General features: G+C 73.3%; 34 protein-coding genes and 1 pseudogene. 13 read left to right on the forward strand and 22 right to left on the reverse strand.

The genetic code is table 11. The features are described 5' to 3' along the window. Positions 1-7,814 (reverse strand): annotated as a pseudogene (locus tag B085_RS49720) (hypothetical protein); the annotation flags it as partial. A gap of 182 nt (positions 7,815-7,996) precedes the next feature. Between B085_RS49720 and B085_RS0132570 the strand changes: the two are divergent. Both B085_RS0132570 and B085_RS44510 read left to right on the forward strand, forming a co-directional pair. After that, positions 7,997-8,863: a hypothetical protein gene (locus B085_RS0132570; RefSeq protein ID WP_026251687.1), complete on the forward strand. Its 867-nt coding sequence runs from the start codon at positions 7,997-7,999 to the stop codon at positions 8,861-8,863. Positions 8,864-8,913: 50 nt separating this feature from the next. Continuing rightward, positions 8,914-9,213: a hypothetical protein gene (locus B085_RS44510; protein WP_158689870.1), complete on the forward strand. Its 300-nt coding sequence runs from the start codon at positions 8,914-8,916 to the stop codon at positions 9,211-9,213. Positions 9,214-9,319: 106 nt separating this feature from the next. On the opposite strand, the gene B085_RS0132580 is transcribed toward B085_RS44510, so the two are convergent. Genes B085_RS0132580 through B085_RS0132590 form a run of 3 tightly spaced genes read right to left on the reverse strand, consistent with a single transcriptional unit; the run spans position 9,320 to position 15,577 of the window. Then, a complete protein-coding gene (locus B085_RS0132580) occupies positions 9,320-13,816 on the reverse strand; it encodes an FtsK/SpoIIIE domain-containing protein (protein ID WP_018562800.1) in 4,497 nt (1,498 codons plus the stop codon). A gap of 19 nt (positions 13,817-13,835) precedes the next feature. Further along, positions 13,836-14,993 (reverse strand): hypothetical protein, encoded by a 1,158-nt coding sequence (locus tag B085_RS46000; RefSeq protein ID WP_018562801.1) that lies wholly within the window; start codon positions 14,991-14,993, stop codon positions 13,836-13,838. Further along, entirely contained in the window at positions 14,990-15,577 is a 588-nt protein-coding gene (locus B085_RS0132590) for a sigma-70 family RNA polymerase sigma factor (RefSeq protein WP_018562802.1), read from the reverse strand. Before B085_RS0132590 ends, B085_RS46000 begins: the two co-directional genes overlap by 4 nt. Positions 15,578-15,755: 178 nt before the next feature. Here B085_RS0132590 and B085_RS48935 point away from each other — a divergent pair, with 178 nt between their 5' ends. Beyond that, positions 15,756-16,745 (forward strand): RICIN domain-containing protein, encoded by a 990-nt coding sequence (locus tag B085_RS48935; RefSeq protein WP_018562803.1) that lies wholly within the window; start codon positions 15,756-15,758, stop codon positions 16,743-16,745. A gap of 90 nt (positions 16,746-16,835) precedes the next feature. On the opposite strand, the gene B085_RS0132600 is transcribed toward B085_RS48935, so the two are convergent. Both B085_RS0132600 and B085_RS0132605 read right to left on the reverse strand, forming a co-directional pair. Next, positions 16,836-17,783, reverse strand: a complete 948-nt coding sequence (locus tag B085_RS0132600; protein WP_018562804.1) for an SIS domain-containing protein — start codon at positions 17,781-17,783, stop codon at positions 16,836-16,838. A 164-nt stretch (positions 17,784-17,947) separates the two neighbouring features. Next, positions 17,948-18,736 (reverse strand): DeoR/GlpR family DNA-binding transcription regulator, encoded by a 789-nt coding sequence (locus tag B085_RS0132605; RefSeq protein WP_018562805.1) that lies wholly within the window; start codon positions 18,734-18,736, stop codon positions 17,948-17,950. A gap of 132 nt (positions 18,737-18,868) precedes the next feature. Between B085_RS0132605 and B085_RS0132610 the strand changes: the two genes are divergently transcribed. Further along, a complete protein-coding gene (locus tag B085_RS0132610; protein WP_018562806.1) occupies positions 18,869-19,702 on the forward strand; it encodes a class II fructose-bisphosphate aldolase in 834 nt (277 codons plus the stop codon). Positions 19,703-19,751: 49 nt separating this feature from the next. Here B085_RS0132610 and B085_RS0132615 read toward each other — a convergent pair whose 3' ends face one another. Then, positions 19,752-20,510: a hypothetical protein gene (locus B085_RS0132615; RefSeq protein WP_018562807.1), complete on the reverse strand. Its 759-nt coding sequence runs from the start codon at positions 20,508-20,510 to the stop codon at positions 19,752-19,754. Between the two features lie 190 nt (positions 20,511-20,700). Here B085_RS0132615 and B085_RS0132620 point away from each other — a divergent pair, with 190 nt between their 5' ends. Then, on the forward strand, positions 20,701-21,972 hold the full coding sequence (locus tag B085_RS0132620) for an MFS transporter (protein ID WP_018562808.1): 1,272 nt from the start codon (positions 20,701-20,703) through the stop codon (positions 21,970-21,972). A gap of 43 nt (positions 21,973-22,015) precedes the next feature. Here B085_RS0132620 and B085_RS0132625 read toward each other — a convergent pair whose 3' ends face one another. From B085_RS0132625 to B085_RS0132635, 3 genes are all read right to left on the reverse strand, one after another. After that, the gene (locus tag B085_RS0132625; protein WP_018562809.1) at positions 22,016-22,519 is read right to left on the reverse strand and encodes a hypothetical protein; all 504 of its coding nucleotides are present in this window, start codon (positions 22,517-22,519) and stop codon (positions 22,016-22,018) included. Positions 22,520-22,688: 169 nt separating this feature from the next. After that, entirely contained in the window at positions 22,689-23,402 is a 714-nt protein-coding gene (locus tag B085_RS0132630; protein ID WP_018562810.1) for an SDR family NAD(P)-dependent oxidoreductase, read from the reverse strand. 106 nt (positions 23,403-23,508) lie between these two features. Continuing rightward, complete coding sequence (locus B085_RS0132635; RefSeq protein ID WP_018562811.1) at positions 23,509-24,423, reverse strand: LysR family transcriptional regulator; 915 nt, start codon at positions 24,421-24,423, stop codon at positions 23,509-23,511. Positions 24,424-24,897: 474 nt separating this feature from the next. Here B085_RS0132635 and B085_RS0132640 point away from each other — a divergent pair, with 474 nt between their 5' ends. After that, entirely contained in the window at positions 24,898-25,518 is a 621-nt protein-coding gene (locus tag B085_RS0132640) for a TetR/AcrR family transcriptional regulator (RefSeq protein ID WP_018562812.1), read from the forward strand. Between the two features lie 58 nt (positions 25,519-25,576). Here B085_RS0132640 and B085_RS0132645 read toward each other — a convergent pair whose 3' ends face one another. From B085_RS0132645 to B085_RS0132665, 5 genes are all read right to left on the reverse strand, one after another. Next, positions 25,577-26,020 carry a VOC family protein gene (locus B085_RS0132645; protein WP_018562813.1) on the reverse strand — a complete coding sequence of 148 codons (444 nt, stop codon included), beginning with the start codon at positions 26,018-26,020 and terminating at the stop codon, positions 25,577-25,579. Positions 26,021-26,170: 150 nt separating this feature from the next. Further along, positions 26,171-26,956 (reverse strand): alpha/beta fold hydrolase, encoded by a 786-nt coding sequence (locus tag B085_RS0132650; RefSeq protein WP_018562814.1) that lies wholly within the window; start codon positions 26,954-26,956, stop codon positions 26,171-26,173. Positions 26,957-27,082: 126 nt separating this feature from the next. Next, on the reverse strand, positions 27,083-29,227 hold the full coding sequence (gene kdpB / locus B085_RS0132655) for a potassium-transporting ATPase subunit KdpB (RefSeq protein ID WP_018562815.1): 2,145 nt from the start codon (positions 29,225-29,227) through the stop codon (positions 27,083-27,085). A 202-nt stretch (positions 29,228-29,429) separates the two neighbouring features. After that, the gene (lysA, locus tag B085_RS0132660) at positions 29,430-30,767 is read right to left on the reverse strand and encodes a diaminopimelate decarboxylase (RefSeq protein ID WP_018562816.1); all 1,338 of its coding nucleotides are present in this window, start codon (positions 30,765-30,767) and stop codon (positions 29,430-29,432) included. A 13-nt stretch (positions 30,768-30,780) separates the two neighbouring features. After that, positions 30,781-31,191, reverse strand: a complete 411-nt coding sequence (locus B085_RS0132665; RefSeq protein ID WP_026251688.1) for an SAV_915 family protein — start codon at positions 31,189-31,191, stop codon at positions 30,781-30,783. Between the two features lie 236 nt (positions 31,192-31,427). Here B085_RS0132665 and B085_RS44525 point away from each other — a divergent pair, with 236 nt between their 5' ends. Continuing rightward, positions 31,428-31,994 (forward strand): universal stress protein, encoded by a 567-nt coding sequence (locus B085_RS44525; RefSeq protein WP_018562818.1) that lies wholly within the window; start codon positions 31,428-31,430, stop codon positions 31,992-31,994. A 232-nt stretch (positions 31,995-32,226) separates the two neighbouring features. On the opposite strand, the gene B085_RS0132675 is transcribed toward B085_RS44525, so the two are convergent. Then, positions 32,227-32,634, reverse strand: coding sequence for a cupin domain-containing protein (locus B085_RS0132675; protein WP_026251689.1), 408 nt, complete (start codon positions 32,632-32,634; stop codon positions 32,227-32,229). Between the two features lie 218 nt (positions 32,635-32,852). On the opposite strand from B085_RS0132675, the gene B085_RS0132680 reads away from it, so the two are divergent. Next, a complete protein-coding gene (locus B085_RS0132680; protein ID WP_026251690.1) occupies positions 32,853-33,518 on the forward strand; it encodes a DUF1707 SHOCT-like domain-containing protein in 666 nt (221 codons plus the stop codon). A gap of 83 nt (positions 33,519-33,601) precedes the next feature. Next, a complete protein-coding gene (locus tag B085_RS0132685; RefSeq protein WP_018562821.1) occupies positions 33,602-33,829 on the forward strand; it encodes a hypothetical protein in 228 nt (75 codons plus the stop codon). 95 nt (positions 33,830-33,924) lie between these two features. Here the strand turns inward: B085_RS0132685 and B085_RS0132690 are convergent, their stop codons facing one another. After that, complete coding sequence (locus tag B085_RS0132690; RefSeq protein ID WP_018562822.1) at positions 33,925-34,458, reverse strand: GNAT family N-acetyltransferase; 534 nt, start codon at positions 34,456-34,458, stop codon at positions 33,925-33,927. Positions 34,459-34,610: 152 nt separating this feature from the next. Between B085_RS0132690 and B085_RS0132695 the strand changes: the two genes are divergently transcribed. The 4 genes from B085_RS0132695 (at position 34,611) to B085_RS0132710 (ending at position 37,587) form a co-directional block, all read left to right on the forward strand. Next, complete coding sequence (locus tag B085_RS0132695; RefSeq protein ID WP_018562823.1) at positions 34,611-34,964, forward strand: hypothetical protein; 354 nt, start codon at positions 34,611-34,613, stop codon at positions 34,962-34,964. A 104-nt stretch (positions 34,965-35,068) separates the two neighbouring features. Next, complete coding sequence (locus B085_RS0132700) at positions 35,069-35,719, forward strand: DUF3105 domain-containing protein (protein ID WP_018562824.1); 651 nt, start codon at positions 35,069-35,071, stop codon at positions 35,717-35,719. Then, positions 35,716-36,354, forward strand: coding sequence for a DUF305 domain-containing protein (locus B085_RS0132705; protein WP_018562825.1), 639 nt, complete (start codon positions 35,716-35,718; stop codon positions 36,352-36,354). Before B085_RS0132700 ends, B085_RS0132705 begins: the two co-directional genes overlap by 4 nt. 216 nt (positions 36,355-36,570) lie before the next feature. Next, positions 36,571-37,587: a cation diffusion facilitator family transporter gene (locus B085_RS0132710; RefSeq protein WP_051102227.1), complete on the forward strand. Its 1,017-nt coding sequence runs from the start codon at positions 36,571-36,573 to the stop codon at positions 37,585-37,587. Positions 37,588-37,629: 42 nt separating this feature from the next. On the opposite strand, the gene B085_RS0132715 is transcribed toward B085_RS0132710, so the two are convergent. The 5 genes from B085_RS0132715 to B085_RS0132735 form a co-directional block, all read right to left on the reverse strand. Beyond that, entirely contained in the window at positions 37,630-38,502 is an 873-nt protein-coding gene (locus B085_RS0132715) for a hypothetical protein (protein ID WP_018562827.1), read from the reverse strand. A 276-nt stretch (positions 38,503-38,778) separates the two neighbouring features. Further along, on the reverse strand, positions 38,779-39,462 hold the full coding sequence (locus tag B085_RS0132720; protein WP_018562828.1) for a response regulator: 684 nt from the start codon (positions 39,460-39,462) through the stop codon (positions 38,779-38,781). Further along, positions 39,459-42,023, reverse strand: a complete 2,565-nt coding sequence (locus B085_RS0132725) for a sensor histidine kinase (protein ID WP_018562829.1) — start codon at positions 42,021-42,023, stop codon at positions 39,459-39,461. Before B085_RS0132725 ends, B085_RS0132720 begins: the two co-directional genes overlap by 4 nt. A 100-nt stretch (positions 42,024-42,123) precedes the next feature. Next, positions 42,124-42,747: a potassium-transporting ATPase subunit KdpC gene (kdpC, locus tag B085_RS0132730; protein WP_018562830.1), complete on the reverse strand. Its 624-nt coding sequence runs from the start codon at positions 42,745-42,747 to the stop codon at positions 42,124-42,126. 19 nt (positions 42,748-42,766) lie between these two features. Next, the coding region (locus B085_RS0132735; protein WP_018562831.1) for an HAD-IC family P-type ATPase at positions 42,767-43,529 on the reverse strand (763 nt) is incomplete at its 5' end.

Raw genomic sequence — 43,529 nt, forward strand, 5'->3', positions numbered from 1 at the left:
TGCGCCAGATCCTGCTCCGAGGCATCGACCCGCCACTGATGCTGGTTCATCGCCCCCTGCGCACGACCCACCCTCACATTCAGATGAGCGTTGGAGGCATCCCCCGCGACCCGCTCCAGCGTGACGTGCAGAACGCTCTCATCGCGTAGCACCGCACCAGGACGGTTGAAGACCCGCTCCACACCCGACACCGCACGATCCCACAACGCGTCCACCTCGGACGGCGCCAGGCCCTCGTCGGCAAGCCGCACCCTCACCGTCAGATCAGTGACCGAACGGTCCCCCAACTCGAACCGGCGCACGTCATAACCCGCACGCACCTCATACCGCGGCGCATGCGCACCACCACCCCGCGGCGTCGACACCGGATCCACCCACGAATGCTTCACCGTGTCCGGCACCGCCGCACCACGCGCCGCATCCCAACCGGGATCCAACGTCAGATCCACCCGCCCCGCACCCGGAACCGAACCATGCAAGACGTCGTCCACCACACCGCCAGGCACGGAAACGCCCCTGGGCGACACACCATTGGCGTCGCCTCGGACGGGGAACGACTTGTCGCCCTGGAAGTGGACCCGCACGTCCTCCGCGCCGGAGCCGTGGACGACGGCGCGCTCCACGTCGTCCTGGAACCGGTGGATCGTATCGACCAGTCCGCTCGGCGGGAACCGGTTGTCGAGTGCCTCGATGAGCTTCTGTTCCGAGACGCCGAGGGCCTGTGCGAGGTTCCTGGTGTTGCCCGGCCGGCTGTTCCAGCCGGACTTGGCGTTGCTCGGCCCCACGTGGATGGACTTCGACGCGGTGTCGCTGGACGGGCCGTGCAGGTCGATCAGGTTCTGGTCGGTGTGCGGTCGCGCGGTGAGGTGGTACTTGCTCCCGGTGATCGTGACTTCCGTCGTGTTCGCCAGCTTCCCGCCCGCCACCGTCACGTCGGCCTCGTTGCCCGAGCTCAGCATGACGTTCAGGTGGACGGCCACCTCCGCTTCCGTCCCGCCGTCCACGACCTTGACCACGATCGGCCGTGACACGAGGTTCTTGCCGTCGTTGCTGCGGGTGCCCGCGCCGAACTCGAAACCGCCGAGCGTACGGCGCTCGTCACCGTTGCGGCCGCCCGTGCCGACGACGACGTTCAGGATCTGGTCATCGGTCAGCTTCACGGAGCCGGCAGAGGCGGACGGTGCCGCCGGGGAGACGAACGAGGCGTCGGCGGACCGCTCGACGCGCAAGTCCGTTCCGGTGAAGAGGTCCGCCCTGGGCGCACCGCTCTCGTCGAGGAGCGAAGCCGTGAAGCGCAGGTCCTCGTAGTTGTCGTGCACTTCGTCGGCCGCGCCGAGGGACTTGCTCCCGCCGGGTGCGGGCGGCATGCCGGGACCGCCCGGGTGGCCGCTCACCGGCCCGGGCGCGTGGGCCGGCGAGGGCCCGGGACCACCGGTACCGCCCGGGTGGGCGCCACCGGATCCGGGGGGCGCCGGGGGCGCGGGGTGCACTCCGGGGGCGGAGGTCGCGGCGCCCGGTCGCGCGTTGTGGACCTCGACCGTGAACGAGAGCCCCTTGTCCTTGGCGAACTGCTCCAGCTGCAGCTTCTGCGCCTGCAGCCCAGCCGGGTTGAAGCCGTCGTTCACGAGCACGACGCGGTCGAGGTCGTCCCACTTCACGCCACCGTGGAGCTGGGCCTCGAAGTACCTGTTGAGCTTCCCCTCGAGCTTCCCCGCATCGCGCAGGCCGCGGAACGCACTGTCGTACTGGAAGTCGGTCGCCTCGGCGAAGGCGAGCCGGACCAGCACCTCGGGGCCGTGGTTGAGCAGCGGCAGCATATTGCCACGCCCGGTGACGCTCAGGGCGCCCTCCAAGCCCTGGCCGAAGCTGTCCGCAGGTGTGAACGTGGCCCGTTCCATCAGGTTGGGCTTGAGGTGGAAGACCGCCTGCCCGTACATCTTCACGCCGCTGGGCCGGTACTTGGAGGTGAGGGCGGCGTAGTTCGGGAGGTCCGCGAGGTCGGCCGCGGTCGGGGCGAACGCCTTGCCGCCCTGGCCCGGGTAGATCCCCGAGGCGTCCGTGGTCCGCTTCACGGACGCCGGCAGGCCGAGGGCCTCTTCCGTGTTGCCGCGCGTGACGTAGTACCCGGCGCCGGCGTTGTCGATCTCCCATGCGTTGCGGAGCAGTTGCTGGTCCGCGGTCATCGCGTCCAGCAGCGTGCCGCCGCCCGGCAGTTGGTTGCCGAGCTTGAGGTTCACCGTGAGCGACAGCTCGTCCTGCAGGTGCTTGTGGACCTTCGTGATGAGCTCACCGGCGTCCGCCCCGTCGAGCCGGTAGCCCTTGGCCCAGTCCCACTCACCGCTGCGCAGCTTCGTGGTCAGCAGGTCCGTGTCCGCCGCCAGCGTGCGCAGGGCGCGCCGTTCGGCCATGACGATGGCGGCGAGCTGCGGCATGCGCAGGTCGCGCAGTTCCGTACGGCCTTCGAGGGCCTGGAACAGCCGCGTGTTCTCGTCGAACGACTTCTGCTGCTGCAGCAGCACCGACTTCAGCGCGTCGTCGTGCTCCGCGCGCGCCAGCCCCTCGGTCAGGATTTCCTGGTGGGCGTGGAGATCGCCCTCGTAGGCCTCCCTGCCCTGGCCCTTGGGCCAGCCGTGGGCCGACTGGGGCTCGCTCAGCCAGTGGGCCACCGTCAGGTCCTGGCCGCTGGGCACCAGGGCGTGGCTGAACTTCCCGCCCTCCAGCGGGGTGACGACGTGGGTCGCGGACGGGACGTGGTCGACGGACTGCACGATGCCCTCGGGAGCCGGGGGCACCGCGTCGCCCCGGCCCTTGAGGTGCAGCAGCGAACGCAGACCGTCCGGAAGGCGCGGCGCGCCGCCGCCGAGGCCGTGGCCGGTGTAGGACTGCACCTCGGGGAGCGGTGCTCCGCCGGTCAGGTCGTTCCAGTGGGCCTCGGCCTGGGCCAGTGCGGCGTCGGCCTGCCTGACCTGCTGCCACGACTCGAGATAGCGGACGCCGTCGACCTCGGCGGAGGTGCCGACGCCGTCCACGTAGCGCGTCTGCAGGTCGTCGCGGATCGTCCGGGCGTTGATCAGCTCGCGGCGGGCGTCGGTGATGGCGGCCGACGCGTCGATCTCCGACAGGTCGTCCGCGAAGTTCCCGCGCACGCCGCCGTGGTCCGATCCGGTGCCGGTGGTGTCCAGGGTGCCGCCGGGCGGCTTGCCCTTGCCCCTGTCCCCCACCACGGGCGGCGCGTCCGTGACATCGGCCGTCACGTCGCGCACCGCTCTGCCGGCCGAGCCATCGGGCACCGCCGGCCGCGCGTCGAGCACCGCGTTCATGAACCCGTCGGTGAACCGGCCCGCGTCGGTGTGCCACAGCGGCAGGTTCCGGGCCGCGTACAGATAGGCGTTCTCCAGCTGTGCCGCCGTGATCCGGTGCTCCTCCAGGACGTGCGTCCCGCCCGCCGGGGCCCCGTCGGCGGTCCCGCGGACGGCACCGAGCTCGCCCGGCGCACCCGGGCCCAGGGGGACCGGCGCGTCCCGGCCCGGCAGCAAGACCGTCAGCGAACGGGCGCCCGTCGAACCGTCGGTCCCCAGGACCAGCCGGATGTCGGCCGCGGGGTCGGCGATCGCGTGCTCCAGGTGCTGCCGCACCGGCCGAGTGTCGTCCATGAACCGTGCGACGTCGTCCCCGCCGGTGCCGACGTGGACGTCGCCCCCTCCGGTCCCCGGGTGCACGGGTGAGGGGGGACCGGAGGGCAGGTCGTCGAGCGAAGTCCGGAAGAGACCCATGTCCTGCAGCATGTCGTCGATCTCGCCGAACATGTGCTGCACGTCGGACGGGTAGTGCACCGAGGACGGCGGCAGGTGGCCGGCGGAGTCCCCCGCGGCCGACCCGACGGGACTCGGCACCGGCTCCGGCACGCTGTCCACGGAGCCCCTCCCGATCCCGGAGAGCGAGCCGTCGGCGGCGGGCACCGTCACCGAGGGGCCCGGCAGATCGGACAGCCCCGGTCGGAGCGTGCCGTACGTCTCGCCCAGCTGACGCGACAGCTGGCGTCCCGCGTCGTCACCAGAGTTGAGGATGGTGTGGGTGATCATCTTCTCGAACTGGCCGAGGATCGCGAGACGTTCCTTCTGCGGAACCGTCGCGACGTTGCCGTCGATCAGGGGACGCTGGTGGTCGAAGAGCACGAAGGTCTTCGCCTGGTCGGTGGCGCCTTGGACCCCGTCGGGGTCGACACGCCGCCAGTCCTCCACCTCCCCGAAGGCGTCCTGGTACCGGATCGTGTCGTCGGCGGTCAGCTTGGCCACGGGCGACGTGCCGTCCGCCCAGTGCCAGGCGCCGTCGCGGCGCAGCATCGTGTCGACGAGACGGTACGGGGCCGCCACCCACAGGTCCGCGACGGACTTGCCGAGCGCGGCGGACACGAAGCCTTCCGCGAAGCGCACGCAGTTGTAGCGGAACAGGTCGTACACGGCACCGGAGTTGGCCATCGCGTACCGGTACCCGTCGAACAGCTGCGCCGCCGTGATCCGGTAGGTGCCCAGTACGCGGACGTGCCCGGAGACGAGGTATTCGGCGTCGTTGACGATGGCACCCGGGTTGCCGAAGAGGTGTCCTTCCTCCGGGTAGAAGCCGATCGTGAGCGGCTTGCGCTCGCCCGGCAGCATCACGGCAACCATGGCGTGGCCGACGTCGTCGGAGAACTCGCGCCAGGTACGGCCTCCGGGGCTGGCCACGAGGGCCACTTCGATGTTCGCCGCGGGGTTGTCGATGGCCCGTTCCACGTGCTGACGCAGCGGGCGGATCAGGTCGACGAACTCCGAGAAGCCGTCCAGGTCCTCCGTCCCGTGCTCGCTGACCGGGGTGCCCGGCACCGAGTCGTCGTCGAAGTCGAAGCGCGAACCCAGCGGTGCCCCGGTGGCGTCCAGGTCCACGTCGTCGAGCCCGTCGAGCAGGCCGCTCTCGGGCCGCGGCGGCCGCGGCGGGACGGGCGGTGCGTGGTGCCCGCCGGGCCCGGGGCTGGTGGGCGCGTCGTGCGTGAGGTCGGTGTCCCTGACGCCACCGGGGAGGTGCCCGCGTTCCGGGCCTGCGAGGTGCACGGCCAACTGGTCGGCCTGGGCCCGGATGTCGACCTTGGTGAAGGCCGCGCCGCGGAGGTCCTCCAGCACCTGGCGTGCGGCGGTGACGGTCTCCACCGTCACCGCGCCGGATCCCATCTTGCCCAGCTTCAGGTTGACCTCGTGGAACAGTTCCGCCTGGTGCGAGTGCACGTGCCCGCCGCCCGACCCGGTCGCCGGTGCCGGGGCGGGGTCCTGGCGCAGCGGCACGGCGACGTGTCCGTCGCCGGTGACGGGCGCCTTGCCGTGCGTGCCCGGGGTGGCGACCACGTCGTCGGTGCCGCGCGCGGGCGCGCCGGCGAAGGCGTGACCCGTGTCGGCGTCCACGGCCTTCCCCGTCCCGGGAGCGCCGGCGAAGGCGGGGCCGTCGACGGGGCGGACGCCGCGGCCGTCGTCGAGGAGGTCGAGCGCGGAGCGGGCCGCGTCCTTGGGCGGTGTGCCGTGCACGCCGCCCTTGGGCACGCCGGGAGCGGGCGTGCCGTGGGGGGTGGAACCGGGCACGGCGTCGGTGGCCACGGAGCCGGGACGGCCGCTGCCGGCGGGCCGCACGATCTCGTCGAGGGTCAGATGGGCCTGGTTGGCGCGCGCGGCCCCTGCGACGTTGTCGCCGAGGTCGGCCCCGATGTGCGTGGGCACCGGGTTGTTCGGCGTCCCCTTGGCGCCGCCCGACAGCAGGTCGAACGCCGAGCCTCCGGCGGCGCCGGTGCCGCTCTGGTGCCCGGGGACCCCGGTGAGGGGGCCGTGGGCGCCGCCCGTTCCGCCCGGAGCCGCGAGCAGGTCGTGCACCCCGGCTCCGCTCGGCGGCGCCGGGACGCCGGTCAGCGCGGTGTGCGCGACGCCCGTCCCCGCGCCCGGGGCGCCGGGGGCGGCGAGCAGGTCGTGGAGCCCTGTGGCGCCGGGGGCGGGAGCGGGCACTCCGGTGAGTGCGGTGTGCACCGCGCCGGTCCCGCCGGGCGGTGCCGTCAGGACGCCCGTCGGGCCCTGCGCGAGCAGGTTGCCCCCGTTGCCCTTGGCGACGAGGGCGGCGACGTCCACGCCTTCGTGCACGACCGGGGTCCCGGCGGAGCCGGGCACGTACAGGCCGGAGGAGTGCGTCACATGGCCGCCCGGGGCCGCCGCGCTCACCCCGAGTCCCCCGCTCATCTGGCCGGGCGCCACGTCCATGGCGTCGATCCTCATCCGGCTCATCTGTGTGCCGGCGATGTCGACCACGTCGTCCATGTGGCGCACTGCCCGGAAGCCCGCCGTCGAGTTGTCGAAGACGGCGTTCGCACCGTGCACCGCGACGGGGTTGACCGTGCCGACCCGCAGCCCCGTCAGGTCGACGGTGCTGACGGGCGCCACGGAGAAGGAGGACGGGCGGACGGAGGTGTGGGTGTCGGCGAAGTTGCCGAAGCGCACGTTCTCCAGGTCCATGCGGGCCATGTTGATGTTGGTGTGCCCGAGGTCCAGGTGCGGGGTCGCGCCGTGCGGGCCCATCGGCACGGCGCTCGCGGTGTGCGCGATCGTGCCGCCCACCGGCAGGTCCCACACGCCGCGGCCCATGACGCCGCGGTCCCAGAAGCCCATGCGCAGGGCGCCCTTCAGCCCGTACTCCGCGACGTCGGTGTGCGTCACGGGCAGGATCAGGCGCGTCCACTTGCCGCCGGCCATCTGGCTGCTCCAGGTCTCCTGCGCGAAGATCCGGAAGTTCTGCCACGCCCCGGGGGCGCCGGCCCTCACCGCCGACCCCCACCCGCGCACGACCACGGGGATGGCGCGGACGCCCTGCACGACGACGAGCCCGCCCTTGACGAACACCGAGCCGGCGAGGGCGGGCACGTTGTGGAAGTTCTGCATGACCCACAGTCCGCCCTGGCGCACCCAGCTCAGGCTGATCCGCGCGACGTCCCTCAGGCCGGTGAAGACGGTGGCGAACCGGAACCCGTTGACCAGGTCCTTCAGGGACAGGAAGCCGTTGCGTCCCCACTGGAGGACGGCCTTGAAGCCGGACTTGAGGAGGCCGCCGATGGCGAAGATCGGCAGTGCCTTCGTGGTGGGGGCGATGATGCCGAGGCCGGCGAGGAACAGGTCGAGGAAACCGATGTCTCCGCGGGCGAAGTCGATGGCCGCCTTCACGAACAGCGTCATGTTGACGCCGAGGGCGAGCAGGGCGACCGGGCCGCCGAAGATCAGCGCCGGGACGATGAGGATGATCGCCAGGATCTGGAACATCTCCCAGAAGACCTGGCAGTCCGAGATCGGCAGCCGGATGTCGGAGGCGTTTCTGATCGCGTTCGCGATGGTGTTGCCCACGTCGGCGAGATGCGTGTCCGCGTTCTGGGCGGTCTGCCGGTGGACCTCGATCTGCGGGTCGTCCTTCGCCAGGCCGCGTGCGGCCGACAGGGCGCCGTCGGCCTGGCGCTGGGCATCCTCGATGTGGTTCGCCCAGGCACTGAGGTTCTGGGAGACCTCCCAGAAGGAGTCGGCCACGTCGTGGATGTGGTTGCGCAGCCTCTCGTCGACCTTGCCCCGCAACGCGTCGGCGGTCTTCCCCGCGAAGACACTGCTGTCCGCCGTGTTCATCACCTGGTCGATGGCCTGCGCGATGGACCTCGCCTGCGTGCCGATCTTGACCAGGTCATCGACCAGCAGACGGATCTGGACCGGGTCTCCGGGGGTCGGATCCCCGTGGAGGCCGAGAACGTTCCAGTCGCTCGGGCGAGGCATGTGAGGGATCCCTCCCAGTTCGGTGCGGAGGAGCACGGCGGAGCTCTCCACGAGGACCACGCGCGGCACACTCCTGCGGTTCATGTGACGTGGGTCAAACCCGCGCGCGGCGGTGAACCGGCGGAGGCCGTGGTGCGTGGTCGTGGTGACCGGATTCTCCAAGGACCGACCGGAGGTCCCCCGTGCCCGAGATCAAAATCGACTACGACGTCCTCAACGCGGCCAAGCGCGACCTGGAAGCCCTGGCGGGCGAGATCGACCCGCTCATCAACAAGGGCGTCTTCGGCCGCCTCGGCTCGGGCAGCGGTGAGGCGGAGGCGATCCTCGGACACGAGGGCGTCGCCAGTGCGATGTCGCTCTTCCACACCAACGCGAGCGGCACCATGAAACGCGCCGACAAGGGCCTGAAGGAGCTGGCCGGCGCCTTCGGCGGCGTGGGCGAGGCGTTCCGCGAGTTCGACCGCGAGCTGGGCGCCGAGATGGGTGTGATGAGCGCCAATCTGCACGTTCAGAACTGGCGGCAGCAGAAGGACCTGTGGGACTACAAGCAGAGCCACCTCAAGGAGTGCGAGGGGCCCGGCAAACTGCCGGACTTCTGCTCCGCCACGAACCCCGGTGACACACCGCCCGACTTCCACGTCGACACGCCGAACGGTTCGATCGACTCCCACGTGGAGGTCGACAAGGACGGCCACGTCATCAAGGAAGTGACCACCGTCAAGTACGACGGCAGCGAGTACACCTCCACCACCAACTACAACGGTCCGAGCTACACGACGGACACCACGTATCCCGACGGCAGCACCTCGCACACGGTGGCCAACATCAACGGCGACGGCAGCGGCTCCATGACCGTCACCGGCAGCGACGGCAGCCACACCGAGTACACCCGCGGCCCCAAGGGCGCCGACGGGAAGGCGCCGGAGTGGACGTGGTCCGGCGGCGACAAGCCGGGCGGCGGCCCCGACGACCCGAAGAACCCCAACAACCCGGACACTCATCCGCAGAGTCCGGGTACCCACGGCGGCACCAACCCCAAGATCGCCTGATCGGGGACACCACCCCCCCAGGCCGGTCATCAGAACAGAAAGGCGACGCAATGCCTGCGATTCACATCGTTCCCGAGGACGTCCGGCAGCGGGCGGCGACTCACGCGGCCACCTGCCAGGAGTGGATGACCCGGCTCGGGAGCCTGAAGGGCCAGGTCGAGAGCATGCTCAACGACGAGCTGGTGCTGCCCCAGGCCAGCCCGGCCATCCGTGACGCCTACGAGCAGTTCACGGGAAGCCTCACCCAGGCCATCCACGGCCTGGAGAACTTCGGTGAGGCGTTCACCTCGATCGCCAAGGGCGCCGAGGACTTCGACACCCAGGTCGCGAACAACTTCAACAAGAAGTAGGGGACGCGCGCGAAGGGCCGGGCGGGAGTCGTCTCCCGCCCGGCCCTTCGTGGTGTGCGGGGCCCGTGCCGTGGCCCGCACCGCGGTGCGGGCCACGGCACGGGCGTCACTCGGTGCGGAGCGAGGTCAGCGGCACCTGGAGCGCCATCACCTCGTTGCCCGGTCCCGCGGTCCAGCCGCGGCCCGCGTGGGGTGCCACCCGGGTGACGGCGTGCGGCAGCCGCACGCCGATCAGGTCGCCCTCGGTGGTGCTCTTCGGGCCGAGCAGCAGGCCGCGGCGGGCCTTGCGGGCGCTGGACATCCAGCCGCTCATGCCGCCCTGGACGCCGTCGGCGGTCGCGGCGTAGACGAGGCCGAGGCCCTGGTCGCGGCCGGAGACCGTGATCTCCTTGAGGAGCTTGTCCGCGCCGGACATCGCCAGCAGGTCGGCGTCGTCGACCATCACCACCCGCGGGCCGGGCAGCGCGGCGAGCGCGGAGCGCACCGCCTCCTCGGTCGGTTCGGTGTCGGTGATGACGCGGACCGTGGTGTGCCGGCTGAGTCCGCGCAGCGGGGACTCACGCGGGGTGAGGACGACCAGTGAGGTTCCCCCGGCGAGCAGCGAGACCGCCAGCGAGGCCAGCGTGTTGCTGCGTCCGGACCCGGTGGGGCCGATGACGCCGAACACCGCGGACGCGCCCGCGAAGTCCACGCCGACCGGCTCTCCCCCGTCGCCGCCGATGCCCAGCAGGCCCCACAGGGGCCGCCGCTGCCCGGCGGGCACCTTGTCGTAGACGTCGGCGAACTCCGCCGACCGCGGCAGCGAGGCCACCGTGAAGGGGCGCCGCGCCTGCGGCACCCGCGCGTCGCGCTTGAGCGCCGCGGCCCCGATCTTGCGCAGCGCCTCGACCTGCTCGGTGCCGCCGCCAGGGGCGAGCAGCGCGATCTGGGTCTCGGTGCCGGTCAGGACGTGCCAGCCGCGGCCGGGCGGGATCTCCGCCGGCAGCTTGCCGGGCTTCATGCCGACGGCCTGGACGTCGGAGCGGTCGCCGGGCCGCAGGAGCAGCCGGTGGTCGTTGTGCGCAGCCATGCGGCCGCTGAGCAGGGAGCGTTCGGAGGTGCCGACGAAGTGGATGCCGGCGCCGGCGCCTTCGCGCACCAGGCGGACCATGTCCTGGTACATGTGGCTGTACTCGTGCTCGTCGAGCATGGCCGACAGGGCGTCCCAGCCGTCGACGAGCAGCAGGATGTGCGCGGGGCGTTCGGCCTTCGGGAGCACCTTGCGCAGTTCGTCGATGCCGGTGGCGCTGTGCTGCTGCGCCAGCTCCTGGCGGTGGACGAGTTCCTGGTTGAGGCGGCGCAGCAGCCGTTCCAGCCGCTCGGTGTCGTGGCGGGGGACGACCGCGCCGCAGTGCGGGAGGGTGGTGAGCGCGGCCAGGCCGCCGCCGGCCGCGTCGATGCCGTAGAAGTGCACGTCGGCGGTGCTCTGATGGCGGGCGGCGGAACCGGCCAGGGTGCGCAGCACCTGGGTGCGGCCGGAGCGGGGGGCGCCGATGACGTACAGGTGGCCGAAGCTGCCGAGGTCGGCCGCGGCCACGTGGCGCTGCTGCAGCTGCGGCACGTCCTCCAGGGCGTACGGGATGAGCAGGCGTCCCTCGCGGACGGGGTTCATCGCGTCGAGGTCGTCGAGCAGGACCCGGCGTTCCAGCGCGGGCAGCCAGGGACTCGGCTGCGGGGTGTAGTCCTCGAGCTGGTCCGCGGCCCCGCGGATCTCGTCCACCAGCACCTGCAGGTCGGTGGGGGCGGGCGCCTGGACGCTCTGGGTGAGGACGACCTCGGACGCCGCCGGGGCCGCGGCCCGGCCGAGCGCGTCCCAGGACAGCTCCGACGCCACGACGGGCTTGCGGGCGCCGCTTTCGGCCTCGGTCTCCTCGGCGGACTTCGGGCGCGGGCGCTCGGCGCCCACCCACGCGGTCTGGAAGGGGTCCGCGGACTTGGGGCCCCGCCGGACGAGGGCACGGCCGGGGGTGGTGGCGGAGATGTCGACGGCGTCGTTGACGTCGATGACGTCCTGGCTCTCGGACTGGTCGGTGACCCGCAGGGCGATCCGGAGGTTGGTGTTGGCGCGGATGTCGCCGGTCACCACACCGGCGGGACGCTGGGTGGCCAGGATCAGGTGGATGCCGAGCGACCGTCCGCGCTGGGCGATGCTGATGAGTCCGGGGACGAAGTCGGGCACCTCGCGCACCAGGGTGGCGAACTCGTCGATGACCAGCAGGAGCCGCGGAAGCGGCGCGAGCGTGGGGTCGGCGGCGCGCTTGGCCTGGTACTCGGGGAGGTCCTTGGCGTCGGCCGCGGCCAGGACGTGCTCACGCCGCATCAGCTCGGCGCCCAGCGACTCCAGGGCGCGCTCGACCAGGTGGGCGTCGAGGTCGGTGACCATGCCGAGGGTGTGCGGCAGGTTCGCGCACTCCTTGAAGGCGCTGCCGCCCTTGTAGTCGACGAGGACGAAGGTCAGCTCGTCGGGCCGGTTGGCGGTGGCGAGTGAGGCCACGAAGGTCTGCAGCAGCTCGGACTTTCCGGAGCCGGTGGTACCGGCGACCAGTCCGTGCGGGCCGTCCTGGACGAGGTCGAGGGAGAACGGGCCCTCGAAGCCGCTGCCGAGCACGAAGGAGGTGGCGGCGGGACGGGACCGCCAGCCCGCCAGGATCTTCTCGGCGCTGGGCGGTTCCTGGTTCAGCAGGTCCAGCAGCTTCACGCGCTGCGGGAGTCCCGCGTCGTGCTCGGGGCTGACGTCGCGGACCGGCGCCACGGCGCGGGCAAGCTGCTCGCACCACTCGGGCGTGACCTGGTCCGCGCGGACCCCCGGGACCTCGGGCGTGCCGGGACGCTTGACGGTGAGCCGGCCGGCCTCGGCGAGCACCACTCCGGTGCTCTCCTCGGGCAGCAGCCGCTCCTGCTCGTCGAGGCACAGGCTGAAGACACGCGCGGCCGGACCCTCGGTGAGGACCTGGACCATGCCGGGCACGTCGCGCAGCCGCCGGGCGCCGTCGGCGATCACCAGGACGTCGGGGCCGACGAGGACGCCGTTACGGTCGGAGCTCGTGGCCCGCTTGCGCACCTGGATCTGCGCGACCAGCTCCGACACTCGGGCCGCGGTCGACTCGGGGTCGTTGCCGATCAGGACGAGCGGACCGCCGGGCGCGGCGGGCCGCACGTGCGGGAGCCAGCGCACCCAGGCCCAGTCGTCGGCGCGGCTGGAATCGGTGAGCAGCACGATCCGCAGGTCGCGGGGGCTGTGCAGCACCGCCGCCTGCACGGCCATCCAGCGGGCGAGCGGCTGCACCTCGGCGGCGGGGCCGGCCACGCCCACCACGCCGTGGCCGGTGAGGTCCATGCCGATGGGGGCGTCGGGGATGTTCCAGCGGATGGTGCGGTGGTTCTCGTCGCGGGCGGGGTCCTCGAGTTCGCGCAGCGAGGGCTGGTCGGCGGTGCCCAGCCGCAGCACGAGGTGGTCGGGGTCGTGGCGGCGCCGCTCCCACAGCCGGCTGCCCGGCCCGGTGGCCATCAGGGCGACGGCGGCGGGGTCGGGGGCGGTGACCTGGCGTATCCGGCGCTCCCGGGCGACGGCCTCGCGGACACCGTCCTCGACGACGGTGCGGCGCCGGTTGTACTGCCGGTCCGCCTCCTCGTACTCCTTGCGGGCCGTGCGGCGGCCGGTGACCCAGTTGGAGACCATCATCATCGGGCCGAGCAGGATGAAGGCGAGGAAGTAGTACGACTTGAAGATGGCGACCATGAAGAAGCCCATGATCACCGGGGCGATCATCATGGCCGCGGGGAAGGGCCGCTTGGCGGGCGGCGAGGGCGGCGAGGGCAGCCGCACCCGCTCGCCGTCCAGGTGCGGGGCGATGCGCGGCGGGCGGTTGTAGTCGATGCCGAAGCCGTCCGCGGACTCGGTGACGGCGGCGTCCGCCTCGACCGGAGCGCTCATCCTCAGCAGGACGGAGCCGACGGTCAGGTCCTCGCCGGGCGGCCACGGCACCAGCTGTCCCCGGGCGGCGGTGCGCTCGGTGGTGACCTTGTGCGGGCGGGTGCGGCGCAGCGCGGTGACCGCGTCGTCGGGCGGGGGCGCGGCGACCCGGCCGCGCACCTCGTCGCCGGGCGCGGTGCCGGTGCGGTGCCAGTGCGCGGAGCCGTCCGCGCCAATCGTCACCCACAGACCGCCCTGGGGGACGCCGTCGCCCTCGAGGCGGATCGCGCAGAGCGGTCCGGAGCCGGCTTCGTGGCTGCCGAACCCGAGCCGCCAGGTGCGCCCGGCCTGCGGTCCGGAGACCACGTGGACCTCGGCGAGCACCGGTCCGGCGCCGGTCTCCGCGCCGACGCGGACCCGGTCGGGATCCGCGCCGGGGGCGCCCAGGCTCAGGACGCCGCCTTCGCGCAGTCCCGCAGCGGCGACGGACGCGTCGGGGTCGAGCCGGCGGCCGTCGAGGTAGAGGTCGCGGGTTCGCGCCCCGTCCACGGCCTCCGAGAGGTCCGCGACGGTGGTGCGTGCGGGCAGCCCTACGAGGTGGTCGCGGCGCGCGCCGTCCGCGCCGTCGACGGTGGTGATGGTGAGGTTCACGGTCTTCCCAGTTCGGGCGTCACGAGGACGAGGAGCGTGCGGTGGCGGCGGAGACGCCCGCCGGTCCGAATGCGGTCGGCTCGGCGAGGTCGCCGTCCTCTTCGCCGGGTTCAGCGGCGCCGGGGGCGGCGGGGGCCGGGGCGGGCTCGGGGCGGGGGGCGGTCGCGGAGACGGCCATGGCGGTGGACGGGAGCCCGGTCTCGACGAGGTCGTCGTCGGCGGACTGGGTGTGGAGCGTCTTCGGCGGGTTGGGGCCGGGGCCCCCGTCGTCCCCGGGGACGGGCGGCAGGGTGTGCACCAGCCGGGAGACGACGCGGGCCAGGGGCAGGGCGTCGACCGTGAGGGCGGGCGGGCCGCCGTGCAGGCGCAGATGGCCGTCCCGGTCCGCCTCCAGGATCAGGGTGCTGTGGTGGGCGACGCCCAGGGTGAGCAGGCGCATGCCGGCCGGCCGGTTGCGTTCGGGTGCCTCGGCGCTGACGGCGTAGCCGGCACCGGCCGGCTCGAACACGTCGACGGGGCCGTCGTGCCGGGGGTGCACCCCTGCGCCGACCACGACGCGGCCCGCGGGGAGCCGGGCGTCGAGCTGGGCGGCGAGGGCCTGGACGACCGCGCGGGCGGTGCGGCGTTCACCGGTGACGGAGACCGCCGGGGGAACGGCCGTCAGGTCGAGCAGCACCGCGTCGGTACCGGACCTGCCGAGGCAGACGAGTACCGGCGCCTCGCCGCCGTGCCCGGTCTCCGCCGCGGAGCCGAGGTCGGCGCGGCTGATCCACCACAGCCGCGGTTCGGCCGCGTCCCGGGCCCACGGCTCGGGCAGCGCGGACCCGCCGTGGCCGTGGGCGGCGTAGACGCCGACGACGTCGGTGCCCAGAAGCGCCGCGTACGGCCGCGCGTCGGGGCGGGCGGCGGCGGCCCGGCGCAGCGCGGTCGCGGCGTCCGTCCAGCCGGCGGCGTCACGGAGCAGCCGGCCGAGCACCCGCAGACCGCGCCGGTGCCTCATCTCCGTACGGACGGGCGTGGCGAAGGCGCGGGCGGCCGTCTTCAGTTCGCGCACGACGCGGCGGCGCAGTGCGCCCCAGCCGCCCTTGCGGCGGACGACCCAGTGCGCCAGGACGACGACGAGGATCAGCAGCCCGATGAGTCCGATGAGCCGGGTCCAGCCTGCGGGAACGTTCACGCGGCCACTCCGTCCACGCCTCGGCGGGCGAGTTCGGCCCGCAGGGCCCGCACACCGTGGTGGGTGCGGGACTTGACGGTGCCACGCGGCACGCCCAGTTCGGCGGCGGCGTCGGCTCCGGTCTGGTCCATCACGTGCACGCGGACGACCGCCTCCCGGTGCGCCGGGGCCAGGGCGCTCAGTGCGGCGAGCAGCACGGAGCGGTCCTCGACGAGGCCGGCGTGGTCGCCGGCGTGCTCGAGCGCGGTGCCCGCGAAGTCCGCGGCGGTGATGCCGACGGGTACGGCGCGGTCGCGGCGGCGGTGGTCGACCACGAGATTGCGGGCGACCCGGAAGAGCCACATGCGGACCGGCCGCTCATGCACGTCCAGCCGTTCTGCGCGCTGCAGGGCGCGCAGCATGGTCTCCTGCAGCACGTCCTCCGCGGCATGCACGTCGCGGCCCATCAGGCCGGTGACGAACCTTCGCAGGCTGTCCCGCTCGGCGATGATCAGGCTGGCGACAGCACTGTGTTCGTCGGCGTCGCCGGTGTCGTGCCCGGCGAGGATGTCCGCCCCGCCCTCACGACGGTCGGGCTCGTTCACACACATGGCGTACAGATTAAGCTGCTGAACGAGATGCTCTGACCACAGTGTTGGCGCATATTCGATCATTCGCTGTCATACTTGGTGAAATCTTAAACTAATGTTCACCTTGCCGAAATCGATGGGCGGACGCGCGCCCTACGCTTCCGCGCAGATTCCCGATCCGACAGGAGACCACGTGCCTCCCCATCCCGATCCACGGGACCCCGAGGTTCTCGACGGGGCGAAGCCCCGCTTCGCGGACACCTTCGCCCGACGCCCCTCCCTGCCGCACCGGCGGCTGCTGCCGGACCGGCGGGCGTGGAGTGTATTGGCGACCACCTCGGCCGTCATCGGCTGCGCGGTGCTGGTCGTGCCCTTGATGGCGCGAATCGATGTGCTGCCCGACGGGGGCGGCAAGGGCGACCCGGTGGCGGCCGTCGCGCCCAGCGCCTCGCAGAACGGCGTCGTACCGGCGTCGCCCGGCGCGAACGGTGCCAAGAGTGCCCCCGTCACGGGCAAGGACAACGCTCCCGTGACCGGCTCGCACGGGCAGTCCGGCAACGGCGGTTCCTCGGGCGGCACCGGCGGCGGTCTGCCGGCCGTGGGCGGCGACCCGGGCAGTACCGGGGGCGGAAGCGGCGGAGGCGGGACCACTGGCGGCGGCGGTTCCGCCTCCGGCGGCTCCGGCGGCGGTTCGGCCACCGGCGGCTCCACCACCTCCGGCGGCTCCTCGGGCTCCGGATCGGGTTCGTCGGCCGGCAACCCCACGCCGACCAAGACGCAGCAGACCGCCACCGTGCCCGGTGTGCGCATCCGCAGCGTGCAGAGCGGCCGCTGCATCGCGGTCAGCGGTGCGAAGTACAGCACCGGCCGCGACGGCGCCCGGCTGCAGATCCAGGACTGCGACGGCGGCGCCTGGCAGAAGTGGGACTTCCGCTCCGACGGGACCATCCGCGCCTTCAACATGTGCATGGACCTGGCCGGCGCCTCGTTCACCGACGGTGCGGTCATACAGCTGGCCCGCTGCAACGGCGGCTGGGCCCAGCAGTTCAGGCTCAACAGCTCGAACGACCTGACCAACAAGAACAAGTGCGTCGACGTGCTCGACAAGGGCACGTCCAGCGGCACCCCGCTGCAGCTGTGGACGTGCTACGGGACGCCGAACCAGAAGTGGTCCAAGGCCTGACGGTCACGGTCCCTGCCTGATGCCGTCCCCGCCCCTCCTGGGGGCGGGGACGGCATCCGCGTTCCGGCGTACGGGCGAAGCGCCCGGCCGTCAGCCCCGGCCGTCCGCCAGGACCACCGAGCGCGTGAGGTGCCGGGGCGCGTCCGGGTCGAGGCCGCGCGCCGCACCGAGCGCGGCGGCCAGCCGCTGGACGACGACCAGGTCGGCGAGGGGGTCGCGCCCCAGGGCGACCAGGCGGCCGCCGGTGCGCGCGATCTCCCCCTCCAGCCCCGCCGGGAGGTCCCCCCGGTCGCCGAACCACCACGCCACCCGGCCTGGCCCGGTGACGCTGATCGGGCCGTGCCGGTACTCCATGACCGGGTACGCCTCCGTCCAGGCGCCGGACGCCTCCCGCATCTTGAGCGCCGCCTCCTGCGCGACGCCGAAGGCCCAGCCGCGGCCGAGGAAGGTGAACTGCTCGGTCTCCAGCAGCCCCTCGGGCAGCGGCGCGGCGAGCGCGGCCTCCGCCTGGGCGGGCAGACCGGCGAGGTCCTCCCCCAGCAGCCTGCGCAGCAGGACGAGTTCGGTGGTGGCGAAGCGGGTCTGGACGACCGAGGTCTCGTCGGCGAAGTCCAGCACCACCGCCGCGTCGGCCAGTTCCATGACGGGGGTGGCGGGGTCGGCGGTGACGGCCACCGTGGAGGTGGTGCCGCGCAGCCGGGCCAGCACCTCCAGCACCTCGGTCGTCGTGCCGGACCGGGTGAGGGCGAGGACTCGGTCGTAGGACCGGCCGGCCGGCATCTCCGACGCGGCGAAGGCGTCCGTCTCGCCCTGGCCCGCGCTCTCGCGCAGCACCGCGTAGGCGTGCGCCATGAACCACGAGGTGCCGCAGCCCACGACCGCCACCCGCTCGCCGGGCCGGGGCATCGCGGCCCGCCAGGGCGCTTCCCGGTCGTCCGCGAGCGCGACGGCGCGGCGCCAGCAGTCCGGCTGGGTCGCTGTCTCGGTCTCGGTCCTGGTCCCGCTCCGGGTCTCGTTCCGGGTCTCACTCTGACTCATCGATGGACTCCGTCCCTGTCCGGCGGCCCTTGACACCGAGCACACCCCGTCGAGCATCATGTGTGAAGTTGCTCGACTCTAGCAATTTTCATGCAGAAAATTGCATGCTGCTTCATGGTCGGCGGGACGACGAAGGGAGGTGGCCGGTGCGACGGCAGGCCCGGTCAGGCCCTGAGGACCTCGACTCCGGCCGCCGTGAAGGGCTCGACGAGCGAGGCCGGGGCGTCCCCGTCCGTCACCAGGACGTCGACCTCCTCCACCGGGCAGATCCGCGCGAAGGCCCGCTTCCCCAGCTTGGACGCGTCGGCGACCACCACGACCCGCTCGGCGCGCCGGGCGAGCGCCCGGTTGATGCTCGCCTCTCCCTCGTGCCGGGCCGCCGCCCCCTGGGTGACGTCGACGGCGTCCACGCCAAGGAAGACCAGATCGAGGGTGAGCTGCGCGAGAAGTTCCGCGGCCAGCGGCCCGATCAGCTCGTACGAGGCCGGGCGGGCGACGCCGCCGGTCACCACCAGCTTCACGTGCCGCCGGACGGCCAGTTCACCCGCGATGTTCAGCGCGTTGGTGACCACCGTGAGCGCGGGCTCCGCCCCGTCGCCGGCGAGGTCGGGGCGTGCGGCGAGCGCCCGTGCCACCTCGGTGGTCGTCGTGCCGCCGTTGAGGCCCACCACGGTGCCCGGCTTCACCAGGGCCGCGGCCGCCCGGGCGATGCGCTCCTTCTCCGGGGCGTTGCGGGCGGCCTTGTAGCGCAGGGGCAGGTCGTAGGCGATCGCGTTGATCACCGCGCCGCCGTGGGTGCGGGTGACCATGTTCTGCCGGGCCAGTTCGTCCAGGTCGCGCCGGATCGTCGCGGCGGAGACCGCCAGTTCGGCGGCGGCCGGCTCGACCTCGACGCTCCCGTCCCGGGTCAGCATCTCCAGCAGCGCGCTCCATCGGGCCTGTGGTCCCGCCATCTCCTCGTCCCCTGTCGTCGGGTGTGCCGGCCCGGGTGCCGTGCCCTCGCGGGGCGGCGCACGTTTATGCCGTTTTTCCGGGTCGAACCATCACGTTCACGCAACATCATCCCATCGAGAGGTCGCCGCGTCATGCCGCTGGTCCCCACCGCCGAACTCGTCCGCGCGGCGCACGCCGACGGCCGCGGGATCGGCGCCTTCAACGTCATCACGCTGGAGCACGCGGAGGCGGTCGTCGCCGGTGCGGAGGCAGCGGGACTGCCCGCGGTCTGCCAGATCAGCGAGAACGCGGTCCGTTTCCACGGCGGTTCCCTCGCCCCGATCGCCCGTGCGACCGCCTCGGTCGCCGAGTCCGCCGCGGTCCCCGTGGGTCTCCACCTCGACCATGTCACCGACGAGGATCTGCTGCGCCGCGCGGCGGACTGCGGCTTCGGCTCCGTGATGTACGACGGGTCGGCCCTCCCCCACGCCCGGAACGTAGCCGCCACCCGTGCCGCCGCGGACTGGGCGCACGACCGCGGACTCTGGCTGGAGGCGGAACTCGGGGAGGTAGGCGGCAAGGACGGTGTGCACGCCCCGGGCGCCCGTACCGACCCTGCCGAGGCTGCCGCTTTCGCGGTGGCCACCGGGATCGACGCCCTCGCCGTGGCGGTCGGCAGCTCGCACGCCATGACGACGCGCACGGCGCGGCTCGACCACGAGCTGATCGGCCGTCTCCGCGGTGCGGTGACCGTCCCGCTGGTCCTGCACGGCTCCACCGGCGTGCCCGACGACGAACTGCGCCGGGCCGTCGCCGGGGGCATGGTCAAGATCAATATCGGCACGGCGCTGAACATCGCCTTCACCGGCGCGGTGCGCGACTTCCTGGCGGCCGACTCCGTCGTCGTCGACCCGCGCCGCTACCTGTCCTCCGCCCGCGCACGGATGGCCGCGGCCGTGGAGAGCGCCCTGCGCGTCCTCGGCTGACGGCGGACGGCGGGCAGCGGACGGCCGACGGCCGACGCCGGCTGAACGGTCAGCGCCTGGCCGCCGCCTGGAGCTGCCGCAGCGTCCAGCCGCGTCCCCCCGGCTCGAGCGGGCGGGTGGCGGCCGTGAACACCTCCGCAGCGCGCCGGTAGGAGAGCCGTCCCCGGCCGGTCCTGAACAGCGGCCCGTCCACCCGCCCGAGCACGAGCAACGGCAGCAGCCGGGCCGATCCGTCGCCCCAGCGCAGTGGCTCCCCCGCTCGCTCGCGGGTGCGGCGGCCGGGCAGGTCGAGGTCGTCGACGTCGAGCGCGAGGAGCCGTTCGATGGACCCCCCGGTCTCATGGAGCAGATGCCAGAAGGCCTGCTCCCGCAGCGGCGCCGCCAGCCGGAGGACCTCGCGCACCTGGTCGGCGGCGAGTGCGGCCTCGGCCCGGCGCGCCTTCGGCACGGGCAGCGCGCGCAGGCCGTCCGTGGGATCGCCGGACAGCCAGCCCGCCGCGCGCCACCACGTCACAGCGCTGCTGAGGACGGACAGTTCACGGTTGGCGGTACGGGCGCCGACGGCCGCGGACCGTGCGGCGAAGGCCTCACGGAGCCGTTCCGCGGTGCCCGGTGCGTCGAGCAGGGCCAGCGGGACCGCCGGGGGTTCGGCGTTGCGGCGCCCCCCGCCGACGGGCGGTGGACGGTCGACGAGCCCCCACGCCCAGGTGGCCAGCGCGATCCGGTAGACCCGCCGCGAACCCGCGCCGAGGCCGGAGCCGGCCAGGAAGCGGTCGACGGCGACGGCGTACTCCACCGGCTGGGTCATACGGAGCCCCCCTTCCCCGGCGACGGCGATGCGGCGATCCGGTCAACCCGCGATCCGGTCAACCTGCCGATCGACCGCAGTAAATCCATCTGTGTCGTGAACCTCGGCCATCATAAGTTGATTCGACCAGACTCAATAATGTGCCCCGCGGGCCTGGCGTGTCGCGGCGCGCCGCCCGCACGCTGCGCCCATGGCACTCGTACTGCGTCCCCCCGTCCTGCGCGAACGCGACTTCCGTCGCTTCTTCATCGGCTACGCCACCTCGCTGTTCGGATCGTCGATGGCGTCCGTCGCGCTGACCTTCGCCGTCCTGGAGACCGGCGGCGGCACCGAGCTCGGCCTGGTGCTGGCGGCCCGGATCCTGCCGCTGGTGCTGGTGCTGCTCGCCGGCGGCGTCCTCACCGACCGCTGGGGCAGCAGGCAGGTGATGCTCGCCGCGGACGTCACGCGGTGTCTCACCCAGGCCGGCCTCGCCCTCGCCCTGCTCGGCGGCGATCCGCACATGGCGACGCTGATCGCGCTGGTCGTCGTATGGGGCGCGGCCGAGGCCCTGTTCACCCCGGCCCTCGACGCCCTCGTCCCGCGCATCGTCCCGGCCGACGCGCTCTCCGACGGCAACGCGCTGCTCGGCGTGGCCCGTTCGGCGGCCTCGATCGCGGGTCCGGCGCTCGCCGGCGTCATCACGGCGGCCGCGGGCGCCTCGGCGGTCCTCGCGGTGGACGCCGTCAGCTACGGGGTGAGCGTCATCGCGCTGCTCCTGCTGCCGCGTACCGTCAGGGACGCCGGGCCCGCCTCGTCCTTCGTCGCCGAACTCCGCGAGGGCTGGACGGAGTTCCGCTCCCGCACCTGGCTGTGGGTCACCTCGGTGCACGTCTGCCTGTTCAACCTCCTCGTGTGGGCGCCGTTCCTCGTCCTCGGGCCGCTGGTGGCCCAGCGGGACCTCGGCGGTCCGACTTCCTGGGGCCTGGTGATGGCCCTGTACGGGGCGGGTGCGGTGGCGGGCGGCATGGCGATGCTGGGACGGCGGCCCCGCCGCCCGCTGTTCGCGGGCACCGCCGCCACCCTGGGCTGGGCGATGCCGTCGGCCGCCCTCGCCGCCGGGCTGCCGCTGCCGTGGATCTGCGCCGCCGCACTGACGGCCGGTGCCGGCTCGGCCGTGTGCGGCACCCTCTACGCGACCGTCACTCAGTCGCAGGTGCCGCCCGGGGCGCTCGCCCGGGTCAGCGCGTACGGCACCTTCGGCGCCTTCGCGCTCGGGCCGGTGGGGCTCGCCGCGGCCGGGCCGGTGTCCGTCATGGTCGGTGTGGGCGGGGTGCTGGGTTTCGGCGCGGTGTGGCAACTCGCCGCGGTGGCCGTGGTCCTGGCGCTTCCCACCGTACGGGCCGCCCTCCCGCGCCCCGGGACGTCGGCCACGGCCCCCGGCGGGAACCGGGACGCGAGCAGCCCGTCCCCCGCGTCCTGAGGCACACGACGCCGTCGGACCAGGCCGGGCTCGTGCGCCGCGCTCACCGTCCGGCCGACGCGCGGGACCGCTCCAAGGCCTGGGCGGGAGTGTCGTAGTAACCCGGCTCCGCGAGGAGGACCGAGCTGAAGTAGTGGCCCTGTTGCTCGTCCGGGTCGTCGTCCGCCGCGAAGGGGCGCCAGAAGCCCAGCAGCAGGTCGGGGGCGACGAACGAGGCGGGTTCGTCCGGGTCCTCGACGATCGCGGTGTGCTCGCGCATCCGCCGCACGACCTCGCGCGCCGGGAGGGCGAAGACGTCCAGGCCCCGGAACAGCACGCGATCCGCCGAGGTGACGGGTCGGCCCAGCTCGACGGCTTCGAGGACGCCTCGGGAACACTGGATGGAGACCATCAGCCCGCTCGGCCGGAACACGTGCTGCCCCGGCCGGTCGGACTCCGAGACGGCGGCCGGGTCGCGGAAGGAGGCCAGGGCGTCGCCGGCGGCTTCGCGGGCCATGCCGATCCGCAGGCGGCCGACGCCGACGGGGGGAAGAAGGTCGAGGTCCATCCGGGCATGATGCCAAATACCCTGGCGGGTCCGGCCCATGAGGCACCGGTCCGGTCCGGGCCGGGCGGTCCTGCCGGCCCGGCTCAGGGAAGGCGCAGCAGACAGCCCGCCGCGAACACCGCGACCAGCAGGAGCAGGCCGTCGCCGGCACGACGGAGGTCGCGGGATGTCAACGGCCCGCGCTCTGGCCGCCGTCCACGGGAAGGGTCACACCCGTCACGAACGGCGCCCGCTCCAGGTAGAGCACCGCCTCGACGATGTCGTCGATCTCCCCCATGTGGCCCACCGGGTGCAGCCCGGCCAGTGCCTCGTGGGTCTCCACCGGGTGCATCGGGGTCTTGATGGTGCCCAGCGCCACCGCGTTCGCCCGGATCCCCTGCTTCGCGTACTCGATGGCCAGCGCCCGCGTCGCCGCCTGCAGACCGCCCTTGGTCAACGACGCCAGCACCGACGTCACCTTCGCGTCCGCCTGGTCACCGAGGCTGCTGGAGATCTGGACGACGTGGCCGCCGCCCTGCTGCAGCATCCGCTCCACCGCCAGCTGCGTGATGCGGAAGAACCCGTCCAGGTTCACATTCAGGACCGCGCGGTAGTCCTCCTCGGTGTACTCCGTGAACGGCTTCGCCACGAAGATCCCCGCGTTGTTGACCAGCGTGTCCACCCGGCCGAAGCGCTCCACCGCCGTCGCGATCACCCGCTCCGCCGTGTCCCGTTCGGCGATGTCCCCCGGGACCGCCACCACTCCCGGGTCCGTCGACGGGCCGATGTTCCGCGAGGTGGCGACCACGGCGTACCCCAGCTTGCGGTACCCCTCGACCAGCCCCGCGCCGATGCCCTGCGAGGCACCCGTGACGACCGCGACCCTCTGACCCTGAACGCTCATGACCTGCTCCCGATGGCTGGGGGTGAACGGACTCCGCCGGCGAATTAGCCGACCGGTCAGCTACAACATGGACGACCTGACGACAATTCCGGCATATTGTCGCAATCTATCGCTTGTAGGGATCGCCGTCGGGTAGCCAGACGTCCGAACGGTGGAGCCCGAGGTCGCCCACGCCCTCGGTGAGTGCGTCCACGACGGCCAGCACCGTGCCGCGGACCTCGTCGGCCCGCCAGACCAGCGACCAGGTCCAGTAGACCTCGGGGCCGAGCACCGGCCGCTTGACCAGGTCGGGCGGAAGAGGGGCGGTCTGGCCCTTCGGGCAGTTGACGACCGGCCCCCGGCAGCGGCGGACGTGGTCGAAGAACCCGCTGCCGGTGACTCCGCCGTCCGAGATACGGACCGCTCGGGCTCCCGTGTCGGCGGCGAGCCGCTCCGCGTAGAGGTTCCACGACAGCCACGAGGTGCTGTCGTCGTCCAGGAGGACGGCGGTGTCCTCGGGCCGCACGGGTCCGGTGTCGTCGCCGGTCGAGACCGCGTAGAGCAGGTCCGCGCCCAGGAGCCGGGACCGCAGGCCCTGCCGCCGCAGGTCCTCGGTCCGCACCCAGCAGACCGCGAGGTCCAGGCTGCCGTCGGCCACCCGGGCCGCCTGGGTGTGGGACGGCGCGATCCACGCGTCGACGTGCAGCCGGGCCACCGCCGACGCGCGGGCCGCCAGGTCGGTGGGAAGCCAGTTGGCGTACCCGAGCCGCACCGCCTCCGAGCCCGCCAGTTGCTTCGCCCGGCGCCCCACGTCGTCGGCGCGCTCCAGCAGCGCCTGGACGTGCGGGAGCAGCGCCGAGCCCGCCGGGGTGAGGGACACCGAGCGGCGGTCGCGGTCGAAGAGCCGGACCCCCAGGTCGCGTTCGAGCGCCTTGATCTGCTGGGACAGGGAGGGCCCGGCGATCAGGAGCCGCTCGGCCGCCCGGCCGAAGTTCAGCTCCTCGGCGACCGCGACGAAGTACCGAAGTTGACGCAGCTCCACGCCGCCATGCTAGGCCTTGTCGTCGGATGAGCTCCCCCGGCTACCGCCGGGAGGGGCCCCCACCGCCCGAAGGGCGGGCTCGGCGGCTCCCCCATCTGACGCACGAAGGGAACCCCGGGTGCGGTGCGTCGCAAGGCGGAGGATCGTCCTCGTAGTGGGCTGCTCGGACGATTCGGCAACGCAGCGTGGGGGCCCGGCGGAGCTGGGGGAGCGCCGTGCCAGGCGTCGCTGGGTGGGGGCACCCCCGGCCGGAGGTCGGGCGGTAGGCATGTGACGACACGGCCTGAGGCCCGGTCCGGATCTCCGAGACGCAGGGCGGGTGGGAGTCCCCACCTCGCAGCAGGGAGGAAACAGGTCCTGGCGGGCGCGCCGCCCCCCGACCCACCATGGGAGCCGGCCGGGATTCCCGGCCTGATGGAGCAGCGGTCCCGGCCGGTCGACGAGAAAATAGTCGATCGGTCGTATACTGGTGCCATGGGACGTACGAGTGATGCCAGGGAGAAGATCATCACTGCCGCGCAGACGCTCATCGAGCAGCGCGGCTACTCCGCCCTGGGGGTGGCCGAGATCTGCAAGGCGGCCGGGGTGCCCAAGGGCAGTTTCTACTACTTCTTCGAGTCCAAGGAAGCCCTCGCCCTGACCGTCGTCGACGAGCACTGGGCGGCGCAGAGGCGTGAGTGGACCCGCATCCTGGGCGCCGACGCGGCGCCCCTGGAGCGGCTGCGCCGGCTGTTCGAGGCGACCGAGGAGATCCAGCACGCGGGCCAGCAGTCGTGCGGCACCGTGTCGGGATGCATGTTCGGCAACCTGACGCTGGAGATGAGCAACCAGACCGAGTCCATCCGCGGCCGGCTGCAGGAGATCTTCGACACGCAGGTCGGAATGATCGACGAGGTCGTCACCGAGGCCCGCGAGCGCGGCGAGGTCACGGTCGCCGACACCCACGCGGCCGCGGCGTCGATCGTCGCGCAGCTCGAGGGGCAGGTGCTCTTCGCGAAGCTCTACAACGACACCGGTCGCCTCAGCCCGCTCTGGACGAACTGCCTCGCCATCCTCGGTGTGACCGCGCTGCCGGAGGCCATGGCCGGAGCGTGAGGGTGCCGCACCGCGGGCGCACCGCCCGCGGTGCGCCCCGCGCCGCCGGGGGCGGCGGTCAGCGGCCCGGAAGCCGCTCGGTGATCTCCTGGAACACCCACTCGTTGCCGTCGGGGTCGCTGAACGACGCGAACGAGCAGTAGCTGCGCCGCTCGGCGTCGGGGCCGGCCACACGTCCTTCCGTCTCCGCGCGGTGGAACACCCCGCCGGCGTCGTGGAACACCTCGCTCACCTCGACCCCGCGGCCCACGAGCTCCTCCCGGGCGGCCACGACGTCCTCCACGGTCAGGTGGAGCCCCCTGGCCGAGCCCGGTTCGGTCGCACTGACCCCCGTGCCGAAGATGACCGAGCAGAGCGAGCCGGGCGGGGTCACCTGGATCACGCGGAAGTCCTCGCCGGTGGTGACGTCCGCGTCGAGCCGCCAGCCGAGGCCCGTGTAGAAGTCCTTGGCCCGGTCGACGTCGGCGACGGGCACCACCACGACCTCGAGTTTCATGTCCACAGGCGTTGCTCCTGTCCCTAGCCCCGTCCGGCGTGCGTGGTACGTCGGACGCCCACGGTCCGTGGGGAGGATCCATACCCCCGCGACCCGACGCGCGGTCGGTGCGGACCGGAGGTCCACCGCCTTGGCGGTGCGAGCGCCCGAAGGGCTCTACAGGGCGAGGAACGGAAGCAGCGCCGCGGTCACGTCGGCGGGGGCGTCCACGGCGACGAGGTGGGCCGCGGCCGGGAACTCGACCAGGCTGGCGCCGGGGATGGTGGCGGCGTAGCGCCGGGCGATGTCCTGGAAGTCCGGGACGTCGAGGAGGCCGACACCGACCAGGGCGGGTACGGACAGGGTGGCGACGTCGCCGTCCGCGCGGCCGCGGGAGTGCGCCTCGACCGCGCCCTGGTGGCTCAGCGCGGTCCGCATCGGCCCCCGCAGCCGGTCGGCCGACGCGGCGGGTACGTCGTCCCGTCCCCGGGCCGGGCCGTACAGCCACATGTCGAGGTTGACGCGGACCGCGGCGTCGAGGTCTCCCGCGGCGAGTGCCTCGGTCTCGGCGGCGTCGTAGGCGATCATCTGCGGCGACCAGTCGTACCCCGGCCACGGCGGGGCGAACACGGCCAGGGAGCGGACGCGCGCCGGGTGGGCGAGCGCGAAGTCGAGCGCCACACGGCCTCCGAAGGAGGCGCCGACCAGGTGGGCGCGCTCGTGGCCGAAGTGGTCCAGGACGCGCCGCAGGTCGTCGTGTTCGCTGAACGGGCCGGCCGGTGGCGGGGACTGCCCGAAGCCGCGCATGTCGTAGCGGATGACGGTGTGGTGTTCGGCGAGGCCGGGCACGATGTCGTCCCACATGCGGTGGTCGGCGACACCGGCGTGCACGAGGACGACGGGCGGCCCGTCCCCCGTCACCGTGCAGGCGAGACTTCCGAGTTCGTCGGCGAGTGTGAGCATCCGCAGATGCTCGCACGACGCCGCAGAGCGCGCTCGCGCATTTCGCACGGACGGCCCCCCTCCGCCGGGGGGCCGCCCTCGGCACCACGGGCCGGCGCGAGGGCGCCGTCGCGGTGCGGAGCGTGCTCAGATCCCGGGGACGAGCCAGGCGAGGGCGAGGTCGATGAGCTTGATCGCCAGGAACGGCGCGGCGACCCCGCCGAGGCCGTAGACCCATAGGTTGCGGGTGAGCCGCGAGGCGGCGTTGCCGGGCCGGTAACGGACGCCCCGCAGGGCGAGCGGGATCAGCGCGAGGATGACGACGGCGTTGAAGACGACGGCCGACAGGATCGCCGACGCCGGTGAGTGCAGCCGCAGGAGGTCGACGGCGTCCAGCGCCGGGTACGCCCCGCCGAACACCGCGGGGAGGACCGCGAGGTACTTGGCGATGTCGTTGGCGATCGAGAAGGTCGTCAGCGCGCCGCGGGTGACGAGGAGTTGCTTGCCGACCTTGACGATCTCCACGATCTTCGTGGGGTCGGAGTCGAGGTCGACCATGTTCCCGGCGTCCCTGGCGGCCGAGGTGCCGGTGTTCATGGCGACGCCCACGTCCGCCTGGGCCAGCGCCCGTGCGTCGTCGGTGCCGTCGCCCGTCATGGCGACGAGGTGGCCGCCGGCCTGTTCGTGCTTGATCAGGGCCAGTCTGTCCTCGGGGGTCGCCTCGGCGAGGAAGCCGTCCACGCCCGCCTCCTCGGCGATGGCGCGGGCGGTCACCGGGTGGTCGCCGGTGACCATGACGGTGCGGATGCCCATCCGGCGCATCTCCTCGAAGCGCTCGCGCAGTCCGGGCCTGACGGCGTCCTTCAGGTGGATGACGCCGAGTACGCGCGCGGGGCCGCCCGCGGCCGGGAGTTCGGCGACCGCGAGGGGTGTCCCGCCGGCGGACGACACCTGCTCGACGTAGACGTCCAGTCCGGCGGGGACGGTGCCCTCACGCTCGCGGACCCAGGCGGCGACGGCGGCGGGAGCGCCCTTGCGCAGCCGCCTGCCGCCGGGGAGGTCCACCCCGGACATGCGGATGGTGGCGCTGAAGGGCACCCACCGGGCGTCGGGCAGGTCGATCTCGTCGGCCTTGTGGTGGGAGAGCGCGTAGTGCTCACGGGCGTGGGCGACGATCGAATGCCCCTCGGGGGTGCCGTCGCCGAGGCTCGACAGCAGCGCGGACTGGGCGAACCACTCCGGATCGACGTCCCCGAGCGGCAGGAACGCACCGGCCCGGCGGCTGCCGTCGGTGATCGTGCCGGTCTTGTCGAGCAGGAGGGTGCTGACGTCCCCGGCGGTCTCGACGGCCCGGCCGGAGGCCGCCAGGACGTTGCGCTGCACCAGGCGGTCCATGCCGGCGATGCCGACGGCCGACAGCAGGGCGGCGATCGTCGTCGGGACGAGGCAGAGCAGCAGCGAGACCAGGGCGATCGCGCTGGCGCCGTCGGCGGTCAGGGCGGCGCTTCCCGGGTCCTCGGAGAGGATCGCCATGGGCCGCAGGGTCACGACGGCGACGAGGAAGACGACGGTGAGCAGCACGAGCACCAGGTTGAGCGCGATCTCGTGCGGTGTCTTCCTGCGGTCGGCGCCCTCCACCAGGGCGATCATGCGGTCGATGAAGCTCTCCCCCGACTGCCGTGTGACGCGCACGACGAGGCGGCCGGACAGCACCTTCGTGCCGCCCGTGACGGCCGAACGGTCGCCGCCGCCCTCGCGGATGACGGGTGCGGACTCGCCGGTGACGGCCGACTCGTCGACCGCGGCGACACCCTGCACGACGTCGCCGTCACCAGGGATCGTCTCCCCGGCCTCGACCGCGACGGTGTCGCCGCGGCGCAGGGCGATCGCGTGCACGTCCTTCTCGCCGTCCTTCGTCAGCCGGCGGGCCGTGGTGATCCGGCGCGTGCGGCGCAGGGCGTCGGCCTGGGCCCTGCCGCGGCTCTCGGCGACGGCCTCCGCGAGGTTCCCGGAGACGACGGCGAGCCAGAGCCAGACCGTGATGAGCCACCCGTACACGGAGGGGTGGACGACGGCGAGCCCGGTGGTCAGGGCGGCGCCGATCCCGGTGACGAACATGACCGGGTTGCGGACCAGCGTCACCGGGTTGAGCTTGCGCAGGGCCTCGGGGAGGGCGAGCCACAGCTGGACCGGAGCGAGCGGGCGGGTGCCCGCACCGCGCTGCCCGCCGGCCTCGGGGGGAAGGGCGGGGGTTTCACGGTCCGGCCTGACCGGTGCGGGTGCGGAGGTCATCTGATGCCCTCCGCGAGGCTCGGGCGGACGGTGTACTCCACACTCACCGGACTCTCTCTTCTCGTGGATCGGAACTCGTGGACCGGAACTCGCGCACCGGAACTCGCGCACCGGAATCGGGCATGTCGCACCTCCGGGCAGGGGGACGCGGGGACATCACCTGCCCGGAGGGCGCTCGGGGGGCGTCGGACGACGCGCGGGCTCAGAGCCCGATGTCGCGGTTGCGGAAGTCGGCCAGGGACTCGCGGCGGACCAGCAGCCGCGCCCGCCCCTCGTGGACGGCGACGACCGGCGGACGGCCGACGAGGTTGTACGTGGACGCCATGGACAGGTGGTACGCGCCCGCGACCGGCACCGCCAGGAGGTCCCCGGGCCGGACGTCGGCGGGCAGCGGCACCGCGGAGGCCAGGATGTCACCGGCCTCGCAGTGCCGGCCGACCACGGTCACCAGCACCGGCTCCTCGGTGGAGTGACGGCCGATCAGCCGCGGGGCGTAGCGCACCCCGTACAGCGCGGGCCGGGGGTTGTCGCTCATGCCGCCGTCCACCGCGACGAAGGTCTGGCCGCCGGTGCGCTTGACCGACAGCACGTGATACAGCGCGACACCTGCGGGGCCCACGATCGCGCGGCCCGGTTCCACCGTCAGCCGCGGCACCGGCAGCCCGGCGGCCGCGCAGCCCTCGGCGAGTTCGGCGCGTATCCGCGCGGACAGCGTCGTCAGGTCCATCGCCGCCTCTCCCGGACGGTAGGCGACCGCGTGCCCGCCGCCGAGGTCCAGTTCCGGCAGTGTGACGCCGTGCTGCCTGCGCACGGCGGCCAGCAGCCCGACCAGCCGGCGCACCGCCGCGAGGTACGGCTTGACGCTGCTGATCTGCGAGCCCAGGTGGCAGTGCAGGCCGACCAGTTCGAGGCGCGGCTGCTCCAGCACACGCGTGATGGCGTGCTGGGCCGATCCGTCGGCCAGGGACAGCCCGAACTTCTGGTCGTCGGTGCCGGTGCGCACCGCGTTGTGGTGACCGGCGGCGATGCCCGGCACGATGCGCAGCAGCACCTTCTGCCGGTCCCCCGGCGGGACGTGGGCGGCCAGCCTGGCGATCTCACCGGTGCTGTCGATCACGATCCGGCCCACGCCCAGGCGCAGTGCCGTGGCCAGGTCCTCGGGGCTCTTGGCGTTGCCGTGGAGCAGGATGCGCTCCGGCGGGAAGCCGGTGACGACCGCGAGCTCCAGTTCCCCCGCCGAGCAGACGTCGAGGCCGAGGCCCTCCTCGTCCACCCAGTGGGCCATGGCACGGCACATGAAGGCCTTGGCGGCGTACAGCACGTCGCCGTCGGGGAATGCCGCCCGGTAGGCGCGGCAGCGGTCGCGTACCTCGCCCTCGTCCAGGACGTACGCCGGGGTGCCGAAGCGTTCGGCGACCTCGGTCAGGGCGACCCCGCCCACGGTGACCTCACCGTGGGGGGCGCAGGAGGCGGACGCGGGCCACACCGACAGGTCGGCGTCGGGGTACGCGGTCTCCAAGTGCTCGGTGACGGCAGTCATGACAGCGCTCCTTTCAGCCGATCCACAGGGCCAGGGCGTCGACCAGCGCGACCGCGCCGGTGACCCTGAGGACCCCGAGAGTCTGGGGGTCGAGCCGGCGACCGGTCTCCTCCGGCATGTCCGACACGGCGGGTGCGGCGAGTTGCGGGTCCACGGTCAGTGCCGTGACGCCGAGCGGGCGGGCCAGCGACCGCAGCGCGGATTCCGACAGGGGGATCCACTGCTGCTCGGGACCGAGCGTCTCCGCGAGACGCTCCGCGGTGGTGAAGCCGACGGCCGTACGGCCGCCCAGGGGCGTGCGGAACATGCGCGCGACGCATCCCACGGGTCCCGGCCGGACGGGAACGTACAACGTCTCCCGGTGTCGTCCGGCCGGGGACGGATCCGAAGGCCCCGGGTCGTCCCCGTACGTGAGCTCTGTCATGGCTTCCTCCTGGTGCGGCACCTGCTGCGGTTCCTGGGGCGCCCCGGCCGGGGCCGGCGGTCCGGGACGCATCAGGGACGCTATGCCCGGGGTCCGGGGGGTGACCGTGCTCCCTGACGCGACGTTGACGGTGAGCGCGCGAACGTTGACGGCGCGGGTCGCCCGGGTCGTGCGGGGGGCGTCAGGATCGCGACAAGGGCCTCCGGTCCGCGCGTTCCGGGGAGTTCGATGGAGGCATGAACGAGGTCAGTGAAGAGTGCGTCGTGGTGGGCGTCGGCGGCTCCCCCGGGGGCCTGGCGGCACTGCGCCGTGCCGCGGCGGAGGCCCGGCGCCGGGAGTGCGTGCTGACCGTGGTCACCGCCTGGGAGACGGCGTGGGACGGTGCCGGTGGGACGCGGAGCCGATGGCCGCCCGACCCTCCGGAGCCGGACCGGTGGCGGCGGCTCGCCCGGCGCCGGATGCTCGCGGCCCTGGACGCCGCCTTCGAGGGCGACCTGCCCCTGGACCCGCCGCTGCGCCCGGTCCTGGCGTTGGGGCGGCCGGGCCCGGCGCTCGTGGAGATGGCCGGCGACGGGGCGGCGCTGCTGGTGGTGGGTGCCGGTTCCCACGGCCCCTGGCAGCGGCTCTTCGCGCCGTCGGTCGCGGCCCACTGCTTCGCGCACGCCCGCTGCCCGGTCCTGGCCGTGCCGTCCCTGCCGTCCGTGCCGCCGGGCGTTTCGTCGGCCCGCGGGCCGGGCCGCGGTGGCGGTGGCGGCCGGCGGTTCGGCGCCGGGAGGCGCGGGCCCGGCTTCGTCGTCCAATGAGTCCCGCACGCTGCCGGCGCGGCCCGGATCGCGGTCCGTCGTGGCGGCCCGGTGGCGGCCGGCGGCGCCGTGAACGCCGTGCCGGATGAGCGGAGGCGATCGGCCCGAGCCGGCCCGGACGGCATGAAAGGCTCCGGGCGGACGAGCCGGCCTCGGTCGACGGCCGGTCCACCCGGAGCCTCACGGTTTCCCGCACCCGGCTCGCCGCCGAGGACTACTCAGCGGCGGAACCTCACGACGTGACGCGCAGGTGCCGCCGTTCGGCCAGTTCCTCCTCGCCGACCACGGTCAGCACCGGGCTGCCGGGAGGCGCGAACATCATCACCACCAGCTGGGACTGCGCATCGGGGAGGTTGTTGGCGCCCTGATAGTGGATCACGTCGCCTCCGGGCTCGAAGAGGGCGTCACCGGCCTTGAGCACCCGGGGCGGCTGCCCCTCCAGCTCGAAGAGGATCTCGCCCTCGGTGACGTAGCCGAAGACCGGCCCGGGGTGGCGGTGCGGCGGCGCTCCGGGGTCACCGGGCGCCAGGGTGACCCGGATCGTCCTGGCCTCGGCGCCGGCCGGGATCCGGCCCGCCGCCTCGGGCAGGGTCGCGACCACTTCGACGCCCGGGGGCAAGTGTGCGTGCTCAGCGCTCATGCGTTCCTCCAAACAGGGACTGTGCACAGGAAGGACAAGACGGCCGCCCCGTCTGTGACATCCCCCAGGCGGCAAACCCGCCGCGGGCGCACCGGTGTTCCTCCTCCCGGCGTGGAGCGGGGTGCGGGCTTGGCGTGCGCCCATGACGCGATATAGCGTTAGTTCGCGAATGGCGTATCGCGTCTCCCCGGAGGCGCCGACCGGAACGGGGTGGGGACATGCCGGGAGAGATCCGGCCCACCGGAGTGCCGTCCGTTACGGGCGCCGCGCCCGGGCCGCCCCCGTTGCGGGCCTCGCACGCGGACCGGGACCGGGTGGTGGACGTCCTGACCGTGGCCGCGGGCGACGGGCTGCTGTCCGCCGCCGAGCTGGACGAGCGCCTGGAGGCCGCCCTGTCGGCGCGTACGCTCGACGAACTGGCCCCGCTCACGGCCGACCTGCCGGCCGCCGCCGGGACGCCGCGTACCGCCGCCCCGGACGTCAAGGACGTGGTCCGCGTCGACAACCGCGGGGGCTCGTACCGCCGCGTCGACCGGTGGGTCGTGCCGCGGCGCATGGAGATCCGGTCGGAGTGGGGCGAGGTGGTGCTGGACTTCACCCACGCAGTGATCACTCAGGACACCCTCCGCGTCGACATGGACGTCCGCGGAAGTTCCCTGGTGCTCGTGACCCGGCCCGGCATCGTGGTGGACGCCGACGAACTGACCGTCGCATTCGGCACGGTGGACATCCGGCCCGCGGCAGGCCCGGCGACACCGGTCGGACTGCGCGTGGAACTGGCGGGCGAGCTGGAGTTCGGCAAGGTGCGGGCGCGGCCGCCGCGGCGGCCGTTCCTGCGATGGCTCCTGCGCCTCCCCTCCGCGCACCCGGCGCTCACCGACTGACAGTGCGCGCGGCGCCGGCCCGGGCGCCCCCTTGCCGGCCGACTCGTCCCGCGGCGGGACCGAAGCCGCGATACTGGTCGGCGATGAGCCTCCGCACGGCGCCCCCGCGCCTCCTCCTGCCCCACGGCGCGCCCTCCGGCGGCCCGTCGCGGGAGATCTACGTCCCTCCCGTGGAGGCGAGGGACCGCGGGATCGGCGAACTGCTCTTCACGGCCGAGACGGTGGCGATCTGCGTCGTCGCGGCGCTGCTGGTCCTCTTCCTGGTGACGGACCGCCGCTCCCGCAAACGCCGGGCCCGCCATCGCCGTTGACCCGGCGGTTCGGACCCCGCCCCACCCGTGACCGCGGTGCCTCCGCCGTGATGCGCCGGAGGTTGGGGGCGGCGTGACGGGCGCGGTCGCGTGTCTCAGCGAGGCACCGCCCGGTGCGGCGCGGCGAGTTCGAGGCGCCAGTCGTTGCTGCGCATCATCGTGCCGCTGCCCCTCGGGTACTCGAAGTCGCAGGCGCCGCGCAGGGCGAACCCGAGGCGGCGGCACAGGGCGTTCGACGGGGCGTTCCGCACGGACGGGAAGGCGTGCAGCGCGCGGGGAGCCCCCGCCTCTCGGGCGGCCTCGCGCACGACGGCGACCAGCGCGGCACCGGCGGCGGCGGCGATGCCCCTGCCCTGGTACGGCGGCAGGACGTTCCACCCCGTCTCGTAGATCGCCTCGCCCCGCCAGTCGCGGCGGTGGTAGGCGATGCTGCCGACCGGCTCCTCGCCGAGGAGTACGGCGTACATGCGCCCCAGGCCGGTTTCCGGCAGGGCGAGGTAGCGCTCGTGCCGGGCGAGCAGCAGTGCCTCGGGCTCCGGGCCGCCGACGTGCCGCCGCATCTCATGCGTGTTGATCAGCCGGAGGAGCGGAAGGGCTCCCTCCGACCACGGCTGCAGGCGAACGTCCATGCGGAGCAGCCTGACACGGCTCCCCGGTGGCGGGCACGCCGGTTTCCCGCCGGAGCGCACCCGGGCACGGGTACGGCGCGCGGCGGCGGGTACGATCTGCCGCGATGCGCAGTGACGGAGGAGCCGGCCGAGGCGGTGCGATACCCGCCCGCGTGAACGGTGTCGTCCTCGTCCTGTGCGGGTTGCTCGCCGCCCTCGGGATCTGCGGCCACACCGGGCCTCCGCAAGACGCGTCCGGCCCGGCCCGCACCCTCGTCTCCTCGCACCTCGCGTACGTCGCCGACGAGGTCTGCACGGACGCCCACGACCCCGGCGGACGCGGCAACGGCTGCTCCCCCGCGGAGCACACGCCGGTGACCCTGGGCTCCGCTCCCCTGCCGCACCTTCCCGGCGCGGAACCGCCGTCGGTGTGGCCGCCCGCGGTCGCCGCCGCGGGACTGGGCGCGCCGTCCCCCGGCACCGTGCGCTCCCCCGGCCTGCACATGCTCCAGATCCAGCGGACGTAGGAGGCCGACCGCACCGGCGGCGACCGCCGGTGCGCGCCGTACGTCATCCGACCCTTCCACCAGCACCGCCGCGTGACCGACGCGGCGGGGAATCAGGACATGCCATGGGTTCCCCCCATTCCAAGGCCAGGGCCACCGACCGCCGTGCGCGCGTCGAGGAGATACGCCGCCAGGAGCAGGCCCGCGAACGCCGCAACCGCGTCATCACCATCACAGCCTGCGCGGCCGTCCTCGTCGGTCTGGTCGGCGGCGGCGTCTACCTCGTCAACGCCGCGAACGACAGCGGCGGCGACGACGCGAAGTCCGCGGCGGCCGGTTCCGTCAGCGGGGAGAAGACGTGGTCCGGCCTCACGCAGAACCACGTCGACAAGACCGTCGAGTACCCCATGAGCCCGCCTGCCGGCGGCGACCACAGCCCCGTCTGGCAGAACTGCAACGGCGACGTCTACGACAAGCCCCTCGCCAATGAGAACGCCGTGCACGCCCTGGAGCACGGCGCGGTGTGGGTGACGTACACCGGCAAGGCGACGGACGCGGACGTCAAGACGCTCAGCACCCGGGTCTCGAAGACCCCCTACTCTCTGATGAGCCCGTACGCGGACCAGGCCTCGCCGATCACCCTCACCGCGTGGGGCCACCAGTTGGGCGTCACCAAGGCGGACGACCCGCGCGTGGCGACGTTCTTCGACACCTATGTGCAGGGCGACCAGACCCCGGAGCCCGGCGCGCCCTGCACCGGGGGCAAGGCCTCGTGACCGCCGCCCGGGGCGCGGGCAGGCCGCTGCTCGTGCTCGCCGGCGGCATGGCGCTGGTCGTGCTCGCGGCCCTGGCCTTCACCCTGCTGACGGCGCGCCCCAGCAGCGGGGGCACCCCGGGCACGGACTCGCCGGACGCCGGTTTCGCGCGCGACATGGCGATCCACCACCAGCAGGCGGTGGAGATGTCACTGATCGTCCGCGACCGCACGGACGACGAGGACGTCCGCAGGCTCGCCTACGACGTCATCAACACCCAGGCCAACCAGCGCGGCATGCTGCTGGGCTGGCTGGACGTCTGGAGGCTGCCCAAGTCGTCCTCGCAGCCGCCCATGGGGTGGATGGGACACGACATGGCCTACCCCCCGCACGACGGGTCGCTGATGCCCGGCATGGCCACGAACGCCGACCTGCGACGCCTCGGGGCGGCCCACGGCAGGGCCGCCGCGGTCCTCTACCTCCAACTGCTCACCGCCCACCACAAGGGCGGTGTGGAGATGGCGTCCGCGGCCGCGGACCTCGCACGGACCGACCAGGTGCGGCGCCTGGCGGCGGGCATGGTCGAGGGCCAGGAGGCGGAGATCCGCCTGATGGCCGGAATGCTCGCGACCCGCGGAGCGAACCCGACCCCCTGACCCCGCGGGGGCGCCCGGGAGGCTCGCCGCCTCCCGGCCGCCCCCGGCGCCGGGCGCGGCCGGGGGCTCCGTCCGCTCCCCGACCCGCCGGGCACCGGCGCAGGTCACCGTCGTCTTACCGAAGTTGACAACGGTCACCGGTGCAGTCTTTGCCGATCACGGCACCCATGTGCTTCCCTGCGGGTGTCGCACCTGGAACGGGGAGGTCACCGCACCATGAACGCGCACGGTCACGAGCACGCACATGAGCATGGGCATGGGCACGGTCACGCGCATGGGGTGGCCGAGAACGCCGACCGGCGCTGGCTGGGCCTCGCGCTGGGCCTGATCGCCGGCTTCATGGCCGTCGAGGTCGTCGTCGGTCTGCTGGTGGGGTCACTCGCCCTGCTCTCCGACGCCGCGCACATGCTCACCGACGCCGCCTCCATCGTGCTGGCGCTCGTGGCGATGCGGCTGGCGGCGCGCCCGGCGCGGGGCGGTTTCACGTACGGGCTCAAGCGGGCCGAGATCCTCTCGGCGCAGGCGAACGGCATCACCCTGCTGCTGCTCGCCGCGTGGCTGGCGTACGAGGCGGTGCGGCGGCTCGTCTCGCCGCCGGACGTGGCGGGCGGCCCCGTCCTTGTCACCGCGCTGGCCGGCGTGGTCGTCAACATCGGCGCGGCCTGGTGCCTGTCGCGGGCCAACCGCACGTCCCTCAACGTCGAGGGCGCGTTCCAGCACGTGCTGAACGACCTGTACGCCTTCATCGGCACCGCCGTCGCGGGCCTCGTCGTCCTGCTGACCGGCTTCGTCCGCGCCGACGCCATCGCGACGCTCGTGGTGGTCGGCCTCATGCTCAGGGCGGGGTGCGGCCTGGTGCGCGACTCGGGGCGGATCTTCCTCGAGGCGGCCCCGGCGGGCCTGGACCCGGACGAGGTGGGCGACCGGCTGGCCGCCCACGAGGCGGTCACCGAGGTCCACGACCTGCACATCTGGACGATCACCTCCGGTCAGCCGGCGCTGTCGGCGCACGTCCTGGTCGAGCCGGGCGGGGACTGCCACGCCGTCCGCCGCGACCTGGAGCATCTGCTGGGCGCGGACTACGGGCTCACCCACACCACCCTGCAGGTCGACCACGCGCCCGCCGAACTCCTCACCGTGGGCGCCACCCCGGCCGGCGCGGCGGGCTCGGCGGGCGGCCACTGCGGCGAGCCGCACGGCCCGGTGCACCGCGCCGGGGCGCACGGGCACTGATCCTCGCGCTCCCCGGAGTCACCGGGCCCCTGCGGCACCTGGTCACGCGCCGACGTCGCCGGGCAGTTCGATGCGCCCCGCGTACGCGCCCCGGTTCTCCTCACGGACGTCCTGCTCGTACGCGATGTCCCCGCCGCCCGCATACGGGACGAGGATCTCGAGCTCGTAGCGGTGGCTCCTGACCCGGTATGTCGTCGCGTCCAGGACCAGGACCTCCTGGAGCCGGGACAGGGTCAGCTGGTCGTCGTTCACGGGGACACCGGCGTCGCGCAACTGCTCGGCCGTGGGTGCGAACTCCCGCCGCGCCTTCTTCGCCCACGCCCGGTCCTTCACGGCGGCCAGTTTCCGCCTGCCGCCGGTCACCCGGAGTTCGACCGTGCCGCGTGCCTTCGTCAGCTTCACATCGCCGCCGCCGGCGGCTTTCGCGTACGTCCTGAACTCCGCGACGGCCGCGACCGGGTCCTCGGTCTTGTTCTCCATCTCGGGGTCGGAAGCGGGTGCGTGCTTCCACGCCGCACCGTCCTCCTTCACGTATGCCGTGCCGTCCACGACATAGATCTCCTCGCTCTTCTTCGTCCCCTTGCTGTTGGTGCTGACCCCCTCGGAGTGCAACGCCTCGGGGTCCGTACCCCGGTGGACCGTGGCCCGGTACGTGGCAGCGCTCCGCTGTCCCTGAAGGGTCAGCCCCTCACGGCCCGTGACCGAGAAGGTCCATCCGCTTTCGCCGGTCATCGCCGCTTCCGCGAGGTCGAGGAACTCCTCCGGCGACTTGGGGCTCTCGGGGGACTGCTCGACGGACGGCGTCGCCGCGGGACTCCCGGCGACGGCCTGCGCGGATCCCTTCTCCGCGCCGCAGGCGGCGAGCGGCAGCGCGAGGAGGAGAGCGAGTGCGGCGGTCAGGCGGCGAGTACTCATGGACCCTTTTCCTTGTGTCACGGCGGAAGCGCGGAATGTACAGCAACGGTGAGCCCGCGATCACCCCGCCACCCATGGGGTGATGAATCGGCAGGAATACCGATACATCGCGCTCACAGCGAGGCGGGCAAGCCGGCGCCTTGACGCCGCCGCGAGGGCGCGCGTCAGGGCGTCGTCAGGAAGCGCCGGGACGAGGCACGCCCTCGGAGCGCCCTGACACGTACGACGCGGCCCGCCCGGTGGGCTCACCGGGCGGGCCGCTCGTTGTGCGCCGGCTCAGGGCTCGAAGCGGTAGCCCATGCCGGGCACGGTGATCAGGTGACGCGGGTGGGCGGGGTCCGGTTCCAGTTTGTGCCGCAGGGTGGCGAGGTAGACGCGCAGGTAGTTGGTGCGCTTCTCGTTGCCGGGACCCCACACGTCGCGCAGCAGCTGGCGCCCGGTGATCAGGCGCCCGGGGTTGCGCAGCAGCGGGGCGATCAGCCGCCACTCGGTGGGCGTGAGCCGCGGGGCATCGCCCGTGCCGGCGCGGCGCTCGACGGTGAACGCGCCCAGGTCGACGCGGTAGTCCGCGATGGCGACCGTCTCGGGCTCCTGCAGCGCGGGCGGACGGCGCAGCACGGCGCGCAGCCGGGCGGCCAGCTCGTCCATGGAGAACGGCTTGGTGACGAAGTCGTCAGCCCCCGCGTCGAGCGCCTCGACCTTGTCGGCCGGACCGGTCCGCCCGGAGACCACGATGATGGGCAGCGGACTCCAGGCCCGTACGCCGTGGATGATGTCGGTCCCGGGCACGTCGGGCAGGCCGAGGTCGAGGATGAGGGCGTCGGGCGGCTGCCGGGACACCAGCAGGAGCGCGGTGGTGCCGTCGGGCGCGGTGGCGACTGCGTAGTGACGTGCCGTCAGGTCTATGTCCAGTGCCTTCAGGATCTGCGGTTCGTCGTCGACGATCAGGACGCGCCTCATGTCAGCGCCTCCTCGCCGCCGAGGGGGTCGGCGGGCTGGCCGGCCGGATCGCCGGCGGTGGGCAGGGACAGGACCATGGTGAGACCTCCGCCGGGGGTGTCCTCGGGGGTGAGGGTGCCGCCCATCGCCTCGGTCAGCCCGCGGGAGAGGGCGAGCCCGAGGCCGAGACCGGTGGTGTTGTCGGTGTCGCCCAGCCGCTGGAAGGGTTCGAAGACCCGCTCCCGGTCGGCGGGCCGGAGCCCGGGGCCGCGGTCCGCGACCCGCAGCTCGATGCGCGGGCCGAGGGAGCTGGCGCTGAGCAGGACGGCGGTGCCCTCGGGGGCGTGCCGCCGGGCGTTGGTCACCAGGTTGGCGATGACGCGTTCCAGGAGCGGCGGATCCGCGAGCGCGAACGGTATGCCGTCCAGTCCCCGGGTGGTGACGGGGACGGTGCTCTCGGGGAGGCTGTCGAGGGCGAGGGAGGCCACCTCGGCAACCGAGGCCGGCTCCAGGACGAGGCTGAGCGCGCCGGCCTGCAGCCGGCTCATGTCGAGGAGGTTGTCCACCAGCCGGTTGAGCCGGTCCAGGGAGACCTCGGCGGTGGCCAGCAGTTCCTCCTGGTCCTCTGCGGAGAACTCGACCTCGCGGCTGCGCAGCGAGCTGACGGCCGCCCAGGCACCGGCGAGCGGGGTGCGCAGGTCGTGGCTGACGGCCGCGAGCAGTGCCGTCCGCATCCGGTCGGCCGCCCTGACCGGCTCCACCTCGGCGGCGGCCTCGGCCAGCCGGGCCCGTTCGAGGGCGGAGGCCACGTGCCCGGCGAAGGCGATGAGCACGCGCCGCTCCGAGGCCGCGAGGCGCCGGCCTCGCAGGACGAGGACGTCGTCGGGTCCGACGGGGACGGCCACCACGCCCTCGGCGGGGTCGTCGACCGGCACCGGGCCGCCGTCGGAGTGGTGCGCGAGTTCCGCGGACTCCATGCCGAAGGCCTCCCGCGTCCGTTCCAGCAGCACCTCGACGGCCTGGTCGCCGCGCAGGATGCCCCCGGCGAGGGAGGACAGCGTCTCGGCCTCCGCGGTGGCGCTCGCCGCGCGCCGGGACAGCCGCAGCGAGCGGTCCACGATCGTCGCGACGGTCACGGCCACGAGCGCGAAGACGGCCAGCGCCAGCACGTTGTTGGTCTCGCCGATGGTGAACCGGCCCAGGGGCGGTATGAAGTAGTAGTTGAGCAGCAGCGACGCCGTCACGGACGCGAGCAGCGCGGAGACGACGCCGCCGATGCAGGCGACGCCCACGACGGTCAGCAGGAAGAGCAGGGCCTCGCTGGTGAGGTTCAGGTGCCCGCGGGAGTTCGCGAGGACCGTGGTGAGCAGCACGGGCAGCACGAACCCGGCGACGGGTCCGGCCACCTTGCGGGCCAGGGGCAGGCTGCTGGAGGGGACGGGCAGGAGGCGTCCGCGTCCGGCGCGTTCATGGGTGACCATGTGGACGTCGATGTCGCCGGAGTGTTCCACGATGGTCTCGCCGACGCCGCGTCCGGTCAGGAACCGTGCGAGCCGGCCGCGGCGGCTGGTGCCCATCACCAGTTGGGTGGCGCTCTCGGCCCGCGCGAAGTCCAGGAGCGCGTCGGGGACGTGGTCGCCGACGACCGGGTGGAAGGTGCCGCCGAGGCTCTCCACCAGGGCCCGCTGCCGGGTCAGGGCGGCGGGTGAGGCGTCGGCCAGGCCGTCGCTGCGCACGATGTGGACGGCGAGCAGGTCCCCGCCGGCCGAGCGGGCGGCGATGCGGGCGGCGCGGCGGATGAGGGTCTCGCCCTCCGGGCCGCCGGTCACGGCGACGACGACCCGCTCCCGGGTCTCCCAGACACCGCCGATGCCGTGCTCGAAGCGGTACCTCCGCAGCGCCTCGTCCACGCGTCCGGCGACCCAGAGCAGGGCGAGTTCGCGCAGCGCGGTGAGGTTGCCGACGCGGAAGTAGTTCGACAGGGCCGCGTCGACCTTCTCCGGGGCGTAGACGTTGCCGTGCGCCATGCGGCGGCGCAGCGCGTCGGCGGGCATGTCGACCAGCTCGATCTGGTCGGCGCGGCGGACGACCTCGTCCGGGACGGTCTCCCGCTGCGGCACGCCGGTGATCTTCTCGACGACGTCGTTGAGCGACTCCAGGTGCTGGATGTTGACGGCCGTGATCACGTCGATCCCGGCCGCGAGGAGCACCTCGATGTCCTGCCAGCGCTTGGTGTGGCGTCCGCCGGGGATGTTGGTGTGGGCCATCTCGTCGACGAGCGCCACCTGCGGTGCGCGGGCGAGGACGGCGTCGAGGTCCATCTCGGCGAAGGCGGTGCCGCGGTAGTCGCGTTCGGCGCGGGGCACGATCTCGAGGCCGTCGAGCATCTCCTCGGTGCGCGGGCGCCTGTGGCACTCGACGTAGCCCACGACGACGTCGGTGCCGCGGGCGGCCCGGCGCCGGGCCTCGTCGAGCATGCGGTAGGTCTTGCCGACTCCGGGGGCCGCCCCGAGGAAGACCTTGAGTCTGCCGGGCCGTCCCCGGGGGGTGCCGGCCGGGGCCGGGACGACTGGCTGCGTCACCGGATGTCCCTCCTTGTACGGGTGGCACGCCGCCCGGCGGCGCAGGTGGTCCCTGCGCCGCCGGGCGGCGTGGTGCGGGCGGTTCGACTGTGACGGGACGTCACTTCAGATCGGTCAGCGCCCGGTTGAGTTCCACGACGTTGACGCGCTCCTCACCGAGGAAGCCGAGGATCCGGCCCTGGACGTGGTCCTCCACCAGCGTGCGCACGGCGCCGGCGTCCAGGCCGCGGGCCCGGGCGACCCGCTCGGCCTGCTCGCGGGCGTACTCGGGTGAGATGTGCGGGTCGAGGCCGGAGCCGGAGGCCGTGACGGCGTCGACCGGCACGTCCTCGGGGGCGACTCCGTCGAACTCGGCGACGGCGGACCGGCGTTCCTTGATGGTCGTCACCAGGCCCTCGTCGTTCGGGCCGAGGTTGGAGGCGCCGGTGACGAGCGGGTCGTAGCCGCCGGGACGCGGCTGGAACCACTTCGGGTCCGGGCGGGCGGCCTCCTCGGCGTCGTCCGGGTTCTTCTTGGGGAGGGTGAAGTTCTGGCCGATGAGGCTGGAACCGACGGTCTTGCCGTCGTGGGTGATCGTGGAGCCGTTGGCCTGGTCGGAGAACGCCGCCTGGGCGACGCCGGTGACGGCCAGCGGGTAGGCGATGCCCAGGAGCACCGTGAACACCAGCAGCATCCTCAGGGCGGCCATGTGGTTGCGGACCACGGCGGGCAGGGAGCCGGACATGATGGATCGCCTTCTTCTGTCAGCTGAGGCCGGGGATGAACTGGATGATCAGGTCGATCACCTTGATGCCGGCGAACGGCAGCACGAGACCGCCCAGGCCGTAGACCCAGATGTTGCGGCTCAGCAGTGCCGAGGCCGACGAGGGCCGGTAGCGCACGCCGCGCAGGGCGAGCGGGATCAGCACGACGATGATCAGGGCGTTGAAGATGATCGCCGAGGTGATCGCCGACGCCGGGCTGTGCAGCTGCATGATGTTGAGCTTGTCCAGGCCCGGGTAGGCGACCGCGAACATCGCGGGGATGATCGCGAAGTACTTCGCGACGTCGTTGGCGATGGAGAAGGTGGTCAGCGCGCCGCGGGTGATGAGCAGCTGCTTGCCGATCTCGACGATCTCGATGAGCTTGGTGGGGTCGGAGTCCAGGTCCACCATGTTCCCGGCCTCCTTGGCGGCCGAGGTGCCCGTGTTCATGGCCACGCCCACGTCGGCCTGGGCCAGCGCCGGGGCGTCGTTGGTGCCGTCGCCGGTCATGGCGACGAGCTTGCCGCCCGCCTGCTCGCGCTTGATCAGCGCCATCTTGTCCTCGGGCGTNGCCTCCGCGAGGAAGTCGTCCACGCCCGCCTCGTCGGCGATCGCCTTGGCCGTCAGCGGGTTGTCACCGGTGATCATGACCGTGCGGATNCCCATCCGCCGCAGCTCGTCGAACCGCTCCCGCATGCCGTGCTTGACGACGTCCTTGAGGTGGATCACGCCCAGCACCCGGGCGGTGCCGTTCTCCTTGGCG

The organism is Streptomyces sp. BoleA5 (assembly GCF_000373665.1).
Taxonomy (GTDB): domain Bacteria; phylum Actinomycetota; class Actinomycetes; order Streptomycetales; family Streptomycetaceae; genus Actinacidiphila.

Coding starts and splice junctions, on each gene's coding strand:
- B085_RS0132700 (WP_018562824.1), top strand. CDS start 35,069: ATGGGTTCCCCCCATTCCAAGGCCAGGGCCACCGACCGCCGTGCGCGC.
- lysA (WP_018562816.1), bottom strand. CDS start 30,767: ATGACTGCCGTCACCGAGCACTTGGAGACCGCGTACCCCGACGCCGAC.
- B085_RS0132690 (WP_018562822.1), bottom strand. CDS start 34,458: ATGGACGTTCGCCTGCAGCCGTGGTCGGAGGGAGCCCTTCCGCTCCTC.
- B085_RS0132630 (WP_018562810.1), bottom strand. CDS start 23,402: ATGAGCGTTCAGGGTCAGAGGGTCGCGGTCGTCACGGGTGCCTCGCAG.
- B085_RS0132650 (WP_018562814.1), bottom strand. CDS start 26,956: ATGCTCACACTCGCCGACGAACTCGGAAGTCTCGCCTGCACGGTGACG.
- B085_RS0132640 (WP_018562812.1), top strand. CDS start 24,898: ATGGGACGTACGAGTGATGCCAGGGAGAAGATCATCACTGCCGCGCAG.
- B085_RS0132715 (WP_018562827.1), bottom strand. CDS start 38,502: ATGAGTACTCGCCGCCTGACCGCCGCACTCGCTCTCCTCCTCGCGCTG.
- B085_RS0132675 (WP_026251689.1), bottom strand. CDS start 32,634: ATGAGCGCTGAGCACGCACACTTGCCCCCGGGCGTCGAAGTGGTCGCG.
- B085_RS0132685 (WP_018562821.1), top strand. CDS start 33,602: ATGAGCCTCCGCACGGCGCCCCCGCGCCTCCTCCTGCCCCACGGCGCG.
- B085_RS0132615 (WP_018562807.1), bottom strand. CDS start 20,510: ATGACCCAGCCGGTGGAGTACGCCGTCGCCGTCGACCGCTTCCTGGCC.
- B085_RS0132605 (WP_018562805.1), bottom strand. CDS start 18,736: ATGGCGGGACCACAGGCCCGATGGAGCGCGCTGCTGGAGATGCTGACC.
- kdpC (WP_018562830.1), bottom strand. CDS start 42,747: ATGTCCGGCTCCCTGCCCGCCGTGGTCCGCAACCACATGGCCGCCCTG.
- B085_RS0132720 (WP_018562828.1), bottom strand. CDS start 39,462: ATGAGGCGCGTCCTGATCGTCGACGACGAACCGCAGATCCTGAAGGCA.
- B085_RS0132610 (WP_018562806.1), top strand. CDS start 18,869: ATGCCGCTGGTCCCCACCGCCGAACTCGTCCGCGCGGCGCACGCCGAC.
- B085_RS44525 (WP_018562818.1), top strand. CDS start 31,428: ATGAACGAGGTCAGTGAAGAGTGCGTCGTGGTGGGCGTCGGCGGCTCC.
- B085_RS0132665 (WP_026251688.1), bottom strand. CDS start 31,191: ATGACAGAGCTCACGTACGGGGACGACCCGGGGCCTTCGGATCCGTCC.
- B085_RS44510 (WP_158689870.1), top strand. CDS start 8,914: ATGCCTGCGATTCACATCGTTCCCGAGGACGTCCGGCAGCGGGCGGCG.
- B085_RS0132680 (WP_026251690.1), top strand. CDS start 32,853: ATGCCGGGAGAGATCCGGCCCACCGGAGTGCCGTCCGTTACGGGCGCC.
- B085_RS0132600 (WP_018562804.1), bottom strand. CDS start 17,783: ATGAGTCAGAGTGAGACCCGGAACGAGACCCGGAGCGGGACCAGGACC.
- B085_RS0132710 (WP_051102227.1), top strand. CDS start 36,571: ATGAACGCGCACGGTCACGAGCACGCACATGAGCATGGGCATGGGCAC.
- B085_RS0132625 (WP_018562809.1), bottom strand. CDS start 22,519: ATGGACCTCGACCTTCTTCCCCCCGTCGGCGTCGGCCGCCTGCGGATC.
- B085_RS0132620 (WP_018562808.1), top strand. CDS start 20,701: ATGGCACTCGTACTGCGTCCCCCCGTCCTGCGCGAACGCGACTTCCGT.
- kdpB (WP_018562815.1), bottom strand. CDS start 29,227: ATGACCTCCGCACCCGCACCGGTCAGGCCGGACCGTGAAACCCCCGCC.